The 48,568-nt window shown below is 69.5% G+C and carries 49 protein-coding genes; 28 read left to right on the forward strand and 21 right to left on the reverse strand.

The window, feature by feature from the left end; genetic code table 11:
- Positions 1-146: 146 nt before the first annotated feature.
- The gene (locus ACHAA3_RS16090) at positions 147-497 is read left to right on the forward strand and encodes a DUF2750 domain-containing protein (RefSeq protein ID WP_435710103.1); all 351 of its coding nucleotides are present in this window, start codon (positions 147-149) and stop codon (positions 495-497) included.
- Between the two features lie 223 nt (positions 498-720).
- Positions 721-1,164 carry a hypothetical protein gene (locus tag ACHAA3_RS16095; RefSeq protein ID WP_435710104.1) on the forward strand — a complete coding sequence of 148 codons (444 nt, stop codon included), beginning with the start codon at positions 721-723 and terminating at the stop codon, positions 1,162-1,164.
- A gap of 107 nt (positions 1,165-1,271) precedes the next feature.
- Here ACHAA3_RS16095 and ACHAA3_RS16100 read toward each other — a convergent pair whose 3' ends face one another.
- Entirely contained in the window at positions 1,272-1,730 is a 459-nt protein-coding gene (locus tag ACHAA3_RS16100; RefSeq protein ID WP_435710105.1) for a hypothetical protein, read from the reverse strand.
- A 155-nt stretch (positions 1,731-1,885) separates the two neighbouring features.
- On the opposite strand from ACHAA3_RS16100, the gene ACHAA3_RS16105 reads away from it, so the two are divergent.
- A complete protein-coding gene (locus ACHAA3_RS16105) occupies positions 1,886-2,326 on the forward strand; it encodes a hypothetical protein (RefSeq protein WP_435710106.1) in 441 nt (146 codons plus the stop codon).
- Between the two features lie 284 nt (positions 2,327-2,610).
- Positions 2,611-2,877, forward strand: a complete 267-nt coding sequence (locus ACHAA3_RS16110; protein WP_435710107.1) for a hypothetical protein — start codon at positions 2,611-2,613, stop codon at positions 2,875-2,877.
- Between the two features lie 18 nt (positions 2,878-2,895).
- Here the strand turns inward: ACHAA3_RS16110 and ACHAA3_RS16115 are convergent, their stop codons facing one another.
- Positions 2,896-3,687, reverse strand: coding sequence for an HAD family hydrolase (locus tag ACHAA3_RS16115; protein ID WP_435710108.1), 792 nt, complete (start codon positions 3,685-3,687; stop codon positions 2,896-2,898).
- Entirely contained in the window at positions 3,684-4,970 is a 1,287-nt protein-coding gene (serS, locus tag ACHAA3_RS16120; RefSeq protein ID WP_435710109.1) for a serine--tRNA ligase, read from the reverse strand. Before serS ends, ACHAA3_RS16115 begins: the two co-directional genes overlap by 4 nt.
- 120 nt (positions 4,971-5,090) lie before the next feature.
- Between serS and ACHAA3_RS16125 the strand changes: the two genes are divergently transcribed.
- The 5 genes from ACHAA3_RS16125 to ACHAA3_RS16145 all read left to right on the forward strand — a co-directional run bounded on the left by ACHAA3_RS16125 (position 5,091) and on the right by ACHAA3_RS16145 (position 11,967).
- Positions 5,091-6,713 carry a diacylglycerol kinase family protein gene (locus tag ACHAA3_RS16125; protein ID WP_435710110.1) on the forward strand — a complete coding sequence of 541 codons (1,623 nt, stop codon included), beginning with the start codon at positions 5,091-5,093 and terminating at the stop codon, positions 6,711-6,713.
- A gap of 63 nt (positions 6,714-6,776) precedes the next feature.
- Positions 6,777-7,988 (forward strand): sensor histidine kinase, encoded by a 1,212-nt coding sequence (locus ACHAA3_RS16130; RefSeq protein ID WP_435710111.1) that lies wholly within the window; start codon positions 6,777-6,779, stop codon positions 7,986-7,988.
- A gap of 94 nt (positions 7,989-8,082) precedes the next feature.
- Entirely contained in the window at positions 8,083-8,706 is a 624-nt protein-coding gene (locus ACHAA3_RS16135; protein ID WP_435710150.1) for a response regulator, read from the forward strand.
- Positions 8,707-8,767: 61 nt separating this feature from the next.
- Positions 8,768-9,541, forward strand: a complete 774-nt coding sequence (locus tag ACHAA3_RS16140) for an ABC transporter ATP-binding protein (RefSeq protein ID WP_435710112.1) — start codon at positions 8,768-8,770, stop codon at positions 9,539-9,541.
- Positions 9,538-11,967, forward strand: coding sequence for an ABC transporter permease (locus ACHAA3_RS16145; protein WP_435710113.1), 2,430 nt, complete (start codon positions 9,538-9,540; stop codon positions 11,965-11,967). The genes ACHAA3_RS16140 and ACHAA3_RS16145 overlap by 4 nt, the downstream gene beginning before the upstream one ends.
- A 6-nt stretch (positions 11,968-11,973) precedes the next feature.
- Here ACHAA3_RS16145 and ACHAA3_RS16150 read toward each other — a convergent pair whose 3' ends face one another.
- The 3 genes from ACHAA3_RS16150 to ACHAA3_RS16160 form a co-directional block, all read right to left on the reverse strand.
- Entirely contained in the window at positions 11,974-12,987 is a 1,014-nt protein-coding gene (locus ACHAA3_RS16150; RefSeq protein WP_435710114.1) for an adenosine deaminase, read from the reverse strand.
- A 115-nt stretch (positions 12,988-13,102) separates the two neighbouring features.
- The gene (locus ACHAA3_RS16155) at positions 13,103-15,604 is read right to left on the reverse strand and encodes a glycoside hydrolase family 65 protein (protein WP_435710115.1); all 2,502 of its coding nucleotides are present in this window, start codon (positions 15,602-15,604) and stop codon (positions 13,103-13,105) included.
- A complete protein-coding gene (locus tag ACHAA3_RS16160) occupies positions 15,601-16,311 on the reverse strand; it encodes an HAD family hydrolase (protein WP_435710116.1) in 711 nt (236 codons plus the stop codon). The genes ACHAA3_RS16155 and ACHAA3_RS16160 overlap by 4 nt, the downstream gene beginning before the upstream one ends.
- A 134-nt stretch (positions 16,312-16,445) precedes the next feature.
- On the opposite strand from ACHAA3_RS16160, the gene ACHAA3_RS16165 reads away from it, so the two are divergent.
- A complete protein-coding gene (locus tag ACHAA3_RS16165; protein WP_435710117.1) occupies positions 16,446-17,624 on the forward strand; it encodes an arginine deiminase in 1,179 nt (392 codons plus the stop codon).
- Positions 17,625-17,647: 23 nt separating this feature from the next.
- Here ACHAA3_RS16165 and ACHAA3_RS16170 read toward each other — a convergent pair whose 3' ends face one another.
- Both ACHAA3_RS16170 and ACHAA3_RS16175 read right to left on the reverse strand, forming a co-directional pair.
- Positions 17,648-18,487, reverse strand: a complete 840-nt coding sequence (locus ACHAA3_RS16170; protein ID WP_435710118.1) for a DUF5926 family protein — start codon at positions 18,485-18,487, stop codon at positions 17,648-17,650.
- 55 nt (positions 18,488-18,542) lie between these two features.
- Positions 18,543-18,938, reverse strand: coding sequence for an ATP-binding protein (locus ACHAA3_RS16175; RefSeq protein WP_435710119.1), 396 nt, complete (start codon positions 18,936-18,938; stop codon positions 18,543-18,545).
- A gap of 130 nt (positions 18,939-19,068) precedes the next feature.
- Between ACHAA3_RS16175 and ACHAA3_RS16180 the strand changes: the two genes are divergently transcribed.
- On the forward strand, positions 19,069-19,386 hold the full coding sequence (locus ACHAA3_RS16180) for a rhodanese-like domain-containing protein (RefSeq protein WP_435710120.1): 318 nt from the start codon (positions 19,069-19,071) through the stop codon (positions 19,384-19,386).
- An 82-nt stretch (positions 19,387-19,468) separates the two neighbouring features.
- Here the strand turns inward: ACHAA3_RS16180 and ACHAA3_RS16185 are convergent, their stop codons facing one another.
- From ACHAA3_RS16185 to ACHAA3_RS16195, 3 genes are all read right to left on the reverse strand, one after another.
- Positions 19,469-19,747, reverse strand: a complete 279-nt coding sequence (locus tag ACHAA3_RS16185; RefSeq protein WP_435710121.1) for an HU family DNA-binding protein — start codon at positions 19,745-19,747, stop codon at positions 19,469-19,471.
- Positions 19,748-19,899: 152 nt separating this feature from the next.
- Positions 19,900-20,544 carry a leucyl/phenylalanyl-tRNA--protein transferase gene (aat, locus tag ACHAA3_RS16190; RefSeq protein WP_435710151.1) on the reverse strand — a complete coding sequence of 215 codons (645 nt, stop codon included), beginning with the start codon at positions 20,542-20,544 and terminating at the stop codon, positions 19,900-19,902.
- The gene (locus ACHAA3_RS16195; RefSeq protein ID WP_435710122.1) at positions 20,544-21,515 is read right to left on the reverse strand and encodes a phosphotransferase family protein; all 972 of its coding nucleotides are present in this window, start codon (positions 21,513-21,515) and stop codon (positions 20,544-20,546) included. Before ACHAA3_RS16195 ends, aat begins: the two co-directional genes overlap by 1 nt.
- Before the next feature lie 32 nt (positions 21,516-21,547).
- Between ACHAA3_RS16195 and ACHAA3_RS16200 the strand changes: the two genes are divergently transcribed.
- Positions 21,548-22,222: an EcsC family protein gene (locus ACHAA3_RS16200; protein ID WP_435710123.1), complete on the forward strand. Its 675-nt coding sequence runs from the start codon at positions 21,548-21,550 to the stop codon at positions 22,220-22,222.
- On the opposite strand, the gene ACHAA3_RS16205 is transcribed toward ACHAA3_RS16200, so the two are convergent.
- Genes ACHAA3_RS16205 through ACHAA3_RS16215 form a run of 3 tightly spaced genes read right to left on the reverse strand, consistent with a single transcriptional unit; the run spans position 22,212 to position 26,652 of the window.
- Positions 22,212-23,138, reverse strand: a complete 927-nt coding sequence (locus tag ACHAA3_RS16205) for a hydroxymethylglutaryl-CoA lyase (protein ID WP_435710124.1) — start codon at positions 23,136-23,138, stop codon at positions 22,212-22,214. The genes ACHAA3_RS16200 and ACHAA3_RS16205 overlap by 11 nt on opposite strands.
- The gene (locus ACHAA3_RS16210; protein WP_435710125.1) at positions 23,135-25,063 is read right to left on the reverse strand and encodes an acetyl/propionyl/methylcrotonyl-CoA carboxylase subunit alpha; all 1,929 of its coding nucleotides are present in this window, start codon (positions 25,061-25,063) and stop codon (positions 23,135-23,137) included. Before ACHAA3_RS16210 ends, ACHAA3_RS16205 begins: the two co-directional genes overlap by 4 nt.
- Positions 25,064-25,068: 5 nt before the next feature.
- The gene (locus ACHAA3_RS16215) at positions 25,069-26,652 is read right to left on the reverse strand and encodes a carboxyl transferase domain-containing protein (protein WP_435710126.1); all 1,584 of its coding nucleotides are present in this window, start codon (positions 26,650-26,652) and stop codon (positions 25,069-25,071) included.
- 56 nt (positions 26,653-26,708) lie between these two features.
- Here ACHAA3_RS16215 and ACHAA3_RS16220 point away from each other — a divergent pair, with 56 nt between their 5' ends.
- Positions 26,709-27,284, forward strand: coding sequence for a TetR/AcrR family transcriptional regulator (locus ACHAA3_RS16220; protein WP_435710127.1), 576 nt, complete (start codon positions 26,709-26,711; stop codon positions 27,282-27,284).
- Here the strand turns inward: ACHAA3_RS16220 and ACHAA3_RS16225 are convergent.
- Positions 27,199-28,125, reverse strand: a complete 927-nt coding sequence (locus ACHAA3_RS16225) for an EamA family transporter (RefSeq protein WP_435710128.1) — start codon at positions 28,123-28,125, stop codon at positions 27,199-27,201. The two genes, ACHAA3_RS16220 and ACHAA3_RS16225, sit on opposite strands and share 86 nt — an antisense overlap.
- A 72-nt stretch (positions 28,126-28,197) precedes the next feature.
- Between ACHAA3_RS16225 and ACHAA3_RS16230 the strand changes: the two genes are divergently transcribed.
- Positions 28,198-29,094 carry a LysR family transcriptional regulator gene (locus ACHAA3_RS16230; RefSeq protein ID WP_435710129.1) on the forward strand — a complete coding sequence of 299 codons (897 nt, stop codon included), beginning with the start codon at positions 28,198-28,200 and terminating at the stop codon, positions 29,092-29,094.
- On the opposite strand, the gene ACHAA3_RS16235 is transcribed toward ACHAA3_RS16230, so the two are convergent.
- Entirely contained in the window at positions 29,087-30,715 is a 1,629-nt protein-coding gene (locus ACHAA3_RS16235; RefSeq protein ID WP_435710130.1) for an FMN-binding glutamate synthase family protein, read from the reverse strand. The genes ACHAA3_RS16230 and ACHAA3_RS16235 overlap by 8 nt on opposite strands.
- 45 nt (positions 30,716-30,760) lie before the next feature.
- On the reverse strand, positions 30,761-32,278 hold the full coding sequence (locus tag ACHAA3_RS16240; RefSeq protein WP_435710131.1) for an MFS transporter: 1,518 nt from the start codon (positions 32,276-32,278) through the stop codon (positions 30,761-30,763).
- A gap of 136 nt (positions 32,279-32,414) precedes the next feature.
- On the opposite strand from ACHAA3_RS16240, the gene ACHAA3_RS16245 reads away from it, so the two are divergent.
- Together ACHAA3_RS16245 and ACHAA3_RS16250 are read left to right on the forward strand one after the other, a co-directional pair.
- Positions 32,415-32,939: a TetR/AcrR family transcriptional regulator gene (locus ACHAA3_RS16245; protein WP_435710132.1), complete on the forward strand. Its 525-nt coding sequence runs from the start codon at positions 32,415-32,417 to the stop codon at positions 32,937-32,939.
- A gap of 76 nt (positions 32,940-33,015) precedes the next feature.
- Positions 33,016-34,185, forward strand: coding sequence for a glycerophosphodiester phosphodiesterase (locus ACHAA3_RS16250; protein ID WP_435710133.1), 1,170 nt, complete (start codon positions 33,016-33,018; stop codon positions 34,183-34,185).
- A 126-nt stretch (positions 34,186-34,311) separates the two neighbouring features.
- Here ACHAA3_RS16250 and ACHAA3_RS16255 read toward each other — a convergent pair whose 3' ends face one another.
- The 3 genes from ACHAA3_RS16255 to ACHAA3_RS16265 are packed head-to-tail and all read right to left on the reverse strand — an operon-like array spanning position 34,312 to position 36,862.
- Positions 34,312-35,085 carry a class I SAM-dependent methyltransferase gene (locus ACHAA3_RS16255; protein ID WP_435710134.1) on the reverse strand — a complete coding sequence of 258 codons (774 nt, stop codon included), beginning with the start codon at positions 35,083-35,085 and terminating at the stop codon, positions 34,312-34,314.
- 36 nt (positions 35,086-35,121) lie between these two features.
- Positions 35,122-35,922 carry a crotonase/enoyl-CoA hydratase family protein gene (locus tag ACHAA3_RS16260; protein WP_435710135.1) on the reverse strand — a complete coding sequence of 267 codons (801 nt, stop codon included), beginning with the start codon at positions 35,920-35,922 and terminating at the stop codon, positions 35,122-35,124.
- A 13-nt stretch (positions 35,923-35,935) separates the two neighbouring features.
- Complete coding sequence (locus ACHAA3_RS16265) at positions 35,936-36,862, reverse strand: MerR family transcriptional regulator (RefSeq protein ID WP_435710136.1); 927 nt, start codon at positions 36,860-36,862, stop codon at positions 35,936-35,938.
- Between the two features lie 176 nt (positions 36,863-37,038).
- Here ACHAA3_RS16265 and ACHAA3_RS16270 point away from each other — a divergent pair, with 176 nt between their 5' ends.
- From ACHAA3_RS16270 to ACHAA3_RS16315, 10 genes are all read left to right on the forward strand, one after another.
- A complete protein-coding gene (locus tag ACHAA3_RS16270) occupies positions 37,039-37,323 on the forward strand; it encodes a WhiB family transcriptional regulator (RefSeq protein ID WP_435710137.1) in 285 nt (94 codons plus the stop codon).
- A gap of 24 nt (positions 37,324-37,347) precedes the next feature.
- A complete protein-coding gene (locus ACHAA3_RS16275) occupies positions 37,348-38,151 on the forward strand; it encodes an S-methyl-5'-thioadenosine phosphorylase (RefSeq protein ID WP_435710138.1) in 804 nt (267 codons plus the stop codon).
- Complete coding sequence (locus ACHAA3_RS16280) at positions 38,148-39,188, forward strand: NAD-dependent epimerase/dehydratase family protein (RefSeq protein ID WP_435710139.1); 1,041 nt, start codon at positions 38,148-38,150, stop codon at positions 39,186-39,188. Before ACHAA3_RS16275 ends, ACHAA3_RS16280 begins: the two co-directional genes overlap by 4 nt.
- A 121-nt stretch (positions 39,189-39,309) precedes the next feature.
- Positions 39,310-39,960 (forward strand): glycosyltransferase family 2 protein, encoded by a 651-nt coding sequence (locus ACHAA3_RS16285; RefSeq protein WP_435710140.1) that lies wholly within the window; start codon positions 39,310-39,312, stop codon positions 39,958-39,960.
- The gene (locus tag ACHAA3_RS16290) at positions 39,957-40,649 is read left to right on the forward strand and encodes a TIGR04282 family arsenosugar biosynthesis glycosyltransferase (RefSeq protein ID WP_435710141.1); all 693 of its coding nucleotides are present in this window, start codon (positions 39,957-39,959) and stop codon (positions 40,647-40,649) included. The genes ACHAA3_RS16285 and ACHAA3_RS16290 overlap by 4 nt, the downstream gene beginning before the upstream one ends.
- A complete protein-coding gene (locus ACHAA3_RS16295; protein WP_435710142.1) occupies positions 40,646-41,284 on the forward strand; it encodes a methyltransferase domain-containing protein in 639 nt (212 codons plus the stop codon). The genes ACHAA3_RS16290 and ACHAA3_RS16295 overlap by 4 nt, the downstream gene beginning before the upstream one ends.
- A gap of 52 nt (positions 41,285-41,336) precedes the next feature.
- On the forward strand, positions 41,337-42,539 hold the full coding sequence (locus tag ACHAA3_RS16300; protein WP_435710143.1) for a molybdopterin-dependent oxidoreductase: 1,203 nt from the start codon (positions 41,337-41,339) through the stop codon (positions 42,537-42,539).
- A gap of 32 nt (positions 42,540-42,571) precedes the next feature.
- Positions 42,572-42,982, forward strand: a complete 411-nt coding sequence (locus ACHAA3_RS16305) for a hypothetical protein (RefSeq protein ID WP_435710144.1) — start codon at positions 42,572-42,574, stop codon at positions 42,980-42,982.
- Between the two features lie 19 nt (positions 42,983-43,001).
- Positions 43,002-43,646: an SAM-dependent methyltransferase gene (locus ACHAA3_RS16310; RefSeq protein ID WP_435710145.1), complete on the forward strand. Its 645-nt coding sequence runs from the start codon at positions 43,002-43,004 to the stop codon at positions 43,644-43,646.
- Positions 43,643-44,146 carry a tetratricopeptide repeat protein gene (locus tag ACHAA3_RS16315; RefSeq protein ID WP_435710146.1) on the forward strand — a complete coding sequence of 168 codons (504 nt, stop codon included), beginning with the start codon at positions 43,643-43,645 and terminating at the stop codon, positions 44,144-44,146. Before ACHAA3_RS16310 ends, ACHAA3_RS16315 begins: the two co-directional genes overlap by 4 nt.
- A 12-nt stretch (positions 44,147-44,158) precedes the next feature.
- Here the strand turns inward: ACHAA3_RS16315 and ACHAA3_RS16320 are convergent, their stop codons facing one another.
- Positions 44,159-46,114, reverse strand: coding sequence for a primary-amine oxidase (locus tag ACHAA3_RS16320; RefSeq protein ID WP_435710147.1), 1,956 nt, complete (start codon positions 46,112-46,114; stop codon positions 44,159-44,161).
- 134 nt (positions 46,115-46,248) lie between these two features.
- Here ACHAA3_RS16320 and ACHAA3_RS16325 point away from each other — a divergent pair, with 134 nt between their 5' ends.
- Complete coding sequence (locus ACHAA3_RS16325) at positions 46,249-47,601, forward strand: NAD-dependent succinate-semialdehyde dehydrogenase (protein ID WP_435710148.1); 1,353 nt, start codon at positions 46,249-46,251, stop codon at positions 47,599-47,601.
- Between the two features lie 22 nt (positions 47,602-47,623).
- A partial coding sequence (locus tag ACHAA3_RS16330) for a zinc-binding dehydrogenase (protein WP_435710149.1) occupies positions 47,624-48,568 on the forward strand: 945 nt, incomplete at its 3' end.

A 48,568-nucleotide genomic window follows, 5' to 3' on the forward strand; every position in this document is an offset into this window, starting at 1 on the left:
TAGAGCGTGATCGGTGGTATCGGTCGCTCGTTCCCACTCATGTCTGAAATGTAGCGGCCATCGGCCGACACGCCAGTTCCGCCAAGCCCCTGAACTCCCAATACATCTGGTGGCAATCTGGTCAGGCTTGCTGAGACGATGCACACGTGTCGATCAGTGCCGCACACGCCAACGCGTTCTATGAGGAAGTGCTTCGGATCGGTGAGGTTTGGGTCATCCGCGATAGCGGCGGCTTCCCAGCGCCGGAAAATGCGGATGGTCAGCGGGCCGTGCCGTTCTGGTCACTTCGGTCGAGAGCCGAGAAGGTGATCAGGGCTGCAGTCGCCTACGTGGACTTCACGCCCGAATCGATCCCACTTGACGTATGGCGAGAGCGGTGGCTGGTGGGACTGGCCAAGGACGGCATCTTCGTAGGACTCAACTGGTCGGGAGAGCGGGCCTCTGGATTCGACCTACCTGCGACCGAGGTCGCCGAGAATCTGTCGGCGCGACTCTGAGCCCGCTAAGCCCGCTTCTGTTTCCCCCCACCGCCTACGCCGCGCGTCTCGCTAGCCGATCCTGGTTCGGGACGACTGGATCTGCTGATGAGCGGATCTGTTGACGCTGGGTGGGATTGCTATTCGGGGGTGATATGGGGCAGCACGCTAGAGACCGCGGAAGCAGTAGGCGGCGAACAGCGGGTGCTCGCTGGGAGTTTCTGGCCGTGCTGGAGGGCCAAAAATGATCGATGATCGCGACGACCAGGTGCCCCTAGAACGTGCTCGGTGGATCGGGCTTCGCAGGACTCCGCTCTACACGTACATGACTTGGGTGTCCGTCGCCGCTCTCGCTTTGGCGGCGGCTTTCTACTTGATCCTCCGTATCTTGCCCGGAGCCGATAAGGGAGGAGGCCAGGTTTTCTTCGACGTTGCGGCGGTCGTTGCGACGTGCGGTTTTCTCGTTGACGTCCTGCTGGCGTGGTTTCTTGCGAGGCGGTGGGGGGTGGCTCAACTGCTGAAGGCACGGACACTCGTGGCCGAAGAGGCTGCCGACCGCAACGATCACCACGCAGTGTTGACGGCCCTAAACCCGGTCCGGCGGTTTTGGGGCACCGAGGAGATATTTTTGACTGCTCGGTCACGCATCGCTTTGAAGATGAGATGGCGTTCGGGAAGCGCGGCCTGATTGGACGATCTCGGTCTTGCGCGCCACTGGGTCTTACCGATCTGAAGGACTTGCCGCCAGCGAAACGGTGACCGCTTGGCGATCGCTGCGCTGCGGGCAAGAGACAGTCACGCCTCGGTGAGCCGACGGCGCAGCCTCTCGGTGAGTTCGACATCGTGGGGCAACCTGCGCAGTTCTTCGGCGTCGACGGCCATTCCCTGCTGTCGAAGACTGCTTGCCAAGGAGGCCCAGTGGTCCGTTTCCATGTCTGCTTGGGAGTGGCGGCCGAAGGGCTCGTCTGGGCCGACCACCATGCGGGCGGTCTCCTCCACCTCCTCGATTAATGTCCGGTGCCAGATATCTGCATGTCCAGATGCGCTCCAGCCTCGGTCGCCGAGAAGCGTCATCAGACGCCCATCGCCGAGGATGACGAGAAGCACTGCGGACAACGACATGGTGCAGGGATCATCAGCGCTGGGTCCGGGACCAAGGGGGGCAAGGCCCGGTTCGTAGCCGTCCTGCGCTGGACCATCGAGCACCGGGGCGTCAACGGCTACGGGTCCGTCATCGATGTCGACGACAGTCACCAGGCGGACCACAGATTCCATGATTCCCATCCTTCCACTGGCCCGGCCCACCATCGGAATGCCGACACGGTGGCAGTTGTGGGTGCCACCGGCCGCCGCCCAGCGATCCCGCAGCGGGACGGGGGCAGTGTCTTGTGCTGTGCGATCCTGTGGTGGTGAATCGGCCGATCTTGGATCACTTTCTACAGCGAGCTGCCGAGGTCGCGGAGGTCGCCGACCTGGTCCAGTCAGGTGACCCGAACGGGCGAAGCATCTTCACTCTTCAACCGCTTCGGGAAGGGGCGGCACCCGTCATCGTGTCGACTTGGAAGGGCTCCGATGCCCAAGAGATCGAGTACGGCGTTCCGTTCTGCGAGGCCGAGTCACTGGACGGTCCGGTTGAGGTGGATCTAGAGATCGTGGACGACTACGTCGACACTGCGATCGATGGACGTCTCTGGGTTGCTTTCGGTCTCGACCGCGGACTCCTGGGCATCATTTCGAGCACCGGTGTCGAGTCGCGTGTGACCACGTACGACGGGCTCAGAAGTTTGATTCCACTGCCAGGGTGGAAGAAGCGCGCAAAGAAGAGGCGATACCTTCCATACCTGTCGTGAGCAGCAGCGACGCGAGGTACTGCAGGTCGCTCAGACTTTGCCGCCGACCACAGCGGGTTGAGGCTTCCGACCAACGGTTCAAGCTCGACGATCGGCCGGTCAAGCCCGTCTGTGTGTCCGAGCCGCCATGTCCCACACGTGGATCGGCTTCTGGGCCACACGTGCCGGCGAGGCAGTCGTGGCACGTACTCGTGGCGCCCTCGCCGACGTGGGAGTCTCGCAGCCACAGTGGTGGGTCCTGCATCAGCTCTCGCTCCATCCCGCAGGGATTGGGGCGCACGGCGATGATCGAGACCATCGGGCCCAACGACACGGTCGAGGCGATCGAGGATGCCCTCTCCTCGGCGTCGGAACGCGCATGGATCACCGACGACGGCGCTCGCGTCCGGTCGACAGAACTCGGCACCGAGCTGTTCCAGCGTGCAGCACAGGTGCAGGAGGCTCTGCAGGTCGAACGCATGCAGGGCATCAGCGACGAGGAGTTCGCCACCACGATCGAGGTGCTGCAGCGCATGATCGCCAACGTGGGTGGCGACGCCTGGCACTGGTGAGTCGGGCCGGCGTGGGCCCTACAGGTAGCGGCGCAGCTCGTCGACGAGGCCGTCGGCGTCGATCGGGCCGGTGACCGCGTCGGCCGCGGCCTTGACCGAGTCGGGTCCCTGGCCCATCGCCACTCCGCGACCGGCCCACCTCAGCATCTCGATGTCGTTGTTGCCGTCACCGACGGCCAGCACATCGGCGGCCTCGAGCCCCAGACGCTGGCAGAGCACGTCGAGACCCGACGCCTTGGACACGCCCTCGGGCGCAAGGTCGAGCCAGGCGGTGTAGCCGACGTAGTAGTTGGTGTCGCCCAGCCCAAGGTCCGCGACGATCTCGTGGAAGTCGTCGGCGTCGTGCTCGGGCGAGCGGATGATCACGCGGGTCACCGGCTCGCCGACCAGCTCGGCGACCGACTGCACGGTCATGGTGCCGTTGATCTCTCCGGAGGGGAACGCCTTGTTGACCCGGTAGCCGACCCCCATCTCCTCGACCGCGACGAGCGCGTCGGGAAGGCGCTCGACGATGCGATGCACGGCCTCGGAGGCGTCGAAGGTCACCTGGTGCACGATCTCCAGTGGTCGGTACGCCATGACGACCGATCCGTTGCTGGCGACCGCGTACCCCTCGAGATCGAGCTTGTCCGCCGCGTTGAGCACGCCGGGCACCGAGCGTCCGGTGGAGATGACGACCTCGATGCCGGCGGCGGCCAGCGCCCGCACCGACTCGCGCACGGGGTCGGTCATGACGTTGTCGTAGTCGACGAGGGTGCCGTCGACGTCGAGGGCGACCAGCCGCGGTCGCCAGTCCGAGGAGGAGGTCATCCGCGCGGCCTCAGAACCTCGCCCAGCATGGGGTGCAGCGCGGCCGGCAACCGGACCGAACCGTCGGCCTGCTGACCGTTCTCGAGGATCGCGATGATGCTGCGGGTCATGGCGCACAGCGTGCCATTGAGCGTGGCGGCCGGCGTGGTGCCCGCCCCGCCATCAGACGCAGCGCCGCGCACGCGGGTGCCCAGCCGGCGAGTCTGGAACTCGGTGGTGTTCGACGCCGACGACACCTCGCGATACTTGCCCTGGCTGGGGATCCACGCCTCGCAGTCGAACTTGCGGATGGCCGACAGGCCGAGGTCGCCGGTGGCGACGTCGATCACGCGGTACGGCAGCTCGAGGGCGTCGAGCCAGGCTCGCTCCCACCCGAGGATGCGCTCGTGCTCGGCGTAGGACTCCTCGAGCGTGGTGTAGACGAACATCTCGACCTTGTCGAACCAGTGCACGCGGAAGATGCCGCGGGTGTCCTTGCCGTACGAACCGGCCTCACGCCGGAAGCACGGGCTGAACGCGGCGTACCGCAGCGGCAGCGAGTCGGCGTCGAGGATCTCCTCGGAGTGGTACGCGGCCATCGGCACCTCGGACGTGCCGACCAGGTAGAGGTCGTCCTTCTCCAGGTAGTAGACGTCCTCGGCACCACCCTGGCCGAGGTAGCCGGTGCCCTCCATCGCGCTGGGCTTGACCAGCGACGGCGGGATCATGGGAGTGAATCCCCACTCGGCGGCCTTGCTCATGGCCAACTGGGTCAGGGCCAGCTCGAGCTGCGCACCCACGCCGGTCAGGAAGTAGAAGCGCGCACCGCTGACCTTGGCGCCGCGCTCGGTGTCGATGGCCCCCAGGATCTCGCCGAGCTCGAGGTGGTCGCGCGGCTCGAAGCCCTCGGCCGTGAAGTCGCGCGGGGTGCCGACGGTGTCGAGCACGACGAAGTCGTCCTCACCACCCTCGGGGGCCTCGGGCGACGCCAGGTTGGGGACCTGCCTGATGAGGTCGTCGAAGGTGGACCCGGCCGCGCCCTGATCGGCCTCGGCCTGCTTGACCTGGGCGCTGAGCTCCTTGGTCTGGGCGAGCAGTGCCTGCTTCTCCTCGCCGGTGGCCTGCGGGATCTGCGCGCCGAGGCGCTTCTGCTCGGCGCGCGCCTTCTCGAAGGTGGCGATCGCGGACCGGCGCTGCTGATCGGCGGCGATCAGGTCGTCGACGATCTCTTCGGGAGCGCCGCGGCGGCGCTGGGCCGCGCGGATCAGGTCAGGGTCTTCGCGCAGGAGCCGGGCATCGATCACGTCAGCCAGACTAACGCCGCATCCCCCACGACCGGCACGCCCTGCCGACCGTCGACTACCCTTGGTCGACCCTGCCTTTGCCCGAACTCGCGGCGGGCCGATCCATCCGGAGGGAGCGCCGTGTCGTTCGACCTGCGCCGAGCGACACCGACGCGTCCGTCGATCCTGCTGTGGGTGCTGGCTACCCTGGCCATCGCATTCGTCGCGCTGGCCGGATTCGCCCAAGCCGAGCTGTGGCCCGTGGGGCCCATCGACGACACCGTGGCCCAACGCGCGTACGACATCAGCGTCGACAACACCGTCCTGTTGTACCTGCTCGACGCCGCCGCACTCATCTTCGGGACGATCGGCACCACGATCGGTCTTGTTGTCCTGTTGGCCTTCGCGCTGTACCAGCGTCAGGGCCGCATCGCGTGGTGGATCGTGGCCAGCGGCGCCTCGGTGCTGATCGGCAACGCCCTGCTGAAGCTGGTCTTCCGCCGCGAGCGCCCTGCCTTCACCGAGCCGCTCAACGAGATCGGCGGCTACGCCTTCCCGAGCGGCCACGCCTCGGGTGCTGCCCTGCTGTTCACCGTCACCATCTTGATCACGATCGTGCTGACCGGCCGAGGCTGGAGGCGCCGCACCCTCATCTCGGTCCTGTCGGTGCTCGGCGTGGCCGTCGCCGCGAGTCGGGTGTTCCTCGGCGTGCACTGGGCCTCCGACGTGCTCGCCGGCCTGATCGTGGGCGTGGGTCTGACGCTCGGACTGTGGGTGCTGATCGTGTCCGACACCGTGCGGTTCCCGCACGAGCTGGCCATGGTCACCGGTACGGGGGGTCGCCGGGCAGCGGTCGTGCTGAACCCGATCAAGGTCGGCGACATCGACGACTTCAAGATCCGTCTCACCGCTGTGGCGGCTGCCGCAGGGTGGAGCGAACCCCTGTGGTTCGAGACCACGATCGAGGATCCCGGCCACGGTCAGGCCGCAGCCGCCCTCCGTTCCGGCGCTGATCTGGTGGTGGCCGCCGGCGGCGACGGGACGGTCCGTGCGGTGTGCGAGGAGGCAGCCCAGACGGGAGTCGCCGTGGGGATCGTGCCGATGGGCACCGGCAACCTGCTGGCTCGCAACCTCGGCATCCCGCTGAACATCCGTGACGCGCTCGAGGTCTTGTTCGAGGGCCAGGACAAGGCCATCGACCTGGGCACCTACCACAGCGACTCGGGCATCGACACGTCCTTCCTGGTCATGGCCGGCCTCGGCATGGATGCAGCGATCATGACCGGCGTCAACGACCAGCTCAAGGAGAAGGTCGGCTGGCTCGCCTACTTCGTCTCCGGCGTCAAGGCGGCGCGATTCCCGGCCGTCAAGGTGCAGATCTCGGTCGACGACGGCGAGTTCCGCAAGTTCCGCGCCCGCACCGTGGTGATCGGCAACGTCGGATTCCTGCAGGGGGGCATTCCCCTGCTGCCCGAGGCGCGCGTCGACGACGGCCAGCTCGATGTCGTGGTGATCGCGCCCAAGCGCTTCATCGGCTGGCTGGCGATCATCGTGCGGGTCGTCGGGCGGCAGAAGCGCACCAACGACAAGCTCGACCGACTCACCGGCACGACCGTCGTGATCAAGGCCGAGAAAGACCTGCCCATGCAGCTCGACGGCGACCCGGTGGGCGAAGGGCGCGAGATCACCGCATCGATCCGTTCCGGCGTCCTGCTGGTGCGTGTTCCGCTGGCCCCGCCCGTCACGGCTCCCACCCGTTGGTGACCTGATCGAGAATCATCCCGTGGTCGGACGCCCGGGCCGGGCCGCAGTCCTAGGCTCGACCGCATGACCACAGAGCTGTCCGGTGGGCAGATGGGTGGGCGGCGAGGCGGACGGCCCTGGCGCCTCGGACCCCGCGCACGGTGGTGGTTCGACGTCGCGGTGGCCACCGCCCTCGTGGCCGGATCGTTGTTGATGATCGCCATCGGGACGGCGGCGTTCGTGCTCAGCGTGGTCCAGACCCTGCCGCTGTACCTGCGGCGCACCCGTCCGACCACGACCTTCGTCCTGGTCGCCTCCGCCAGCGCGATCCAGCCCGTGTTCTGGCCCGAACCTGCCTGGGGCCAGGCCGCGTTCCCGGTCGCGCTGTACTCGGTCGCCCGGTACGGCCGTCCCGTGCAGGGCTGGCTGGCACTCGCCACGGGCGTCGCCGGGGCGGCCACTGCCTCGTTCGTGTGGACACGGACCTTCAACACCAATGTCCCGCCCGAGTTCCAGACCCCCTTGACGTTCGGCTCCTACCTGCCGATGTTCCTCGTCGTCGGGGCCATCGTGGTCGCCGCGTGGGCCCTCGGCACCCAGGGCAGGGTGCGGGCCGCCTACGAGGAGTCCCTCGTGGAGCGAGGGAGGCAGCTGGCAGCCGAGGCCGAACAACGGGCCCTGATGGCGGCATCGGACGAGCGGTCGCGCATCGCCCGCGAGATGCACGACGTGGTGGCCCACGGACTCTCCGTCGTCATCGTGCAGGCCGACGGCGCCCGCTACGCCTCAGAGCGTGACCCCCAGGTGGCCGTGCAGGCCCTGGAGACCGTGGCTGGTGCCGGGCGGGACGCGCTGGCCGAGATGCGCCGGCTGCTCGGTCTCCTGCGCGGGACGTCCGATCCCACGCTCGCGCCCCAGCCCGGCCTCGGCGACCTCGCCGACCTGCTGGTCGCCGAGGTCGCGACGGGGCGCGTCGTCGCCGACCTGCCAGATCCCGTGCCCGAGGTCGCCGGTGGCGTGGGCCTCACCGTCTTCCGCCTGGTGCAGGAGTCCCTGACGAACGTGCGCAAGCACGCCGGGCCGGTCGCCACGGCCACGGTCCGGCTGCTCGCGGACGAGGGGACCGTGCAGGTCGAGGTGGTCGACGACGGCCGCGGCGCGGCCTCCGGTCACGGTGCGGGCCTGGGGCTGCTCGGGATGCGCGAGCGGGTCGAGGTGCACGGCGGCACGCTGATCGTCGGACCCGAGCCGGGCGGAGGCTGGGCCGTGCGTGCGACCATCCCCACACACGGATGACCCCACACACCATGACCCCACCCACCATGACAAGGCGAGGAGTGCAGACGTGAGTGACGGACCGATCCGCGTGCTGCTGGTCGACGACCAGCAGATGGTCCGGGCCGGTTTCCGCATGCTCGTCGAGAGCCAGGACGACCTCACCGTCGTCGGCGAGGCCGGCGACGGACAGGAGGCGCTCGAGCGCCTGACCGAGACGACCGCCGACGTCGTCCTGATGGATGTTCGCATGCCCCGCATGGACGGCGTCGAGGCCACGCGGCGCATCGGCGCCGACGGTCCACGCGTCATCGTGCTCACCACCTTCGACCTCGATGAGTACGCATTCGCCGCCTTGCAGGCAGGCGCGTCGGCGTTCCTGCTCAAGGACGCGGCGCCCGCCGACCTGCTCGGCGCGATCCGCGCGGTGCAGGCGGGCGAGGCCGTGGTGGCGCCGTCGACCACGCGACGCCTGCTCGACCACTTCCTCGCGGCCGACCGCACGCCACCGGCGCGGTCGGCGTCGACGGAGCACCGACTGCGCGACGTCACCGCCAGGGAGCGCGAGGTGCTCGACCAGGTGGCCCGGGGCCTCACCAACACCGAGATCGCCGGTGCCCTGTTCGTGTCGGAGGCGACCGTGAAGACCCACGTCGGACGTCTGCTCGCCAAGACCGGGTCCCGCGACCGCGTACAGCTCGTGCTGCTGGCCCTCGAGGCGGATCATCCCCTGGGATGACACCGAGAACCCGCCCTGGAGCTGACGACCCGGGGTCCCTCGTGTCCCTAGCGTCGAGGGTATGGACGACACCACACAGCGGACCGCCACGACGGCCGCCAGCACACGCGACCTGACCAAGACCTACGGCTCCGGCCCGACTGCGGTCCACGCCCTCGACGGGGTCGACCTCGACCTCGCGCCCGGACGGGTCACCGCCGTGATGGGCCCGTCCGGGTCCGGCAAGTCGACGCTCATGCACTGCCTCGCCGGACTCGACCGACCGACCTCCGGCTCGGTCAGCGTCGCCGGCGTGGACCTGCAGGACCTCGACGACGACCGGCTGACCCGGTTCCGGCGGGACCACCTCGGCTTCGTCTTCCAGGCGTTCAACCTGCTGCCGATGCTGACCGCACGGCAGAACATCATGCTGCCCCTGGAGCTCGCGGGCCGCCGCGCCGACGTGGGAACGCTCCGCCGGTTCGACCAGGTGGTCGAGGTTCTCGGACTCAGCGACCGCCTGAGTCACCGGCCCTCGGAGCTGTCCGGCGGTCAGCAGCAGCGCGTCGCGATCGCGCGGGCCCTCGTGGGCGACGCAGCGATCGTCTTCGCCGACGAGCCGACCGGCAACCTCGACAGCGCGGCCTCGACCGAGGTGCTGTCCTACCTGCGCCAGTCGGTCCGCGAGCTGGGACGCACGGTCGTCCTGGTGACCCACGAGCTCGATGCCGCCGCGTACGCCGACGACGTCGTGGTGCTGGCCGACGGCCGGATCCGCACCTACCTCTCGGCACCGGACCGCGCCGAGCTCGTCGCCGCCCTGCAGGCCGACCCCACCGTGGGGGTGGCCCGATGAGGACCGTGCTGCTCGCGTCGCTGCGCACCCACACTCGCCGCTACGTCGCCGCCGTCGTGGCCGTGACCATCGCCGTCGGCTTCGTCGTGGTGACCAACGCGCTCGCCTCGTCGGCCAAGAACGGCCTGTCCGCCGGGGTGGCCGACGTCTACGCGGGCGCAGACCTCGTGGTCGGCGACGAGTACGGACTGGCGGACGACGACGTGGCGGCCACCCTGGCCGAGGCCGACCGCGCTGGTGACTCGGCCGACGTGGTGGGCAGCGGGTTCATGCCCGTGTCCGCCGACGGCACCTCGCTCGGCGACCAGACGTCCGTCGGCACCGTGGCCGCCGATCCGGCGCTGCAGCGCCTCGACATCACGACGGGGAGCGCGCCCGCGGCCCCCGACGAAGCACTCGTCGACCGGTCGGCTGCGCAGGCCGCAGGCATCGCGGTCGGCGACCGGCTCGTGCTCGGCGGCGGTGCCGAGGCCCGAACGGTGCAGGTCGTCGGGCTCGCGGCCTCCCCGTCGTACCTCGCCGCCGACGTGCACGTGCCGTGGGAGACCTTGTCGCAGCTGCCCGCCTACGCCGATGCGGTCGTGTACCGCGTGGCGGGCGCTGGCGACGTGGCAGCCCGCGCCGAGGTGCTCCGGGGCGAGGTCGCCGCCGAGGTGCGCGACCGCGACTCCTACGTCGACGCCCGCGTCACGACGATCAACCAGGGCGTCGACGTGATCGGAACCATTCTGCTGCTGTTCGCCGCGATCTCCGGCTTCGTGGCCGTGCTCGTCATCGCCAACACGTTCACCATCTTGTTCGCGCAGCGCACCCGCGACTTCGCCCTGCTGCGGTGCGTCGGTGCCACCCGCGGCCAGGTCCTCCGGTCGGTGCGGTACGAGGCGCTCGCGCTGTCCGTGCTCGCCTCGCTCGTGGGCGTCGGGGTCGGGGTGGCCGCAGGTCACGGCGTCGTGGCCCTCGTCCGGCTGTTCGCGGGCGACACGATGGGTGCCGTCGATCTCTCCGCCACCTGGTTGGTGCCGGCGTTCGTCGGCGGGGTCGTCACGACACTCATCGGCGCCTGGTGGCCCACCCGCGCCGTGGTGCGGGTCAGTCCACTCGCCGCCCTGCGCCCGGCCGCCGACACCGGTGTTCGGACCCGGGCCGGTCGGGTGCGCGTCGCGCTGGGCGGCCTCGTCGTGACCCTGGGGATCGTCGGGCTCGCCGTCGCGGTGGCGTCGAGCTCGGTGTCGGCCCTCCTCGCAGGCGGCATGACGTCGTTCGTGGGGGTCCTGCTGCTGGGGCCGATCCTCGTGCCCGCGCTGCTACGCGTGGTGGGCGGACTGCTCGGACGTACCGGCCCGTCGGCACGGATCGCGCTGGCCAACGCCGTGCGCAACCCGCGGCGCAGCGCTGCGACCACGGCGTCACTCCTGGTGGGCGTGACCCTGACGACGGCGGTGCTGACCGGCACGGCCAGCGCCCGGGGCGCGCTCGACGATCAGATGGACGCCGAACACCCCGTCGACGTCGCTCTCACCGGAACCACCACGATCGACGACGACCTGCTCTCCGCGGTTCGGGGGACCTCGGGTGTCGAGGACGCGGTCGCGGTTCCCGGCGTCGTTGCGGAGGCGGAGGGGCTCGGCCAGGTCACGGTGCTCGGCCCCGACTCGTCCGTGCGCGCGATCGGACGCGACACGGAGGGTCTCACCCCGGCCGACGGCGAGGTCCTCGTGCCGTTCGCCCTGGTGCGCAACACCGACCAGGAGCTGCCCGACGAGGTCACGCTGGGCGTCGGCGATCGCACGGTGACGCTGCGCACGACGTTCGTGGCCTCCACGTGGGGTCAGGCCGCGATCATCTCGCCGGCCGCGCTCGCCGAGCTCGGTGGCGCCGGGACGCCGGCGGTCTGGGTGCGGGCCGACGGTGACGCCGACGCCGACGATCTCGGCGGCGAGCTGGGCGCGCTGGCCCGCGGTACCGGGCTGGAGACCACCAATGCGCTGCAGGACCGCGCCTACGTCGACCTGCAGCTGGACGTGCTGGTGGGGGCGGTGCTGGGTCTGCTCGGCGTCGGTGTGGCGATCGCGCTCGTCGGGATCGCGAACACGGTCGGCCTGTCGGTGCTCGAGCGAGGGCGCGAGCACGCCCTGCTCCGGGCACTGGGTCTGACGCGGCGACAGCTGCGCCGCGTGCTCGCCGCAGAGGGGCTACTGCTTGCCGTCGTCGCCGCGCTGCTCGGCACCGCGCTCGGCGTCATCTATGGCTGGCTGGGGGTCAGGACCCTGGTCGCTCCGACGGTGCCCGCTGTCTCGACGATCGTGCCCTGGGGGCAGCTGGTCGCTGTCGTCGCAGCCGCCGCAGCCGCTGGCCTCGCGGCCTGCGTGCTGCCCGCCCGTCGCGCCTCGCGCGTGACGCCGGCCGAGGGACTCACCCTCGACTGACAGACCTCAGCCGGCGTGGGCGTCGATCTCGGCCAGCAGCGTCGCCGCGACGTCCGCCGGAGCAAAGCTCTGGCGGACCGCGGCGCGGGCGAGATCGGCGACCCCCGCCGCGTCGAGGCCCAGCAGGTCGGCCGCGACCTGGTACTCGGTGTTCAGCGTCGTGCCGAACATCGGCGGGTCGTCAGAGCTGATGGAGACCGGGACGCCGGCGGCGACCAGCTGCGCCAGCGGGTGCGCCTCGATGGACGCCACCGAGCGGGTGCGGACGTTCGACGTCGGACACACCTCGAGGGGGATCGCCTCGTCGGCCAGACGTTGCAGCAGGTCGGGATCCTGGACCGCGGTGATGCCGTGTCCGATGCGTTCGGCGCCCAGCTGGTCGAGAGCGTCGCGGATGGTCTCGGGGCCGGTGGACTCGCCGGCGTGCGGCAGGCTGTGCAGGCCCAGCGCGCGGGCCGCGTCGAAATGAGGCTTGAACTGCGGACGCGGCACCCCGACCTCGGGGCCGCCGAGCCCGAAGCCGATCAGGGCATCGGGCTGGAGTCGGGTGACCACGTCGAGCGTGGCGTCGGCGGCCGGGACGCCCGACTCACCGGGGATGTCGAAGATCCAGCGCATGGTCAGACCGAAGTCGGCCTCGGCGCGGTGGCGGGCATCCTCGATCGCCTCGACGTAGGCCTCAGCGCTGATGCCGACCGCCATCGACGTGTACGGCGTGCAGGTCAGCTCGACGTACCGCACGTTCTGCGCCGCGAGATCGCGAGCGACATCGTGGGTCAGTGTCCAGAGGTCCTCGGGGGTGCGCAGCAGGTCGACCGTCGCGAGGTAGACCTCGATGAAGTGCCCGAAGTCGGTGAACGTGTAGAAGTCGGCCAGCGCGGCCGGGTCCGTCGGGACGTCGGTGCTGCCGGCGTGGCGTTCGGCGAGCGTCGCCACGGTGTCCATCGACGCCGACCCCACGTGGTGCACGTGCAGCTCGGCCTTGGGCAGTGCGGCGATGAAGTCAGTCAGATCGGTCACGGATCGACGGTACGCCCAGAAGCGGTGACGTAGCGACCCATCACCGACCCCGAAGGGACGCCACGGCACCGCCCTCGGGAACGAAAGGACGCTAGGTCACCGCTCCCGGGGCGGGTCAGGCGCCGGGAACGATCGCGGTGATGGTGGTGCCGTCGGCACGTCTGCGGCCGGGGACCGGGGGCGGTTCGCCCTCGAGCCGCGGGCCCTGCCCGTCCAGGGGCACGGTCACAGGGTTGCCCGCCGACACCGTGATCTCGGTGCCGCGCACCGACAGCGTGACCTGCTCGCCGGACTCGATCATCAGCTCCAGCGATGCGTCGCGCACCGTCACCCTGACGCGCGAGTCGCGCACCGTCAGGCGATAGGTCAACGCCTCCCACGACGCCGGCAGGCGCGGGTCGATCGAGAACGCACCTCCGTGGTCGCGGAACCCACCGAACCCGCTGACCAGCGCGCTCCAGACACCGCCGGTCGAGGCCACGTGCACGCCGTCGGTGGTGTTGCCGTGGCGATCGGCGAGGTCGACGAACAGTGAGGCGTTGAAGTACCGCAGCGCCAGGTCGTGATAGCCGACCTCGGCGGCGATGATCGACTGCACGACCGCCGACAGCGTGGAGTCGCCGGTCGTGATCGGGTCGTAGTACTCGAAGTCGGCGCGCTTCTCGGCATCGGTGAAGTGATTGCCCTGCAGGAACAGCGCCAGGACGACGTCAGCCTGCTTGAGCACCTGGAAGCGATAGATCACCAGCGGGTGGTAGTGCAGCAGCAGGGGCCGCTTGTCCAGCGGGGTGTTCTCCAGGTCCCACACCTCGCGGTCCAGGAAGTGCTGGTCCTGCGGATGGATGCCCAGGTGCTCGTCGAATGGGATGGCCATGTCGTCGGCCGCCTTCTCCCAGGCCTCGACCTCTCTCATGTCCAGCGTCAGCCGCTTGAGCAGCCGCTCGAACTCGATGCCGTCGCGTACGGCCAGCTCGCGGACCGCCTGGGCCGCGTGCCGCAGGTTGAAGCGGGCCATGACGTTGGTGAAGAGGTTGTCGTTGACGACGGTGGTGTACTCATCGGGCCCCGTGACGCTGTGGATGTGGAACGCGCCGTCCTCCTCGTTGCGCCAGAAGCCGAGGTCGACCCACATGCGCGCCGTGCCGACCAGCACGTCGACACCCTCGCGGGTCAGGAAGTCGATGTCGCCGGTGGCCGCGATGTACTTGCTCAGCGCGAACGCGATATCGGCATCGATGTGGTACTGCGCGGTGCCGGCCGCGTAGTAGGCAGAGGCCTCCTCGCCGTTGATGGTGCGCCAGGGAAACAGCGCCCCGTTCTGGGCGAGCTGGCGGGCCCGCGAGCGGGCCATGTCCAGCAAGGAGTGGCGGAACCGCAGGGCGTTGCGGGCGGCGCGCGGCGACGTATAGGTCAAGAACGGCAGGACGTAGACCTCGGTGTCCCAGAAGTAGTGGCCGCCGTAGCCCGACCCCGTCAGGCCCTTGGCCGGGATGCCGGCACCCTCGGCGCGCGCCGAGGCCTGCGCCAGCTGGAACAGGTTCCATCGGGTGGCCTGCTGCACCTCCGGCTGGCCGGTGATCTCGACGTCCGAGCGCTCCCAGAACCGGTCGAGCCACTCGCGCTGGTCGGCCAGATGCACCTCGACGCCCTGCTCGTGCGCACGATCCAACGTGCGGCGGCAGCGGTCGAGCAGCTCGCGCGACGGCACGCCGCGCGACGTATGATAGCTGACCAGCTTGGTCAGGCGGATCGGCCGGCCGGGCTCGGCATCGACCCGGTAGGTCATCTTGGCGAGGTCGTCGCCGGTCTGGATGCGCTGCGTGTAGTCGTTCTCCGTCTCGAACACGTGGTCGGCCGCGACGGCGATCGTCATGCCGCTGTCGGCGCACTGGTAGCCCAGCGCCACCCGTCCGTGGTCGATGTCCCCGGAGTTGCCCTGTGGCACCAGGACCCGCCGTTGCAGGGACTCGGCCTTGCGCGGGTCGAAACCTTCGCCCATCGCCTTGGAGCGCACGTGGTACTCGTCCTCGCCGTCCTGACGGTTCAGGACCTGCGAAGAGATCGCGACCGGCGCTCGGTCGTCGAGCATCGTGACCTCGAAGGTCATCACGGCGAGGTGGCGCTGGGTGAAGGAGACCATGCGCTGGGACCGGATCTGCACGCGCTTGCCGCTGGGGGTGCGCCACACGATCTCGCGGGTCAGCACGCCGGTACGAAAGTCCAGACGCCGCTCGTAGTCCACGAGGTCGGCGACCGAGATCAGCAGCGGCTCGTCGTCGACGTACAGACGGATGACCTTGGCGTCAGGCACGTTCACGATGGTCTGACCCACCTGGGCGAAGCCGAAGGCCTCCTCGGCGTGCTGGATCGGCCACGTCTCGTGAAATCCGTTGATGAAGGTGCCGTGGGCGTGGGAGTCGCGCCCCTCCTCCACGTTGCCGCGCATGCCCAGATAGCCGTTGCTGACCGCGAAGAGCGTCTCGGACAGGCCGAGCGCGTCGTGATCGAGATCGCGCTCGACCAGGGCCCACTCGTCGATCGGGAACCGGGTGCGATCCAGGGGATCGCGGACCTCAGGAGCGCGGTGCGACGGGCCCCGGTGCTGCCCACCGCTCACAGCAGCTCCTGCAGATCCGACACGACGATGTCGGCGCCGTGCTCCTTGAGTGCGTCCGCTCCGGCACCTCGATCCACCCCGACCACCAGGCCGAAGTGGCCCGACCGGCCAGCCCTGACGCCCGAGAGCGCATCCTCGAGCACCACGGCCCTCTCCTTGGGCACGTCGAGCTGCACCGCGGCGTCGAGGAAGGTGTCGGCGGCGGGCTTGCCTGCGAGATGACGCGCGGAGGCGACAGCACCGTCGACGATCACGGGAAAGTGCTCGATCATGCCAGCGGCCTCGAGCACCCGGGGCGCGTTGCGCGAGCTCGACACGATGGCCAGCTTGATGCCACGTGCGACGAGCGCCTCGACCAGCGCCACGGATCCCGGGTACGGCTCCACCCCCTCGTCGTCCAGGATGCGCTCGAAGGCGTCGTTCTTGCGGTTGCCCAGTCCGCAGACCGTCTCAGCGGTGGCGTCGTCGGACGGATCACCCTCCGGCAGGTCGATGTCGCGCGAGGACAGGAACGACCTCACCCCCTCGTAGCGCGGCTTGCCGTCGACGAACTGGTGGTAGTCGTCGAGCGAGTAGTCCGCGTCGAGACCACGTCCCTCGAGGAAGGCGTTGAACATCGACGACCAGGCGCGCTGATGCACGTCCGCCGTGGGCGTGACGACGCCGTCGAGGTCGAACAGGGCCGCGTCGAAATCATTCCAGTCCACGCTGATGAGCCTACGCGCGGTCGGTCCCGCGATCACCGGTGCCCACACGCCCCGATGGTGCGCCAGCACGCGCACCTCACGTTCCGCGCGAGCACCTCTCAGAACCTCGTGACACACCTCACTAGGGTGGATCCATGACGTCAGGATCAGACAGTGAGGTCGGCCGCCTGCGCACCGTGATGCTGCACCGGCCCGGCCCGGAGATCGCCCGCCTGACACCACGCAACAACGACAGCCTGCTCTTCGACGCCATCCCCTGGCTCGGGAGGGCCCAGGACGAGCACGACGCGTTCGCCCAGGCGTTGCGCGACCGCGACGTCGAGGTGCTCTACCTGTCGCACCTGCTGACCGAGACGCTCCAGATTCGCGCAGCACGGCAGCAGATCATCGACAGCACACTGCTCGGGCTGTTCGTCGGACCGGTCCTGCAGGACGCGATCGCCGACCTGCTCGCCGGAGCGGACCCCGACCAGCTCGCCACGATCCTGATGGCCGGTCTGCGCAACGATGAGGTCCATCAGCAGCGCAGCGTGGCGCATGCCCTGATGCAGCCCGAGGACTTCCTGATCAACCCGCTGCCCAATCTGCTGTTCACCCGCGACTCGTCGGTGTGGCTGCCGGGACGGGTCGCCGTCACCAGCCTCGCGATGCCCGCGCGGGTCCGCGAGACCCAGCTGACCGGGCTGATCTATCAGCACCACCCGCGGTTCGCCGGTGTCGAACGCATCCACGGCCCACACCTGGAGCACCTCGAGGGCGGAGACGTGCTGCTGCTGGCGCCTGGCGTCATGGCGGTGGGCGTCGGCGAGCGCACCACGCCCGCCGGGTTCGAGCGCTTCGCGCGCCAGGTGCTCGGTGCCGACCTGGCCCAGACGGTGCTGGCGGTGCCGATCGCGCAGGAGCGCGCCACCATGCACCTCGACACGATCGTCACGATGGTCGACGTCGACACCGTCGTGATCTACCCCAACATGGCCGCGGGCCTGCGCGCCCATCCGGTGACCTGGCAGGACGATCTCGTGATCGGCGCCGAGGGATCGTTCTTCGAGATCGCCGCCGAGGCCATGGGCATCGACACCCTGCACCGCATCGACACCGGGCTGGACCCGGTGACCGCCGAGCGTGAGCAGTGGGACGACGGCAACAACACGCTCGCGATCGCGCCCCGCCTCACCGTGGCCTACGAGCGCAACGAGCAGACCAACGAACGACTGCGCGAGCACGGCATCGACGTCGTGGCGATCAGCGGATCCGAGCTCGGCTCAGGCCGCGGCGGACCCCGCTGCATGTCGTGCCCGATCCTGCGGGACTGAGCGCCGCCGGGGCGTCCTCACCGTCAGCGGATCGAGACCTGACGGCTGACGATGTTGCTCCGGGCCGAACGATGCTGCGGCGTGAGGGGTGTGGTGTCGGCGAGCGCGGTGGCCAGACGTGACTCGAACGCCACCGCCGGCTCCTCCAGTGCGGCGGCGTCGACCTCGAACTCCCACACCGGAACCAACAGGCCGTGGGCTCGGAAGTGCCCGATCAGCCTGCTGTCCTCGGTCAGCGTGTCCTGACCATCGGCCTGCAGACGGGCCAACGCGTCGAGCAGGTCCGTGTCCTCGTGCGGCATGACCCAGCGCAGGTACCGGTGGGCGCCCATCTCGGTCCAGTACGCACCCTCGACGGAGGACAGTCGCACCGTGGGGGCCACCGATTCGTTGGCCTCCTCCAGCAGGGCCGCACTGTCCTCGCCGGTGTCGACGCCCTCGAGCCAGTGGTCGAACCCTTCGTGCACCTCGACGTCGAACGCGGCAGACGGGTCGATCAGGTCCTGCAGGCGCGGGCCGACGCCGGGATCGGTCATCACGACGGCGTTGCCCGGCTCGACTTCAGCGGCGAGGTCAATGACGTGGGCCAGATCGCGCGAGATGTCGCCGAAGTTGTGCATGACCTGCAACCCGAGCCACACCTCGCCGTCGGGCCGCACGATGCCGGGCCCGCCTCCGGGCAGCAGCGAGCAGACCTTGACCTCGCGGCCGTCCCTGAGCTGCACCGTTGCCGTCGCGGACGGCACGAACTCACGCAGCGCGATCCAGTCAGCCTCGTGCGGAAGCCCCTCGAAGGTGCGTGCCACGTACGGCATGCGCTCCTTCTTGGCGGCGCGGTTCTTGATCCTCGACTTCTTGCCCATGGCAGTCAGCCTAGGCCCTGGACAGCCAGCCCCTGCAGGTGTGCCTGCGGGCAGGTCAGCGAGGCGACAGCTGCAGCTCCGCGTTGACCCGCGTGCCATGGCTCATGTCGACCCACCAGCGGTCGGCGACCGTGCTGATGATCGACAGACCGCGACCGCTCAGAGAATCCTCGTCGAAGTCGACGGGCTTCAGCGACCCGCCGGATCCGGCGTCGAGCACGCTGAGCTCGAGCAGGTCGCCATTGATCGACCAGCTGATCTCCATGCCGCCCTCACTGGTGGGGCTGCCGTGGCTCACCGCGTTGGCAATCATCTCGCTGACCACGATCAGGGCGTCGTCGATGACCGTCGGGGCCGCCCGGTTGATGGTCAGGAAGGACGCCAGGCGGGTCCGTGCGATGGCGGGGGTGGAGGACTCGAACGGCAGGACGACGACATCATGTGCGTCCACAGTCGTACCTCCGATGGCGAGTTGATGAGCACGAAGAACTAGGTCCGGCCGTCCAATCTAGCCACCTGAGGCTCACGAATCCAGCCCCATCCCCTTCACGGGTATCACCGGGACCGTGGACGATGGATGAATGAACCCCTCTGAGATCCCCTGCACCGACGTCGCAGACCTGCCCGATCCTCTGCCCGACGACCTCGTCGTCCTCGATGTACGCGAGCCCCACGAGTGGGAGGCCGGGCACATCGCTGGCGCCACCCACGTCCCGCTGGGCGACCTGCCGGGCCGCGCCGACGAGCTCGACCCGCAGAAGCGGACGGTCGTCGTCTGTCATCTCGGCGGACGGTCCGCCCAGGCCACTGAGTTCTTGCAGATGCGCGGCCTCGACGCCATCAACCTCACCGGCGGCATGGACGCCTGGGAGTCCGCGGGTCGCCCCGTCGAGCGCTGATCTCCTCCGCACACCGCTGTCACGCGTGCAGAAGGCCCCCGAACCCGTGAGGGTCGGGGGCCTTTCGCCGAGATGGCGAGATCTACTTGGCTGCAGCCTTGAGGCGCGAGCCGACGCTGACCTTGACGCCGTAGCCGGCGGGGATGTTGATGGTCTCGCCGGTGGAGGGGTTGCGACCGGTGCGGGCGGCACGCTCGACGCGCTCGACCGACAGGATGCCGGGGATCGAGACCTTCTCACCCTGGCCGACCGACTCGAGCAGGATCTCGCTGAAGGACGAGAGGACCGCGTCGGCGTCGGACTTGGTGGTGCCGGCCTTGTCGGCGAGAGCTGCCACGAGGTCGTTGCGAGAGATAGCCACTGAAACTCCTAGTAAACGTTGGGTATGTGCGTCGATCAGTCTATGGATGGTGCCCGCACGAAATCGCCCACCCCGGGGCGAACCGTGCGTGGCGTGTCACGGTAAAGGGCCAAGAACAGGCTCCAGTGGCTGACCAAACCTGGCGTGGAAGGTCACCAGACCTGGCGTGGGGGCTCGCTGACCAGCTCGCCGATGGCACTCAGGTAGTCCGTGCGTGCCAGCTCCACGACGCCCAGAGACGCCAGGTGTGGCGTGCTCCACTGCACGTCGATCAGCCCGTGATCCCAGCGGCGAGCCAGCTCGACGAGCGCTGCCTTCGAGGCGTCGGTGGCGTGGTGGAACATCGACTCCCCTGCGAACAGACCGCCGATCGCCAGTCCGTACAGGCCCCCCACCAGCTGCCCATGGTCGTCGCGGGTCTCGACCGAGTGCGCCCAACCCAGCTCGTGCAGGCGTTGGTAGGCCGCACGGATGTCCTCGTCGATCCAGGCGCCCGGCCGGTCCGGATCGGCGCACGCGTCCATGACCTCGTCGAACGACTGATCCACCGTCATGGTGAAGCGCGGCAGCGAACGTCGCAGAGATCGGCTGACGTGCAGCTCGGCCGGGTGCAGCACGCCGCGCATCATCGGCGACCACCACAGCAGCAGGTCGTCGTGCGGCATCGGGAAGGCACCGAGGCGGTAGGCCTCGATCACGGTGGAGGGATCGAGGTCCGCGCCGCCGGCCACGCAGTCGTCATCGGGCCAGGCGGCGGGGTCGAACTCCCAGGGTGAAGGAGGCAGTGGCCGAGGCATCACGAGTCGAGCACCTCCAGCAGGTGCACACGGGGCGCCTCTCCCCACTCCTGCCAGTCCTGTGCCGTGGCCTCGGAAAGACAGCGCCACCACGTCAGCGACCGATTGACCGCGTGGGTCAGCGCGACATCTGGCCAGTCGTGCTCGAGATCCGACACCTCGACCCCCCACACCTCGGCGAACTCCCCCAGGATGGGCGCCCACGGCAGGTCCGAGAGATCGGTGACCACACCGAAGGGCACCATCAGGGTCTCGAGGGCGTGCGCCCACTGACTGTCACCGAAGTCGAACAGGCGCGTCTGCGTCTCGCGGACGAACGCATTGCCCGGGTGCAGGTCGCCGTGCTGCCAGGTGGCCGGGATCCGGGACCCCTCGAGACGCGCGGCGGCGTCCACGAGCCGCGGCCGCGCCGCGCGCAGGCGCCCCGTCAGCTCGGCCGAGACGTGCGCAGGATGCTGATCGGGCAGGTCGGCGTAGACGGCGAGCAGTCGATCGAAGCGGTCCACGGTCGTGTGTGGTGCGCAGTTCGGAAGCCCGGTGGCGAGAAGACGATCGCGGTGACCGGCCACCAGACGCTGCGCCTCGGCGATGGTGCGGACGACCCGGCGCCAGTCCTGGACGGTCGGGTCGTGCTCGTCCAGCAGGGTCCTGCCCTGATCGGCGGTCAGCATCCAGCCGCGGTCGGCGTCGACGGCGACGAGGGGCGACACGGTGCTTGGCGCGATCTCGGCCAGCGCCGCGTGCAGCGCCGGCTCGAAGGCCATCGATCCGCAACCGGCCTTGAACCACCAGCGGCCTGCGTCGGTGGGGGCGATCAGCTGGGTCGACCATGGCCGGACCCGGATCTGCTCGATCGGACCGGTCAGTGCACGACCGGCGCGGCGCACCTGGTCCTCGATCCAGCCCGTGGCGGCCGACCTCCAGGTGGGGTCCGTGACGCGTTGGGAGAACGGCGGCTGCGACGGTGCCATGCGCTTCACCCTAGAACTCCTATGCTGGCTTCATGGGTGTTCGTGACAGAGTCGCTAGGAAGGCTGGCTCGTCGCTGGCTCCTCGGTTTGCCGGATCGTTCGTGCGCGGCACGCTCGACAAGGCCATCGACGGCATCGGGCCACTGCGATCGGCCGGCGCTGCCGCCGACGCACGTCTCGTCGACCATGGTGGCGACGTCGAGGCGGCGATCAGCTCGTGGGTGCATCAGCACACCATCCTGGCCGGGGCGCAGGGATTCGTCACCAACGTCGGCGGCCTCGCGACCTATGCAGTGTCGGTGCCCGCCAACGTGGTCGGGGTGACGCTGGTGCAGTGCCACCTCGTGGCCGGCATCGCGCACCTGCGGGGCTACGACCTGGAGAATCCGCGGGTGCGCAACGCCATCTTGGCCTGCATGCTCGGCGAGGACACCGTGAAGTCGTTGGTCAAGAAGCACCGCCTGCCGTCCTCACCGATGGCACTGGCCACCTCACCGGTCCACGATCCGGAGCTGGACGAGACGCTCGGTCGCGAGGTCACCTCCGAGATCGTCGCGCGCGCGGCCGGCAAACGGGCCGTGACGCTGATCGGTCGGCGCGTCCCGCTGGTCGGAGGCGCCGTCGGCGCCTCCAGCGACGCCCTGGCCACGCGACAGATCGGCCAGTACGCCGCCGAAGAGCTCCGCGAACGCCGCCTCAGCCACTGAAGTTGCCGCTGAGGGCGCGGACCACGGCGGACGCAGGGGGCTTGGCGAGGTGGTCGGCCATCCAGGTCGACGTCGCGACCAGGGCCTGCAGGTCGACGCCGTGGCCGATCCCCAGGCCGTCGAGCATCCAGACGAGGTCCTCAGTGGCCAGGTTCCCCGTCGCGCTGTGGGCGTAGGGGCAGCCGCCGAGGCCGCCGGCTGATGCATCGAAGGTCGTGACGCCGTGCTGGAGTGCCGCGAAGGTGTTGGCCAGCGCCTGACCATAGGTGTCGTGGAAGTGCATCGCGAGGCGATCGACGACGACCCCCTCGCCCGCGAACGCCTCGAGCAGCGCGCCGACGTGACCCGCTGTGCCGACGCCGATCGTGTCACCGAGCGACAGCTGGCTCGCCCCAAGATCGAGCAGTCGACGGCCGGTGGCGACCACCTGATCGATCGGCACCTCGCCCTCCCACGGATCGCCGAAGCACATCGAGATGTACGCACGGACGTCGAGCCCGGCCTCGAGGGCCCGGCGCATGGTGGGCTCGAACGCCTCGAACTGGCCGTCGAGCGTGGAGTTGAGGTTCTTGGCGGCGAATGTCTCGGTGGCGCTGGCGAACACGGCCACGTGGGAGCAACCGGCGTCGAGGGCCCGGTCGAGGCCACGTTCGTTGGGCACCAGCACCGGCAGCGGAACCGTGCCGGCAAGGTCGAGGCGGGCGACCACCTCAGCGGCATCGGCCAGCTGCGGCACCCACCGGGGGTGCACGAAGCTGGTGGCCTCCACGATCGGGAGCCCGGCTGCGACCAGCCGCTCGATGAACTCGACCTTCGTGTCGACCGGGACCAGCGCCGACTCGTTCTGCAGACCATCGCGCGGACCGACCTCGTAGATCGTGACGGTCTCGGGCATTCCGGGGGAGGAATGGCTCATGAGCCCGTTCCCTGTGACTCGTCAGCGGGTCTCCGTGACTCGTCAGCGGTGATGGTGAAGAGGGGGGCGGCCATCGTGACCTGGGAGCCGGGCAACGCCGCCACCGTCTCGACGATGCCGTCGAAGGGAGCCGTGAGCGCCAGCTCCATCTTCATCGCCTCCAGGGTGCCGAGGACGTCCCCCGCGGCCACCGTGTCGCCGACTGCGACGCGCACGTCGAGCACGGTGCCGGGCATGGGGGCCGTGATGTCGCCGTCGCCGACCGCAGCGGCGGAGCCCAGCCGGTCGGGAGCTGCGAACACGTGTCGTTCGCCGTGCACCACGACCTCCACCCCGTTGGGAAGCGCCTGGACGGTGGCGCGCACCCGGGTGCCGTCGACATCGACGACCAGCAGGGCACCGTCCGACGCCACGAGCCGCACGGCCCACGTCTGGTCGTCGTCGCGCACTGTTCCGGCGGTTCGATCCACGAGCAGGTCGCGATCGAGCCGCACACGGGTCGAGGCAACAGGTGCTCCGAGCCGGAACCCGTCAGAACCGAAGGCATCGTGGCTCCGCGCCGCTTGCGCAGCCACGAACCAGGCCGCCACCGCACGGGGACCGTCCGCATCGGGACGGGGCAGAACGGCGGTGTCCAGCCACGCGGTGTCGATGGTGCAGTCGGTGAACTCGGGCGAGGCGGCCAGCGCGCGCAGGAAGCCGGTGTTGGTGGTCAGGCCGAGGATCGCGGTGTCGTCGAGCGCCGCCACCAGCGCTCTCCGCGCCGACTCGCGATCGGGCCCGCGCACGATGATCTTGCCGAGCATCGGGTCGTAGGAAGTGCTGACCACCTGACCCGACTCCAGCGCAGCATCGACGCGGGCGTGCTTCGGCCAGCGCACCAGGTCGGCGGTGCCGGCCTGCGGCAGGAATCCACCGAAGGAGTCCTCGGCGTAGACGCGCGCCTCCATGGCGTGACCACGGAGGCGCACATCGTCCTGCCCGAGGGCCAGCGGCTGGCCCGCTGCGATGCGCAGCTGGTGCTCGACCAGGTCGATCTCGCCAGCCGGGCCGGCACAGATCAGCTCGGTGACCGGGTGCTCGACCTGCAGGCGCGTGTTCATCTCCAGGAAGTACGCCTCGCCTGTGTCGGCGTCGAGCAGGAACTCGACCGTGCCCGCGTTGGTGTAGCCGACATGACCGGCGAGATCGACCGCCGCCCGGGTGATGCTGGCGCGGGTCGCCTCGTCGATCGTGGGCGCCGGCGCCTCCTCGATCACCTTCTGGTGGCGACGCTGGGTCGAGCAGTCGCGCTCGAACAGGTGGATGACGTGTCCGTGGTGATCGGCCAGGATCTGGACCTCGATGTGCCGGCCGTGCTCGACGTACTTCTCCAGCAGCATGGTGTCGTCGCCGAACGCGGACGCCGCCTCACGCTTGGCCGCCGCGATCGACTCGTCGAGATCATCCGCGGCGCGCACCACCCGCATGCCCTTGCCGCCGCCCCCGGCAGCCGCCTTGACCAGCATGGGGAATCCGGCGTCCTCACCTCTCGGGACGACCGGCACCCCCGCAGCGATCGCGATCTCTCGGGCCGCGTCCTTGCGACCCATCTGATCCATGACCTCGGCGGTCGGGCCCACCATCACGAGTCCGGCGTCGACCACCGCAGCGGCGAACTCCGATCGCTCGGACAAGAACCCGTAACCCGGATGCAACGCCTGGGCCCCGGACGAGACGGCTGCCGAGACCACCTCGTCGACATCGAGATAGCTCTCGATGCGGACGGCGGCATCGGCAGCCCGCACGTGCGGTGCGTGCGCGTCGATGTCGGTGAACACGGCGACCGAACGGACCCCGAGGCGGCGACACGTCCGCATGATGCGCAGGGCGATCTCGCCGCGGTTGGCCACCAGAACGGTCTCGAAGATCATGGCTCTCGACATGTCGCTCACATCCGGAAGACGCCGAAGTCGGTCGGCGTCTGGGTCGGGGCAGGTGTGGAGACCACCTGCAGGGCCATGCCGAGGATCCGACGGGTGTCGGCCGGCTCGATGATGCCGTCGTCCCACAGTCTCGCGGTCGCGTAGTACGGCGAGCCCTGCCGCTCGAACTGTTCGCGGATGGGAGCCCGGAACGCGTCCTCGTCCTCGCTGGACCAGTCCTCGCCGCGGGCCTCGAAGCCGTCGCGGCGCAGCGTCGCCAGCACGGCAGCCGCTTGCTCCCCGCCCATCACCGAGGTGCGCGAGTTCGGCCACGTCCACAGGAACCGCGGGTCGTAGGCACGCCCGCACATGCCGTAGTTCCCGGCGCCGTAGGAGCCACCGATCACGACGGTCAGCTTCGGCACCACCGACGTGGCGACGGCCGTGACGAGCTTGGCGCCGTCCTTGGCGATGCCGCGGTTCTCGTACTCACGCCCCACCATGAAACCCGCGATGTTCTGCAGGAACAGCAACGGGATGCCGCGCTGGTTGGCCAGCTCGATGAAGTGCGCACCCTTGAGGGCCGACTCGCTGAACAGGATGCCGTTGTTGGCCACGATGGCGACCTGGTGTCCGTGGATGTGCGCGAATCCACACACCAGGGAGTCTCCGTACAGCGGCTTGAACTCGTGCAGCCGAGAACCGTCGACCAGCCGGTCGATGACGTCGTGCACGTCGTAGGGCGTGCGCGCGTCCGCCGGGATCACGTCGCCGATTCCGGCCGGGTCGTGCAGCGGCTCGATCGACTCGCGATCGGCCACCGCCTGGGTCTGCGGAACGGTCTCGAGGATCGAGCGCACCAGCTCCAGCGCGTGTGCGTCGTCCTCGGCGAGGTGGTCGACGACTCCCGACGTGCGCGCATGCACCTCGCCGCCCCCGAGGTCCTCGGCGGTCACGACCTCGCCCGTCGCCGCCTTGACCAGCGGCGGACCGGCGAGGAACACCGTTCCCTGGTCACGCACGATCACGGTCTCGTCGCTCATCGCCGGGACGTAGGCGCCGCCGGCGGTGCACGAACCCATCACGGCGGCGACCTGCGCGATCGACCGGGCCGACATGTTCGCCTGGTTGAAGAAGATGCGACCGAAGTGCTCACGGTCGGGGAACACCTCGTCCTGCATCGGCAGGAATGCTCCCCCGGAGTCGACCAGGTAGACGCACGGCAGGTGGTTCTGCTCGGCGATGGCCTGCGCGCGCAGGTGCTTCTTGACCGTCATCGGGTAGTAGGTGCCTCCCTTGACGGTCGCGTCGTTGGCCACGACCACGCACAGGCGCCCGGAGATGCGACCGATGCCGGTGATGATCCCCGCGCTCGGCACAGTGCTCCCTGCGCCCGAGCCCGGCGTGTCGTCGTACATGTCGTGGGCGGCCAACGGGGCGATCTCGAGGAAGGGCGATCCCGGGTCGAGCAGCCGATCGACGCGGTCACGGGGCAGCAGCTTGCCGCGCGCCACGTGTCGCTCGCGCGAGGACTGCGGACCGCCGGCTCGGGCGGTCGCCAGGCGCTCGCGCAGGGTGTCGACGAGTCCAGTCATGGTGATGTCGGACATGGGGCTGAGACTAGCACCGCCGGTTAACGATCATTAACCTCCTCTACGCTGGACCGGTGCCCACTCCCCGACGCGCCCAGATCCTCGACACAGCCGCCGAGCTCTTCGCGGCGCGGGGATTCCACGGTGTCTCCGTGCACGACATCGGTGCGGCGTGCGGTATCAGCGGACCGGCGATCTACAAGCACTTCGCCGGCAAGGACGCGATCCTCGCCGAGTCGCTGACCTCGATCAGCGAGCGGCACGTGGCCGAGGCTCGGGCCCGCACCGCAGAGCACCGCGACCCGGCGGTCGCCCTCGACGCCCTGATCGCCTGGCACATCGACTTCGCGGTGGACCATCCCGCACTGATCGTGATCCAGGAGCGCGAGTGGTCCAACCTGCACCTCGAGGACCGCGAGATCGTGCGCGGACTGCAGCTGGACTACATCGACGTGTGGGTCACCGTGCTGCGCCGACTGCGTCTCGATCTCTCGGCGGCCGAGGCGCGTGCGGCGGTGCAGGCCACGTTCGGCCTGTTGAACTCAACCCCCCACAGCGCGCGGATCAGCGCCGACTCGATGCGGGCGCTGCTGGCTCCGATGGCACGCTCGGCACTGCTGGTGCCCGGCGACCGGGTGCCCGGCGACTGATCGTCGCGATGGCGACACCGACCAGCATCACCGTGCCGCCGGCCAGCTCGAGCGCGGTGGGCACCTCACCCTGGACCAGCCAGGCCGTGACGATGCCGATCGGCGGGACCAGCAGCACGAACGGCACCACCGACCCGGCCGGGTGCCGCGCCAGCAGCGAGTTCCAGATGCCGTAGCCGATCAGCGATGCCCCGATCGCGGTGTAGAGCGTGCTGGCGATCGCGATGCCCGACAGGTTGACCAGGGCCTGGCCGACCTCGTCGGGACCGTCGATCAGCAGGGACAGCGCCGCTGCCGGAACGGGCACGACCAGCGCCGACCACACCACCAGCGACAACCCGGACGTGACACCTGCGGCTCGACTCACCACGTTGCCGATCGCCCAGGACAGCGCAGCGCCCAGCACGACCAGCAGGGGCACCACCGGTGAGCTGAATCCGTGCGCCAGGGCGACCGTGGCGAGTCCGGTGGTGCCCATCAGGGCACCGAGGGCCTGCTTGCGGGAGGGGCGTTCGTGCAGGGCAACGGCTGCGATGGCGATGGTGAAGATCACCTGGGCCTGCAGCAGCAGCGAGGCCAGCCCGGCCGGCAGCCCGAGATCCAGCGCGATGTACAGCAGGCTGAACTGGCCGAGGCTCATGAACACGCCCACGGCCACCACGGCGCGCCACCCGGCGGCCGGACGGCCGACGAGGAACACCAAGGGAAAGGCCACCAGCACGAAGCGCAGGGCCAGGAACAGCAGCGGCGGCACGTCGTCGAGCCCGGCGTCGATCACCACGAAGTTGGCGCCCCACAGGATCATCACCAGCACGGCGAGGAGGGAGTGCTTGAGCGGCATGTCCTCAGTCTGCGGCCCTCGATCATCAATCACCAGCGATGGTTTCTGCACGGATCACCGTAGGGTTGCTTCATGGTCGATATCGCTGCGCTGCGCGCGCTGATCTCGGTGCGGGACCACGGCAGCATCGTGGCGGCCGCCGAGGCCCTGGACTTCACCCCTTCGGCGGTCTCGCAGCAGATCAAGAAGCTGGAGCGCACCAGTCGGGTTCCGATGCTCGAGCGGGTCGGCCGCACCGTGATCCTCACCGAGCGTGGTCGCCTGCTGGCCGAGCGCGGCCAGGTGCTGCTGGCCGATCTCGAGCAGGTGGAGAGCCTCGCCGCCGGCGGAACCGAGGACCTGCGCGGAAGTCTGCGGCTCGCCTCGTTCTCGACCGCCACGGCGGGCATCGTCGCACCACTGGTCGCTCGACTCCGCTCCACGGCGCCCGATCTGGAGGTGGTGGTGATCGAGTCGGACCCACGCGAGACCGTCAGCGTGATCCAGCGTGGCGGGGCCGACCTCGGGATCGTCCACGACTGGACGGGCCTGCAGCTCGACGTCCCCGGCTCCCTCGAACGGCGACCGCTGATGGACGATGTCGCCGACGTCCTCCTGCACCGGGACCACCCGCTGGCCGGTCGGGACTCGGTCAGTGCGAGCGAGCTGCTGGCCGACCGGTGGATCACCACCCTGGCTGGGACGATCTGCCACGAGTGGTTGATGCACATGTTCGCGCTGCACGGCGAGCGACCCGACACCCGGTACTTCGACGGGGCCTACGGCACCCACGTCGCCATGGTCGACCGTGGCGCTGCCGTCGCGCTCGTGCCGCGCCTCGGACGCCCCGTCCTGCCGGAGAGCGTGGTGGCCGTCCCGGTGACCGATCCTTCACCGCGGCGCAGCGTCAGCGCCGTGTGGCGGGCCTCGACGGCCGAGAACCCGGCCCGTCGACACGTCGAGCAGCAGCTGCTGCACGTGGTCAGCTGAACGTGTTCGGATTGAAGCCCGACGGTCGGTTCGCGACACGGTCACGAAAGTCGTCGGGATCGGCCAGCGCCCAGTCGTCCGCCCATTCCTTCGGCACGTCCTGCAGCAGCTGACCGGGCGTCAGCCACTCGTGCAGCTCGGCGTAGGTCGTGGTGATCTGGTGCTCGAGGCGACGGTGCAGCAGTCCCGGATGCAGCTGCGTGACGGAGTCGAGCCCCATCGAGCTGACGATCTGGTGAGCGCTGGCCACGGTCTGGGCGTGGAAGTTGCGCACCCGCACCGACTTGTCGTCGACCCGCAGTGCCCTCGCACGGTACGGGTCCTGGGTCGCGACACCCACCGGGCAGTGGTTGGTGTGGCAGACCTGAGCCTGGATGCAGCCGATCGCGAACATCATGGCCCGGGCCGAGAGCGTGAAGTCCGCGCCCTGGCAGATGCGCTTGACGATGTCGATGCCGGTCGCGATCTTGCCACTGGCCCCGACCTTGACGTGGCTGCGCACGCCGACTCCGGTCAGGGCGTTGTGCACGAAGACCAGACCCTCGGTCAGGGGCATGCCGACGTGATCGGCGAACTCCACCGGAGCGGCGCCAGTGCCGCCCTCGGAGCCGTCGACGATCACGAAGTCGGGGTAGGACTGCCGATCGACCATCGCCTTGCAGATCGCGAGGAACTCGTGCCGCGACCCGACGCACAGCTTGATGCCGACCGGCTTGCCGCCGCTGAGCTCGCGCAGCTGCTCGATGAACTCCAGCAGGCCCCGGGGCGTCGTGAAGGCTGTATGCGCCGGCGGGGAGACCACCGTCCTGCCCAGCGGGACGCCGCGGGTGTCGGCGATCTCCTGATTGACCTTGACTCCCGGGAGCACGCCGCCGAGGCCGGGCTTGGCTCCCTGGGAGAGCTTGATCGAGATGGTCTTCACACTCGCCCCGCGCGCCTTCTCGGCGAACTGGTCGGGGTCGAAGTGCCCCTCCTCGGTGCGGCAGCCGAAGTATCCCGAGGCGATCTGCCAGTTCAGGTCGCCACCGTGCTCGAGGTGGTACGAGCTGATCGCGCCCTCGCCGGTGTCGTGCAGGAAACCGCCCATCGCGGCGCCTGCGTTCAGTGCCTCGATCGCGTTGCCCGACAACGATCCGAAGCTCATCGCCGACACGTTGAACAGCGACATGTCGTACGGCTGGGTGCACTGGGGTCCACCGACCATGACGCTGGGGATGCTGCCGTGCGACGTCTTCGCGCCCATCGAGTGGGTCACGAACTCGTACCCGATGGAGTTGACGTCGCGCTCGGTGCCGAACGGGCTGGCGTCCTCCTCGCCCTTGGCCCGGGCATAGACGAGGGCGCGGGTCTCCCGGTCGAACGGTGCACCATCGGTGTTGCGCTCGATGAAGTACTGCTGCAGCTCGGGTCGGATGGCCTCCATCGCGAACCGTGCGTGCCCCAGCACCGGATAGTTGCGCAGGATGCTGTGCTTCGTCTGCACGAGGTCGTGGACGCCGACCAGACCGATGGCCAGCAACGGCGCCGCCAGGACCCACCACACCGCCGAGGTCAGCACCGCCAGCGCTCCCACCGCGACTCCGGCCACCACGATCGCCATCACGCCTACCCACCTGATCATGGCTTCATCGTGCCAGCCGGTCAGGCGCCGTGCAGGACCTGGACCTCACACGCCACGCAGCGCGCGCCAGCTCACGGCTGCGGCGCCGAGGACGACCACGATCGCCACCGCCGACGTGCTCTGCACGCCGAGGTCGAACGCCGCGGCAGCCGAGGCCCGCAGCTGCTCACCGACCTCGTTGGGGTACTGAGCCGCCGTGTCCAGCGTGCTGCCGAGCGTCTCGAACGACCCGTCGCGCTCGCCGAACTGCGCCACGGCCGGCACCGTCAGATGAGAGCGGAAGACACCGGTCAGGATCGTGCCCAGAACCGCCGTCCCCAGCACGGCACCGATCTCGTAGGCGGTCTCGGAGATCGCGGCAGCCGCTCCGGCGCGCTCCGGCGGCACGCTGGACAGCATGAGGTCGTTGGTGATCGTCTCGGCCAGGCCGATGCCGATTCCCATCAGGCTGAACGCGAGTCCCACCGAGAACACCGAGGGGACCGGCGTCAGGGCCATGAGCCCGTAGCCCAGCGCCGAGCCGCCGAAGCTGGCCGTGACCAGCACCCGAGCGGAGAAACGGCGCAGCAGCGCGACCGCGGCGAACCCCCCGACCACCGTGACGACGAGCCCGGGCAGGAGCACCAGGGCGGCGTCCATGGCCGTGAGACCGAGCACCAGCTGCAGCAGCTGGGCGCCCAGGAACAGGAAGCCGGTCAGGGCCGTCAGGCTCAGCAGATTGGCGACGATCGCTCCGCTGAAGACCCGGTTGCCGAACAGGGACAGGTCGATCATCGGGTGCTCGCTGCGCCTCAGCCGGCGAATCAGCGTGCGGCCCGAGACGATGGCCAGTGCGAACGCCGCCGCAGCGATCAGGTCGAGTCCCTCGTGCGCGGCGTGCTTGATGCCGTAGACGAACGGCAGCATCACCGTCAGCGACAGGACGATCGCCGGCAGGTCCAGCGGTCCGGGCGAGGGATCGCGCGACTCGGGCAGCAGGAATCCGGCCAGCACGACCAGCACGATCACGACGGGGACGTTGATCAGGAACACCGAGCCCCACCAGAAGTGGCCCAGCAGGTAGCCGCCGAGCACCGGGCCGAGCGCCGCGCCGCCGGAGAACATCGCGGCCCAGGTCGCGATGGCGATCCGCCGCTGGTCGGGGTGCACGAACAGGTTGCGCAGCAGCGACAGGGTCGAGGGCATCAGGGTCGCGCCGAACACACCGAGCAGCAGACGCGACACCACGAGCATGTCGGCGCTGGTGCTGTAGGCCGCGAGCAGCGACGTCGCGCCGAACCCGGCAGCACCGATCACCAGCAGCCGACGGCGACCGACCCGGTCGCCGAGGCTGCCCATCGCGATCAGCAGCCCGGCCAGCATGATCGCGTAGATGTCCACCATCCACAGCAGCTGAGCGCCCGAGGGCCGCAGGTCGACGCTGACCGCGGGCAGCGCGAACGTCAGCACCGTGTTGTCGACCGAGACCATCAGGACCGGCAGCATCAGGACGGCCAACGCCGTCCATTCGCGGACTCCCGCCCGCGGGGCCGCGCTCGACCGGACCTCGGTGATCGTGTTCATGATGCTCCTCCTCGTGGAACTCGTGTGTACCGTCTGGCCGGTACATCTTTACTATACCGACCAGACGGTACACCTTGCGGGTCCGCTGGGCCACGTCGCGCGACGTGATCTCGGTCGCGCGGCCTAGGGTTGGGCCATGCCCGACGACCGCAGCACGCGCGACCGCCTCCTCGACGCCTTCGAGACGCTGCTGGTCACGTCGGGCAGCCGTGCCGCCACTCTCGATGCGGTGGCCGCGGGCGCGGAGGTCTCCAAGGGCGGCCTGCTGTACCACTTCCACAGCAAGGACGACCTCGTCGCCGCGATGCTGGACCGCCTGCGCGAGCAGGGCGAGGCCGACGTCGCAATCATGCGCACCCACGATCTGGGCCCCGTCGAGTACTACCTCGTCACGTCCGTCGACAGCGGCAGCGACCTGGACCGTGCACTGGTCGCCGCAGCTCGCATCGCCCAGGAGAACGACTCCCGAGCGGCCGCGGCGCTGGCCGACCTGCGCGAGGGGTGGTTCGGGGTCATGGCCGAGCATCTCGGCGACGAGGCCTTGGCCCGCACGATCCAGCTGATCGGCGATGGTCTGTACTTCGACAACACCACGGGCCTCAGCGAGGGCGATGCGCTGTCGCACGTCCGCGACGTCCTGCGTCGCCTCGACGTGCTCTGAGGCGCGCCTCCAGACGTTCATCTGACCGGTTGACGCAGTCCACCCGCAGGACACCTGCGTCCCGTGCACTGAAGGCATGACACATATCGGGGGATTTGTGCGGCGCGGCATGCGCCGAACCTTCACACCAGCCATCGTTCTTGCCGTCGCACTCGTCGGAGGCGCCATGACCGTCCCAGCCACCGGAGCCACTCCCACGCTGCCCCGGGCCACCGAGGGCGACCGCTCCGGGCGGACGGTCGAGGTGTTCGGCCACCGCGGAGCCTCGGGCTACCGCCCCGAGCACACGCTCGCCGCCTACAAGCTGGCCATCCGCCAGGGCGCCGACTACATCGAGCCCGACCTCGTCAGCACCAAGGACGGCGTGCTCGTGGCCCGTCACGAGAACGAGATCAGCGGCACCACCGACGTCGCCGATCGTCCTGAGTTCGCCGACCGCAAGGCGACCAAGTCGATCGACGGCAGCCCGATCACCGGCTGGTTCACCGAGGACTTCACCCTGCGCGAGCTGCGCACCCTGCGGGCCAAGGAACGGCTGCCGCAGGTCCGCCCCGGCAACACGGCCTACGACGGCCGCTACAAGGTGCCGACCTTCGACGAGGTTCTCGCGTTGGCCCGCATCGAGAGCATCCGCCAGGGTCGGCGCATCGGCGTCGCGCCCGAGACCAAGCACCCCACCTACTTCCAGCAGATCGGCCTGCCGTTCGAGAAGCCTCTGCTGCGCTCGTTGACCCGCTTCGGACTCAACCACCCGCGCGCCAAGGTCGTGATCCAGTCCTTCGAGACCACGAACCTCAAGGAGCTCTCGCGCAAGACGCGCGTGCCGCTCGTGCAGCTGACGTCGGCGACGGGCGCTCCGTTCGACCTGATCACCGCCGGCGATTCGCGCACCTACGCCGACCTGATGACACCCACCGGACTGCGCGAGGTCTCCCGGTACGCCGACTGGCTGGGCCCGGAGAAGAACAGCGTCATCCCGCGCACGCCGGCCGGGGCCCTCGCCCGGCCGTCTCGGGTGGTCGGCGACGCTCACCGGGTCGGACTGAAGGTCGTCGCCTACACGTTCCGCGTCGAGAACCAGTTCCTGCCCACGGACTTCCGCATCGGCACGGACCCCAACGCACGAGGCGACCTCGCTGGCGAGATCTCCGCCTTCGCCGACGCCGGTCTGGACGCGGTGTTCTCCGACAACCCCGACATCGCGGTCGAGGCACTGCGCCGCCAGCGCGTCACCGCCGGTTCCTGAGGCCAACCTCGCCTGGGGCGGTGACTTTGCGTCCTTTCCCAGCGTTGGGCGGTGGGCCTGCGTCCCATCAGGGGTCGTGAAAGAACGCAGACCCACCGCTACCTGGGACACCGGCCCCAACCTCGATCAGTTCTTGCGGATCTCCAGGAACATGCTGGGGCCGAAGTCGGACTTCGCCAGGGGGCCCTGCAGTCGCTTCTCGATCGCGAGCATGAGCTTGGTCGGCAGCAGCTTCTTGAGGCGAGGGCTGCGCAGGTTCGAGACCGACAGCTTCTGGTGCACGCGGAGGCCGGCATCGGCCAGCTGGGCGGTGACCGTGTCGATGTTGTGGTTCACGAACGCGATGGCGTCGGGCTCGTCGGCCTTGACGGTGCGAATGCTCACCGGGGTCGCGGGCAGCTGCTTGCCCTGCTTCTTGAACGAGCGGCGGTTCATGAAGTGCCCGTAGTTGGCGACCTCGATGATCGCGGTGCCGCCGGGCGCGAGCACGCGCGCGATCTCGGCGAACTCGGCGCTCGGCTCAGGCAGGTGGTGCATGACGCGGACCATCGTGATCAGGTCGAGCTCGCCGTCGGCGAACGTGAGGTCGTCGGCCTGCATCTGCACCTGCGCGACATCGGTGCCCTCGAGCAGCTTCGCCGCGGCGTCGAGCTGGGTGCGGCTCGGCTCGGCGAGCGTCACGTGATCGGAGAAGGTGCGCAGCAACAGGCACAGTCGTCCGTACCCACCACCGATGTCGGCGGCCTTGCCGAAACGGCGACCCTTGAGGAGCCGCCCGATCGCGATGTGCTCGGCGCCGTTCTCGTAGGCCCGCTCGTCGAAGTAGGTCGTGTAGTCGTACCCACGGTCGTACTGGTCGGCGACCTTCTTGCCCGGCTGGTCAGGTGTCTGCTCATTCACTCCGCTGACTCTAACAACTCCCCGCACCGGCGCTCGTCACCCGAAGGTGCGGTCCCCGAAGGTGGGGTCCTGCTTGCGCATGCCCGCCTCACGAGCGATCTTCGTGTTCGGCGACGTGAACATCTTGGACTGCAGACGCCTCTCGCGGCGCATGGCGCCGCGGTAGGAGCCCCGCTGGTTGCGGTACAGCAGCTGCTTGGTCGCCGCGACCGAGTCGGGCGAGCGCTCACAGATCTGGTCGATGAACGCCAGCGCCTGCTTGAGCGGGTCGTCGGCCACCTCCGTCGCCAGGCCCAGCTCGAAGGCTTCAGTCCCGGAGATGACCTCTCCGGTCATCGCGAGGCGCTGCAGGACGTCGACCGGCAGGTTCTCGATGAAGGGCACCGTGCCGCCCATGTCGGGCACGAGCCCCCACTTGGCCTCGAGGATCGACCACTGCGCATCGGGCTTCGTGAACCGGAAGTCCGCACCCGCGGCGAGCTGCACGCCTGCGCCGTAGCAGTGGCCGTGGATGACGGCGATCACTGGAACGGGCATGTCGCGCCAGATGGTGGTCACCTTCTGGAAGCGGTTGACCGTGCGCCCGCCGGCGAAGAAGAAGCGAGCGACGCGGCGCTTGTCGGCGAAGGCCGACGCGAAGTCGAGCCCCGCGCAGAACGACCGGCCGGAGCCCTGGATCACGACGGCCCGGATCGACCTGTTCGTCTTCAGCGCCTCGGCCGCGGCGAGCAGCTGGGTGATCAGCTCGAGATCGAAGCCGTTCAGCTGATCGGGCCGGTTCAGGGTGACGAAGGCGACCGGGCCCTCGATCGTGGTCAGCACGCGGTCTTCAACCATGTGCGGGAGCCTACTAGCGGTCCACGATGGCGTGGACCGCCTCGCTGAGGTCGCCGACCCGTCGCGCGCCGGGCAGCGACAGCGAGCCCCATCCCGGACCGCCGAGGACGAGCCGCGTCTGCTCGGGCAGCTCGGTGACGGCCTTCATGAGCGAACCGTCGAAGTGCCGCTCCAGGGTGGCCCACACGAAGATGAGCTCAGGATTCGTGCGGCGAGCCAGGTTCGACAACGATTCCCACGGCACCCGAGCCCCCAGCATCAGGCTGCCCACGCCCTGCTCGGCCAGCGCGCTCTCCAGGGCATACACCGGCAGCGAGTGCTGATCCTCCTCCGCGCTGGCGAGCACCACGGCGGTGTGTCCGGTCGGGGAGACGGCGAAGCTGCGCGTGTGGAGTCGCAGCTCGGCCGACAGCCGCTCGCTGGCGATGTGCTCGCCGACGATGTCGATCGTGCCGTTGACCCACCCCTCGCCGATCGCGACGAGAGCGGGGGACAGCAGCTCGGGCCACGCAGCAAGCACTCCGTGGCGGCGCAACGCTCCGCTGAAGAGCCCGGACAGCCGGTCGGGGTCGATGACCTGGACCGCACCGATCACGGCGGCCACGAAGGCCTCACGGGCCAGGTCACTGTCACCGGGTTTCTCCCCGGCGATCAGCGCGGTCAGCTCGGCCGGGTCGAGGGCATGGGCACTGCGAGCCGCTTCGCGCGCCGTGACCCCCCGGTCCAGCAGCCGGCGCATGACGTCGACCCGCTCGATGTCGTGCGCTGAGTACCGACGATGACCGCCGGCCGTGCGGAAGGTCGGGCCGATCTCGTAGCGCCGTTCCCACGTGCGCAACGTCGACGAGGTGACCCCGAGTCGCTGGGAGACGGCTCCGACGCCCCAGGTCAACGGCGCCGACGCGTCCGACGAGTCGTCATCGGAGGAAGCCGCTGCCATTGCCCCACTCTAGAAGTTCTGCAGAACTTGTCCACTTATACCCAGCTGTGGATGGGTCCGTGGAGAGCGCCCGGGAGAAGCTCCCGATAAAGTTGTTCAGAACTTCCGCATAAACCTATTCAAAACCTATTCACCTGGGTACAGTTCGAGGTCCACCCCCTCAAGGAGCACCCATCATGGCCAATGTTCACCACCTCCCCAAGCCGATCATCGAGTCCTATGAGTGGCAGTTCGACGGGGCCTGCGCTGACCTCGACGTCAGCGAGTTCTTCTCCCCCGAGGCCGAACGCGGCGCCAAGCGCATCCATCGTGAGGAGACGGCCAAGGCCGTGTGCCGCACCTGTCCCGTGCTGGAACGCTGCCGGCAGCATGCCCTCGAGGCGCGCGAGCCGTACGGCGTGTGGGGCGGCATGACGGCCGGTGAACGCCAGCGTCTGCTCGAGCACTCGGTGGCCAGCTGACGGCAGGTGGCATGCTCTCTGTCCATGACCACTGAACTGCGTCCAGAGCTCGCCGTGATCGGCGGTTCCGGGTTCTACACGTTCCTGGAGAACCCCCGCACCGTCACCGTGGACACCCCCTGGGGCGCCCCGTCCGCGCCCATCGCCATCGGCCGGGTGGGCGATCGCGAGGTCGCCTTCCTCCCGCGACACGGCAGCGGACACGAGTTCCCGGCCCACCGCGTGCCGTACCGCGCCAACCTGTGGGCGCTGCGCAGCCTCGGCGTGCGTCAGATCCTCGCCCCCTGCGCGGTCGGCGGACTGCAGGAGGCCTACGGCCCCGGCACGTTCGTGGTGCCAGACCAGCTGGTCGACCGCACCACAGGTCGCGTCCAGACGTACTTCGACGAGGGCGCCTGCCACATCTCGTTCGCCGATCCCTACTGCGATCGGCTGCGTGGACACCTGATCGACGGACTGCAGGGACATGATCCCGTCGAGGGTGGCGCGATGGTCGTCATCGATGGTCCACGCTTCTCGACCCGCGCCGAATCGCGCTGGTACGCCGATCAGGGGTGGGCCGTGGTCAACATGACCGGACACCCCGAAGCGGTCCTGGCCCGGGAGATGGCGCTCTGCTACGCCACCGTCGCGCTGGTCACCGACCACGACGCGGGGGTCGACTCGGGCTCCGCCGTGAACATGGACGCGGTCTTCGAGGTGTTCTCGACCCACACCGACACGCTCAAGGACGTGCTGCGGCACGTCGCCGCCGGCATCGGGCCAGAACGCGACTGCGCGTGCGGCTCGGCCGTCGACGGCATGACCCTTCCGATCGAGCTGCCATGAAGATCCTGCTGACCGGCGCCGCCGGCTTCATCGGGACCCATATCGGTCGCATCGCCTCTGAGCGGGGCCACGACGTCGTGCGACTCGACGCGTTCCTTCCACAGGCACACGGCGAGGATGTCGAGGTCCCCACCGACGTCGCACGCCTCGACATCCGCACTGCGGACCTCGACGAGATCCTCGACGGGATCGACGTGGTGTGCCACCAGGCAGCCGTCGTCGGCAACGGAGTCGACGCCCAAGACCTGCCTGCGTACGCCGATCACAACGATCACGGAACGGCGCGGCTCCTGGCCGCCATGGCGCGCGCAGGAGTGCGCGACCTGGTGCTCGCGTCGTCGATGGTCGCGTACGGCGACGGTCGGTACACCTGCCCCGAGCACGGAGACGTCCCACCGGCCGTGCGCCAGGTCGCCGATCTCGACGCCGGCAGGTTCGACCCTCGCTGTCCGGTCTGTGCAGGCGAGATCACCTGGCGACTCATCGGCGAGGACACCCCCTTCCTGCCGCGCACGAGCTATGCGGCCTCCAAGGTCGCCCAGGAGCACTACGCATCGGCGTGGTGCACCCTGGAGAACGCCCGCGCCATCGCGCTGCGCTACCACAACGTCTACGGCCCGGGCATGCCCGCGGACACCCCCTACGCCGGTGTCGCAGCCATCTTCCGCTCGGCCATCGAGCGCGGCGAGGCACCTCAGGTGTTCGAGGACGGCGGCCAGATGCGCGACTTCGTGCACGTGCACGACGTCGCGCTCGCCAACGTGCTCGCCCTGGAGCGCATCGGCGAGCACGCCGAGGGCCTGACCCCGTACAACGTCGCATCCGGCCAGCCCTGCACGCTGCTGCACATGGCCGAGACCCTGGCCGCGGCGGCGGGTGGAGCGCCGCCGGTCGTCACCGGTGACTACCGGCGATTCGACGTCCGCCACGTCGTCGCGTCGCCGGCGGCAGCCACGGAGGGCATCGGCTTCACGGCCCAGCACTCCCCCGACGAGGGGCTGGCGCAGCTGGCCAGTGACCCCCTGCGCACACGGTAGGCGTGCAGACCGGCCATGACAGGCCGTATGATTGCACAGACGGCATCATGTTCAGGTGGGCCTTTCTCAAGCACGGATGGGTCCGATTCATGAACCGAACGATGTGGAGCCGCCTGTGATCATGTGTGACGTGGTCATTCCTTGTCGCGATGAGGCCCCGGCGTTGCCCGGCGTTCTCGCCGACCTGCCGTCCGGCTGGCGCGCGATCGTCGTCGACAACGGATCGACCGACGGCACCCCCGACGTCGCCGCATCGCTCGGCGCCACCGTCGTCCACGAGCCTCGTGCGGGGTACGGCGCAGCCGTGCACACCGGGATCGAGGCCGCGACCGCCGAGTACGTCGCGATTATCGACGGCGACGGCACCATGAAGCTGTCCGACCTCGTCCCGATGTACGACATCGTCACGTCCGGGGGAGCCCGCATGGCCGTGGGCCGGCGTCGCCCCACCGGGCGCGGCATCTGGCCCTGGCACGCACGCCTGGGCACCAAGCTGCTGGCCACCGTCATCCGCCGTCGCAGCGGATTCGGCATCCACGACCTCGCTCCCATGCGGGTCAGCCGCCGCGACGACCTGCTCGACCTCGGTGTCGAGGATCGCCGGTTCGGCTACCCGCTCGAGCTCATGCTGCGCGCCTCGACCGCCGGGTGGACCGTGCGCGAGATCGACGTCGACTACGGTCGTCGCGCGCCGGGCACCAAGTCCAAGGTCAGCGGCTCGGTGAAGGGCACGCTGCGGGTCATCAAGGACTTTGCGAAGGTCATGCGGTGAACCGCGGACTCGGGGGGGTTGCGGTGCTGGTCGTCGCCAAGGCACCCGTTCCCGGACTCGCCAAGACCCGCGTCGCCGCCGACACCGGTGACGCCACCGCTGCCCAGCTGGCCGCCGCGGCGCTGCTCGACACCCTGCACACCGTGATCGCCGTCGCCGAGGAGCGCGCGTGGCCCGTCGTGGTCGCCCTCACCGGCGATCTCGACGACGCCGCCCACGCCGACGAGATCCGCACCCTGCTGGGGCAGGACGGCCTCATCGTCGTGCCTCAGCGCGGCGACGGCCTCGACGAGCGACTCGCCCATGCGCACGTCGACGCCGCGGCGGCCTCGGGAGTCCGCGGCATCATCCAGGTCGGCATGGACACCCCTCAGCTCACGCGCGGCGACTACGTCGCGGCGGTCGAGGCCGTGCAGGCCGGCGATCGCGTGCTGGGACCCGCCGACGACGGCGGCTGGTGGCTGCTCGGTCTGCCCGATGCCGCCGATGCCACGGCGCTGATCGGCGTCCCGATGTCCACTGACCAGACCGCCGAGCACACGGCTCGCGCGCTCGACATCACCGTCCGGCTGCGCACCGTGCGCGACATGGACAGCTGGGCCGACGCCCAGCACATCGCTGACGACGCTCCCGACTCACGGCTCGCCGCCGTCGTGGGCGAAGCACGTTCGACGGGAATCGACTCATGACCGAATCAATGGATCCGCACCAGGCGTACGACGCTGCCTTCGCGAGTGGGCGAGCCGACGTCGTCGATGCCTTCGGACAGATCGTCCCGTTCGAGGTCCATGCGTGGTCCGGGGCGCCCGACGGCGTCGACCGCGCCCTGTTCATCGATCCGTGCGACGGCCCCACGATCGATGTCGGCTGCGGGCCCGGGCGCCTGGTCGGTGAGATCTCGAGGCGCGGCGTCCGTTCGCTGGGCATCGACGTGTCGTCGGAGGCCGTCCGCCAGGCCCGCGGTCGCGGCGCCTACGCCCTGCGCCGCGACGTCTTCAGCAAGGTTCCCGGCGAGGGCCAGTGGGAGGTCGCACTGCTCGCCGACGGCAACGTCGGCATCGGTGGCGACCCCGTCCATCTGCTGCGCCGGGTGCACGAGGTCCTCTCACCCGAGGGTCGCAGCATCGTCGAGGTCGCCGGGCCCGGTATCGGGCTGGTGGCCGAGCAGCGCCGACTTCGCATCGGCGACCAGCACTCCGCGGAGTTCGCGTGGGCTGTCGTCGGCCTGGCAGGCATCGAGTCGGTGGCGACCGACGCCGGCCTCAGGGTCCACGCGACCCGCACGGTCGGGCAGCGCCACGCGGTCACCCTCGTCAGGGCCTGACCCGGCCGCTTCATCGCGCAACTGGTCCGCCCGGGACTACGCTTGAGCCACCATGAGATTTCCCCGCGTAGAGGACATCGAGGCCCGTATCCCTCGTCCTGAGCATTTCGACCAGAACCGCCGCGGGACACCCACGACGAGCCGGGTCGGCACGGCGCTCGGGATCGCGTTCGGGATCTGCTTCCTGACCGGCATGTGGAGCCACTTCCAGTACACCAACCCCGCCTGGCTACCCATCGGGCCTGATCCGGCCTGGCTGTACCGCTGGACGCAGGGTCTGCACATCGTCTCCGGCACCGCAGCGGTACCGCTGCTGCTGGTCAAGCTCTGGTCCGTCTTCCCGCGCTTCTTCGAGCGGCCTCCGGCGCTCAGCGACAAACGTGCCCTGGTGCTCGAGGGACTCTCGCGCCTGTCGATCGCCGCGCTGGTGGCGTCGGCGATCTTCCTGCTCGCCACCGGAACCCTCAACATCGCCGGCTGGTACCCGTGGGACTTCAGCTTTCGCCGCACCCACGAGGCGGTCGCGTGGATCGCGATCGGCTCGCTGATCGTGCACATCGCCGTCAAGCTGCCCCAGATCAAGCAGGGGCTCGGCACCCCCGTCGACCACGTCGAGGACTCCGCCGACCACGTCGAGGACGATCACGACGACACTCCGCCCAGCGGCACCTCCCGGCGGGCCGTGCTGGGTGCGACCGGTGCGGCATCGGGTCTCGCCGTCGTGCTGACCGCTGGTCAGACGATCCCGTTCCTGCGGCAGCTCTCGGTGTTCTCGGTGCGTGACGGCGAAGGCCCCCAGGACCTGCCCATCAACCGCACGGCCAGCGGCGCCGGCGCGATCCCCGGAGCGACGTCGCCGGACTTCGTGCTCGAGATCGTCGCGGGCGATCAGACGACGTCGTTGTCGCTGGAGGATCTGCGGGCGCTGCCGCAGAGCACCCACACCCTGCCCATCGCATGCGTCGAGGGCTGGAGCCGATCGGCGGAGTGGACCGGCGTCGCCGTCCGCGATCTCATCGCTCTGGTGGGTGCCGCACCACGCTCCACCGTGCAGTTCCGGTCGACGCAGACCCGCGGAGCGTTCGGATCCTCCGAGCTGCCGAGCCAGTTCGTGGCCGACGAGCGGACGCTGCTGGCGCTCAAGCTCAACGGTCAGACCCTGAGCCTCGACCACGGCTTCCCGTGCCGACTCATCGCACCGAATCGTCCCGGCGTGCTGCAGACCAAGTGGGTCCAACGGATCGAGGTCGTGTGATGGGCCCGAGATCGAGCCCCAAGATGGGCACCGTGTCCCCCGCCCGTCTCGCGCTCGGAGCGGTCGGTGTCGCCGCCGGGCTCTTCGGGCTGTGGCACCTGATCGACGACGGCACCACGGCGCTGCTGTCGCTGGGCCTCTGGCTGATCGGCGCCATCATCGTGCACGACGCGATCCTCGCCCCGTTGACGATCGGGCTCACGATCCTCGCCGCCCGGTTCCTGCCCACACCCGCGCGGATGCCGGCTGTCGTCGGCTTCGTCGTCTGGGGCACCTGCAGCATCGCGTTCTTCGCCGTGATCAGTGGCCAGGCCGGCAAGACCGGCAACGAGACGATCGGCGGCCAGCCCTACACCGCGGCCTGGCTGACCTTCACGGCACTGATCGTGATCGCTGTCGGCGCCAGCGCCTTGGTCCGCGCCCGCCGCGCCAGTTCTCGCTGAGACCGAGCATCATGGGGGCATGGATCACGAGGAGCTGACCGACGAGCAGGTGCAGGCGATGTTCGAGCGGCCCTCGTGGGAGGAGCGGTACGGCACCCCGGATCGCGTGTGGAGCGGCAAGCCCAATCCCCAGCTGGTCGCCGAGGCCGAGCACCTGCCGCCCGGCACGGCCCTGGACATCGGGTGCGGCGAGGGCGCCGACGTGATGTGGCTGGCCGAGCTCGGCTGGACCGTCACCGGGCTGGACTTCTCCCAGTCCGGGCTCGACAAGGCGGCCGCCGTCGCCCGCGACGCCGGGCTGGCCGACCGCACCCGCTTCGAGCAGGGCGACATCCGCACCTGGCAGCCGGCGGAGTCCTACGACCTGATCAGCTCGCAGTTCATGCACCTGCTCGACGGCGGCATGAGGGAACTCGTGCCGCGCCTCGCCGACGCCCTGAAGCCCGGCGGCCTGCTGCTGGTGGTCGGCCACCACCCCGACGACCTGCGCACCGGACTGCGCCACGCATCCCGACCGGGCGTCATGTTCACGCCCGACGACCTGGTGCCGACGGTCGATCCGGACCGGTTCGGCGTGAGCGGCGAGGTCCGCGAGCGCGAGCACCTCAAGGACGGCGCACCCGTCACGGTGCGCGACTCGGTCGTCACGGTGCGCGCCCGATGAGCGCCACTCCCCACGACACCTGGCGCGAACGGGTCGACGCCCTGTGGGCCGAGGCCGATGCCATCGGCGACGAGGCGCTGCTGGCTGGCATGACCGAGCTCGCGGCCGAGCACCCTGACGATCCCGAGGCGCTGGCCGAGCTCGGCGGAGCGCACGACTCGACCGGCCACCCCGTCGAGGCAGCCGCGCTCTACCGGCGCGCGGTGGACGCTGGGTTGGCCGAGCCGGAGCTGTCGCGCGTGACGATCCAGCACGCGAGCACCCTGCGCAACCTCGGCCAGCACGACGCATCGATCCAGATGCTGCGCGACCACTTCGGCGCGCAGCCCGATCACGAGCTGGCCAGTGCGGCCAGCGTGTTCATCGCGCTCGCGCTCGCGACCAACGGCCGTGAGCGCGAGGCCGTGGCCGAGCTGATGCGCACCATCGAGCCGACCCTGCCGCGCTACAACCGCTCGGTCGCCGCGTACGCCGACGCCCTCGAGGCCGGCGACATCTAGCCACGTCGCCCCTCAGTGGGCGCAGGTGCAGGCGTCGGTGCCGCAGCACGACGCCCCTGACGTGGCCGGTGACGGTTCCACGTCGAGCGAGGGGTTGCGGTCGAAGAAGCCGGTCGGTTTGAGCCAGAACGACACGGTGTCGGCGGGCATGACCGGCCAGTCCTCGGGTCGGGTGATGTGGTGGATGCCGAAGACGTACCAGAGCACGACGTCGGTGTCCCGGGTCGATCGGCCCTGCTGGATCCACTCGGGCAGGCCGTGGTCGGTCTTGCTCTGGTTCACGAACTCACCGGCCGGCCACCGCTCCTCGGCGTCGTGCGGGGTGACCCAGACCGTGTGCCCGATGACCTGGGCACGCTGAAAGACCGGCGACTCGGGATCGAAGAACGACGGGATGGCGCCGCCGGGCACGAGCTTGTAGGCGACCGGCGTGCCGAGCCCGTTCATCGAGCTCTCGTTGACGACCTTCCACGACCGCTGGCTCTCCCACCTGAAGTCATCGTGGCCCTCGACCTCGATCGGGGTGCTGGCCTGGCGCAGTGCGAGTCCGAGCGGGTTCTCCTCGGAGATCGGGTCGACCACGGTCTCCGAGCGGTAGACGGTGTTGCCGCGGCCGTCCGGTTCCAGGTCGAGGCGCGCCACGATGAAGTGCTGGTGGTACGGCGCGTAGGTGCGCTGGTCGACCAGGGTGCCGTGCGGGTGGGGCTGACCGTCCTCGATGTGGGTGACGACCATGATGCCGGTGGCGCGCACCTCGCACTCGATGTTGCCGTCCTCGTAGAACCGCCAGTAGATGAGGTACTCGTAGTTGGCGACCGTCACGTGGCTGGACACCACGAATCGACGCTGGCGCCGCACCTCGGCCCCGACCTGTCCGCCCTGACCGTCGGCGCCGTGATCGACGTGCTTCCAGCCGACCGCGCTGTCCTCCTCGTGCAGACAGATCGCGTTGCCGATCGTGTACGGGGCGCCGGTGCTGTCGTGCATCACGGCGTCGAGGTAGCGGATCTCCCCCAGGCAGTCGCAGCCCAGCTCCAGCGACTCGGTCATGAAGCCCAGGCCCCACTCGCCGATGTCGAAGGCGGTGCGGCGGTAGTGATCGACACTGGGGTCGCGGTAGGGGACGACCATCTCGGCGAAGCTGAGCTGGTGTGCGACGGGGCGGGTGCGTCCGGCGTCGTCATAGGTGATGGCGTGCAACGTCATGCCCTCGCGGTGGTTGAAGCCCACCCGCATCGACCAGTTCTGCCAGCGCAGGTGGTGCCCGTCGACCTCGAATCCGATGCCCTCGGGCTGGGTGACCTCCAGCGGCTTGCGCGGCGGGCGGTGGCCCTTGAGCCGGTCGGGCACGTGACGCGGGACGTACTCACCCATGACCTCGGGGCGCGACACCGTGTGGGTGTCCTCGATGTCGAGCACCTCCATGGTGTTGAGGTCGATCACGCAGTGCAGACCATTGATGGGCCCGGCGTACGGGTTGGCGCCGGCTGCGGCCCGCACCCAGGTGTCGGACCAGCCGATGCGGCGATCGCTCCACTGGGCGGGCATCACGGCGTCGCCGTAGGTCCACGTGTCCATGAAGACCAGCGACATGTCGGTGACACCGCGCTTGGCCAGCGCCTCGATCACCCCGGGGTGGGCCCGCAGCGCCGCATCGGCCTCCTCCCACTCATCGACGGTGAAGTTGGCCTGCACGTCCGGGACGTGCTCGAAGGACAGGACGTCGTCGGAGGTGAGATCGAGCCGGGCGCGATGCGTCCGGTTGGTGGCGCGCTCCAGGACGATCGCCTCGACGATCCGCGCGGGCCGGGTGCCGTCGGACGCGTAGGCGTCCAGCGCCGGCTTGGGTGGAGCCAGGCCCTCGATCGAGCAGTAGCGCCACCCGTCGCCGACGCCGTGCTCGCGTCCCAGCAGGGCCGTGGTGGCCTCGAACTCGGCGGCGGTCAGGGGGTCGAGGGGATGGTCCATGAGGGGATCATGACACCGGATCCGGTCGCTGTCGCGACTTTGTCGACGAGTCATTCGATCCGATCCTCCGCGGCTGTCGGGCCCCACGGATACGTTGGCCGGGAGAACCCTTTGCACGATCACGAGGAGACATCATGACCAACCCCGTCTACTGCGTCACCGACCCGTCCACCGGCGACGTGATCGAGAGCTTCGACCACGCCGGCGACGCCGACATCGAGGCGGCCCTCACGGCCACGCAGGACGCCTACATCAGCTGGCGCGACGTCCCGATCGCCGAGCGCGCGAAGGCCGTCAAGAAGGTCGCTGCCCTCTTCGGCGAGCGCGCCGAGGAGCTGGCCACGATCGCGACCCTCGAGATGGGCAAGCCGCACCACGAGGGCGTCGAGGAGGCGCAGTTCTGCCGGGCGATCTTCGAGTACTTCGCGACCGAGGGCCCCGGGCTCACCGCCGACCAGCCCATCAAGGGCATCAGCGGCGGCAACGCCATGGTGCAGCGCCTGCCGATCGGCCCGCTGCTGGGCATCATGCCGTGGAACTTCCCGTTCTACCAGGTGGCACGTTTCGCAGCCCCCAACCTGATGCTGGGTAACACGATCATCCTCAAGCACGCCGAGTCGACGCCGCGTTCTGCCCTCGCGATCGCCGACATCATGCGTGAGGCCGGCATGCCCGAGGGCACCTACGTCAACGTGTTCGCGACCTTCGATCAGATCTCCACGATCATCGCCGACCCCCGGGTCCAAGGCGTCTCGCTCACCGGCTCGGAGCGCGCCGGCTCCACGGTGGCCGCGCAGGCTGGCCAGAACCTGAAGAAGTGTGTGCTCGAGCTCGGTGGATCCGATCCCATGGTGGTGCTCGACAGCGCCGACGTGGCCGACGTCGCGACGCAGGCGTGGGAGTACCGCACCTACAACACCGGCCAGGCGTGCAACTCCAACAAGCGGATGATCGTGATGGAGGACATCTACGACGACTTCGTCTCCGAGATCACCGCCCAGGCCCGCGCCATGGAGTCGTTCTCGCCCCTGTCATCGCGTGCCGCTGCTGAGAAGCTGCACGAACAGGTGCAGGACGCGGTCGACAGGGGCGCCACCCTCCACGCGGGCGGCGTGCTGTCCGAAGGACCCGACGCGCACTACTCACCTGCGGTGCTCACCGGCATCACCGAGGACATGCGCGCCTACCGCGAAGAGCTGTTCGGCCCGGTCGCCGTGGTCTACAAGGTCGCCTCCGACGACGAGGCCCTCACGCTGGCCAACGACACCGGCTACGGCCTCGGCGGCTCGGTGTTCAGCCAGGACACGGCGCGTGCCCAGTCCCTCGCCCAGCGACTCGAGGTCGGCATGTCGAACGTCAACACCACTGCCGGCGAGGGCGCGGAGGTTCCGTTCGGCGGGGTCAAGCGCTCCGGCTTCGGTCGCGAGCTCGGCCCGCTGGGCATGGACGAGTTCGTCAACAAGCGGATGTACTACGTCGCGGACTGATCTGATCGGTCACACTGCAGGGATGCGTGCCGTGGTGATCGACGATGTCGGGGGCGTTCCGACGGTGCGGGACGTCCCCGAGCCGTCGGCGCCCCCGGCCGGCGTCGTGGTCGAGGTGCGGGCCACCGGACTGTGTCGCAGCGACTGGCATGCCTGGGCCGGCCACGAGGGGGTTGCGTTCCCGCACGTGCCGGGACACGAGTTGGCCGGCGTGATCATCGAGGTGGCGCCCGAGGTCCAGCGATGGAGCGTCGGCGATCGGGTCACGGTCCCCTTCGTCTGCGGCTGCGGGCGTTGTGCGTGGTGCCTGGCAGGGGACGCACAGGTCTGCCCCGACCAGCAGCAGCCAGGCTTCTCCCACTGGGGTTCGTTCGCCGAGCGGGTCGTCCTGCACGCGGCTGACACCAACCTGGTCGCGCTCCCCGATGCCGTCGAATTCGCCACGGCGGCCAGTCTCGGCTGCCGGTTCGCGACCGCCTACCGGGCGCTGGTCGGTCGGGCCCGTCTCGCCGAGGGCGAGTGGGTGACGGTCGTGGGTGCTGGCGGGGTCGGACTGAGCACCATCATGATCGCCAAGGCCCTGGGGGCTCGGGTCGTGGCTGTCGACCGCAATCCCGAGGCCCTCACCGTGGCCACGGATCTCGGCGCCGACCACGCGGTGCTGGCTGACGGGCCCGACCTCGCGACGGTCCTCACCGACCTCACCCAGGGCGGCAGCCACGTCGCGGTCGACGCGGTGGGCAGCGAGGCGACGTGCTCAGTCGCGATCCACAGCCTTCGCCGTCGCGGCCGGCACGTGCAGGTCGGGCTACTGCCAGCGAGCGAGGGCCACCCGCGGGTACCCATGGAGCGCGTCATCGGCTGGGAGCTCGACGTGCTCGGCAGTCACGGCATGGCTGCGGCCGACTACCCCCAGATGATGGACCTCATCGGGCGCGACCTGCTGCGACCCCAGCGGCTCGTCGAG

The organism is Aeromicrobium sp. CF3.5 (genome assembly GCF_051262695.1).
In the GTDB taxonomy this organism is placed as follows: domain Bacteria; phylum Actinomycetota; class Actinomycetes; order Propionibacteriales; family Nocardioidaceae; genus Aeromicrobium.

What these genes read in the sequence shown, in the direction of transcription:
- ACHAA3_RS16285 (WP_435710140.1), top strand. Translation starts at nt 39,310, where the DNA reads ATGTGTGACGTGGTCATTCCTTGTCGCGATGAGGCCCCGGCGTTGCCC.
- ACHAA3_RS16205 (WP_435710124.1), bottom strand. Translation starts at nt 23,138, where the DNA reads ATGAGCCATTCCTCCCCCGGAATGCCCGAGACCGTCACGATCTACGAG.
- ACHAA3_RS16130 (WP_435710111.1), top strand. Translation starts at nt 6,777, where the DNA reads ATGACCACAGAGCTGTCCGGTGGGCAGATGGGTGGGCGGCGAGGCGGA.
- ACHAA3_RS16320 (WP_435710147.1), bottom strand. Translation starts at nt 46,114, where the DNA reads ATGGACCATCCCCTCGACCCCCTGACCGCCGCCGAGTTCGAGGCCACC.
- ACHAA3_RS16275 (WP_435710138.1), top strand. Translation starts at nt 37,348, where the DNA reads ATGACCACTGAACTGCGTCCAGAGCTCGCCGTGATCGGCGGTTCCGGG.
- ACHAA3_RS16295 (WP_435710142.1), top strand. Translation starts at nt 40,646, where the DNA reads ATGACCGAATCAATGGATCCGCACCAGGCGTACGACGCTGCCTTCGCG.
- ACHAA3_RS16180 (WP_435710120.1), top strand. Translation starts at nt 19,069, where the DNA reads ATGAACCCCTCTGAGATCCCCTGCACCGACGTCGCAGACCTGCCCGAT.
- ACHAA3_RS16170 (WP_435710118.1), bottom strand. Translation starts at nt 18,487, where the DNA reads ATGGGCAAGAAGTCGAGGATCAAGAACCGCGCCGCCAAGAAGGAGCGC.
- ACHAA3_RS16165 (WP_435710117.1), top strand. Translation starts at nt 16,446, where the DNA reads ATGACGTCAGGATCAGACAGTGAGGTCGGCCGCCTGCGCACCGTGATG.
- ACHAA3_RS16240 (WP_435710131.1), bottom strand. Translation starts at nt 32,278, where the DNA reads ATGAACACGATCACCGAGGTCCGGTCGAGCGCGGCCCCGCGGGCGGGA.
- ACHAA3_RS16270 (WP_435710137.1), top strand. Translation starts at nt 37,039, where the DNA reads ATGGCCAATGTTCACCACCTCCCCAAGCCGATCATCGAGTCCTATGAG.
- ACHAA3_RS16245 (WP_435710132.1), top strand. Translation starts at nt 32,415, where the DNA reads ATGCCCGACGACCGCAGCACGCGCGACCGCCTCCTCGACGCCTTCGAG.
- ACHAA3_RS16325 (WP_435710148.1), top strand. Translation starts at nt 46,249, where the DNA reads ATGACCAACCCCGTCTACTGCGTCACCGACCCGTCCACCGGCGACGTG.
- ACHAA3_RS16260 (WP_435710135.1), bottom strand. Translation starts at nt 35,922, where the DNA reads ATGGTTGAAGACCGCGTGCTGACCACGATCGAGGGCCCGGTCGCCTTC.
- ACHAA3_RS16195 (WP_435710122.1), bottom strand. Translation starts at nt 21,515, where the DNA reads ATGGCACCGTCGCAGCCGCCGTTCTCCCAACGCGTCACGGACCCCACC.
- ACHAA3_RS16145 (WP_435710113.1), top strand. Translation starts at nt 9,538, where the DNA reads ATGAGGACCGTGCTGCTCGCGTCGCTGCGCACCCACACTCGCCGCTAC.
- ACHAA3_RS16215 (WP_435710126.1), bottom strand. Translation starts at nt 26,652, where the DNA reads ATGTCCGACATCACCATGACTGGACTCGTCGACACCCTGCGCGAGCGC.
- aat (WP_435710151.1), bottom strand. Translation starts at nt 20,544, where the DNA reads ATGCCTCGGCCACTGCCTCCTTCACCCTGGGAGTTCGACCCCGCCGCC.
- ACHAA3_RS16310 (WP_435710145.1), top strand. Translation starts at nt 43,002, where the DNA reads ATGGATCACGAGGAGCTGACCGACGAGCAGGTGCAGGCGATGTTCGAG.
- ACHAA3_RS16110 (WP_435710107.1), top strand. Translation starts at nt 2,611, where the DNA reads ATGATCGAGACCATCGGGCCCAACGACACGGTCGAGGCGATCGAGGAT.
- ACHAA3_RS16115 (WP_435710108.1), bottom strand. Translation starts at nt 3,687, where the DNA reads ATGACCTCCTCCTCGGACTGGCGACCGCGGCTGGTCGCCCTCGACGTC.
- ACHAA3_RS16230 (WP_435710129.1), top strand. Translation starts at nt 28,198, where the DNA reads ATGGTCGATATCGCTGCGCTGCGCGCGCTGATCTCGGTGCGGGACCAC.
- ACHAA3_RS16315 (WP_435710146.1), top strand. Translation starts at nt 43,643, where the DNA reads ATGAGCGCCACTCCCCACGACACCTGGCGCGAACGGGTCGACGCCCTG.
- ACHAA3_RS16140 (WP_435710112.1), top strand. Translation starts at nt 8,768, where the DNA reads ATGGACGACACCACACAGCGGACCGCCACGACGGCCGCCAGCACACGC.
- ACHAA3_RS16200 (WP_435710123.1), top strand. Translation starts at nt 21,548, where the DNA reads ATGGGTGTTCGTGACAGAGTCGCTAGGAAGGCTGGCTCGTCGCTGGCT.
- ACHAA3_RS16135 (WP_435710150.1), top strand. Translation starts at nt 8,083, where the DNA reads ATGGTCCGGGCCGGTTTCCGCATGCTCGTCGAGAGCCAGGACGACCTC.
- ACHAA3_RS16235 (WP_435710130.1), bottom strand. Translation starts at nt 30,715, where the DNA reads ATGATCAGGTGGGTAGGCGTGATGGCGATCGTGGTGGCCGGAGTCGCG.
- ACHAA3_RS16210 (WP_435710125.1), bottom strand. Translation starts at nt 25,063, where the DNA reads ATGTCGAGAGCCATGATCTTCGAGACCGTTCTGGTGGCCAACCGCGGC.
- ACHAA3_RS16250 (WP_435710133.1), top strand. Translation starts at nt 33,016, where the DNA reads ATGACACATATCGGGGGATTTGTGCGGCGCGGCATGCGCCGAACCTTC.
- ACHAA3_RS16095 (WP_435710104.1), top strand. Translation starts at nt 721, where the DNA reads ATGATCGATGATCGCGACGACCAGGTGCCCCTAGAACGTGCTCGGTGG.
- ACHAA3_RS16300 (WP_435710143.1), top strand. Translation starts at nt 41,337, where the DNA reads ATGAGATTTCCCCGCGTAGAGGACATCGAGGCCCGTATCCCTCGTCCT.
- ACHAA3_RS16225 (WP_435710128.1), bottom strand. Translation starts at nt 28,125, where the DNA reads ATGCCGCTCAAGCACTCCCTCCTCGCCGTGCTGGTGATGATCCTGTGG.
- ACHAA3_RS16280 (WP_435710139.1), top strand. Translation starts at nt 38,148, where the DNA reads ATGAAGATCCTGCTGACCGGCGCCGCCGGCTTCATCGGGACCCATATC.
- ACHAA3_RS16265 (WP_435710136.1), bottom strand. Translation starts at nt 36,862, where the DNA reads ATGGCAGCGGCTTCCTCCGATGACGACTCGTCGGACGCGTCGGCGCCG.